Annotated in this window: 30 protein-coding genes and 1 pseudogene; 8 read left to right on the top strand and 23 right to left on the bottom strand. The window is 44.6% G+C overall.

Going from position 1 to position 47,093, the window contains the following annotated elements:
- The 3 genes and pseudogenes from ACO1R6_RS12165 to ACO1R6_RS12155 form a co-directional block, all read right to left on the bottom strand.
- Positions 1-505, bottom strand: a pseudogene (locus ACO1R6_RS12165) (N-acetyl-gamma-glutamyl-phosphate reductase); the annotation flags it as partial.
- Positions 495-1,682 carry an argininosuccinate synthase gene (gene argG, locus ACO1R6_RS12160; RefSeq protein ID WP_486265097.1) on the bottom strand — a complete coding sequence of 396 codons (1,188 nt, stop codon included), beginning with the start codon at positions 1,680-1,682 and terminating at the stop codon, positions 495-497. The gene argG and the pseudogene ACO1R6_RS12165, both read right to left, overlap by 11 nt.
- Positions 1,683-1,769: 87 nt before the next feature.
- On the bottom strand, positions 1,770-2,561 hold the full coding sequence (locus ACO1R6_RS12155; protein ID WP_486265095.1) for a GNAT family N-acetyltransferase: 792 nt from the start codon (positions 2,559-2,561) through the stop codon (positions 1,770-1,772).
- A 473-nt stretch (positions 2,562-3,034) separates the two neighbouring features.
- On the opposite strand from ACO1R6_RS12155, the gene ACO1R6_RS12150 reads away from it, so the two are divergent.
- Entirely contained in the window at positions 3,035-3,892 is an 858-nt protein-coding gene (locus ACO1R6_RS12150) for a prephenate dehydrogenase (protein ID WP_486265093.1), read from the top strand.
- Between the two features lie 11 nt (positions 3,893-3,903).
- Here ACO1R6_RS12150 and ACO1R6_RS12145 read toward each other — a convergent pair whose 3' ends face one another.
- Positions 3,904-4,332, bottom strand: coding sequence for a Rieske (2Fe-2S) protein (locus tag ACO1R6_RS12145; RefSeq protein WP_486265091.1), 429 nt, complete (start codon positions 4,330-4,332; stop codon positions 3,904-3,906).
- Positions 4,333-4,640: 308 nt separating this feature from the next.
- On the opposite strand from ACO1R6_RS12145, the gene ACO1R6_RS12140 reads away from it, so the two are divergent.
- The 6 genes from ACO1R6_RS12140 to ACO1R6_RS12115 all read left to right on the top strand — a co-directional run bounded on the left by ACO1R6_RS12140 (position 4,641) and on the right by ACO1R6_RS12115 (position 13,947).
- Entirely contained in the window at positions 4,641-4,874 is a 234-nt protein-coding gene (locus ACO1R6_RS12140) for a hypothetical protein (protein ID WP_486265089.1), read from the top strand.
- Positions 4,875-4,951: 77 nt separating this feature from the next.
- A complete protein-coding gene (gyrA, locus tag ACO1R6_RS12135) occupies positions 4,952-7,519 on the top strand; it encodes a DNA gyrase subunit A (protein ID WP_486265088.1) in 2,568 nt (855 codons plus the stop codon).
- Positions 7,520-7,559: 40 nt separating this feature from the next.
- On the top strand, positions 7,560-8,714 hold the full coding sequence (locus ACO1R6_RS12130) for a tetratricopeptide repeat protein (protein ID WP_486265086.1): 1,155 nt from the start codon (positions 7,560-7,562) through the stop codon (positions 8,712-8,714).
- Positions 8,715-9,122: 408 nt separating this feature from the next.
- Positions 9,123-9,875 carry a copper homeostasis protein CutC gene (locus ACO1R6_RS12125; RefSeq protein WP_486265084.1) on the top strand — a complete coding sequence of 251 codons (753 nt, stop codon included), beginning with the start codon at positions 9,123-9,125 and terminating at the stop codon, positions 9,873-9,875.
- 17 nt (positions 9,876-9,892) lie between these two features.
- On the top strand, positions 9,893-10,864 hold the full coding sequence (locus tag ACO1R6_RS12120) for an isoaspartyl peptidase/L-asparaginase family protein (protein ID WP_486265082.1): 972 nt from the start codon (positions 9,893-9,895) through the stop codon (positions 10,862-10,864).
- Between the two features lie 455 nt (positions 10,865-11,319).
- Positions 11,320-13,947 (top strand): valine--tRNA ligase, encoded by a 2,628-nt coding sequence (locus ACO1R6_RS12115; protein WP_486265080.1) that lies wholly within the window; start codon positions 11,320-11,322, stop codon positions 13,945-13,947.
- 360 nt (positions 13,948-14,307) lie between these two features.
- Here ACO1R6_RS12115 and ACO1R6_RS12110 read toward each other — a convergent pair whose 3' ends face one another.
- The 13 genes from ACO1R6_RS12110 to ACO1R6_RS12050 form a co-directional block, all read right to left on the bottom strand.
- Complete coding sequence (locus ACO1R6_RS12110) at positions 14,308-15,378, bottom strand: NHL repeat-containing protein (RefSeq protein WP_486265079.1); 1,071 nt, start codon at positions 15,376-15,378, stop codon at positions 14,308-14,310.
- 37 nt (positions 15,379-15,415) lie between these two features.
- Complete coding sequence (locus ACO1R6_RS12105) at positions 15,416-15,799, bottom strand: hypothetical protein (protein WP_486265077.1); 384 nt, start codon at positions 15,797-15,799, stop codon at positions 15,416-15,418.
- 103 nt (positions 15,800-15,902) lie between these two features.
- On the bottom strand, positions 15,903-17,402 hold the full coding sequence (locus tag ACO1R6_RS12100) for a DUF1501 domain-containing protein (protein WP_486265076.1): 1,500 nt from the start codon (positions 17,400-17,402) through the stop codon (positions 15,903-15,905).
- A 52-nt stretch (positions 17,403-17,454) separates the two neighbouring features.
- On the bottom strand, positions 17,455-19,887 hold the full coding sequence (locus ACO1R6_RS12095) for a DUF1549 domain-containing protein (protein ID WP_486265075.1): 2,433 nt from the start codon (positions 19,885-19,887) through the stop codon (positions 17,455-17,457).
- Positions 19,888-20,432: 545 nt separating this feature from the next.
- A complete protein-coding gene (locus ACO1R6_RS12090; RefSeq protein WP_486265073.1) occupies positions 20,433-21,938 on the bottom strand; it encodes a RagB/SusD family nutrient uptake outer membrane protein in 1,506 nt (501 codons plus the stop codon).
- Positions 21,939-21,949: 11 nt separating this feature from the next.
- Positions 21,950-25,039: a SusC/RagA family TonB-linked outer membrane protein gene (locus ACO1R6_RS12085; protein ID WP_486265072.1), complete on the bottom strand. Its 3,090-nt coding sequence runs from the start codon at positions 25,037-25,039 to the stop codon at positions 21,950-21,952.
- Positions 25,040-25,445: 406 nt separating this feature from the next.
- Positions 25,446-27,620 carry a c-type cytochrome domain-containing protein gene (locus ACO1R6_RS12080; protein ID WP_486265070.1) on the bottom strand — a complete coding sequence of 725 codons (2,175 nt, stop codon included), beginning with the start codon at positions 27,618-27,620 and terminating at the stop codon, positions 25,446-25,448.
- 289 nt (positions 27,621-27,909) lie between these two features.
- Positions 27,910-29,364, bottom strand: coding sequence for a DUF1501 domain-containing protein (locus ACO1R6_RS12075; RefSeq protein ID WP_486265069.1), 1,455 nt, complete (start codon positions 29,362-29,364; stop codon positions 27,910-27,912).
- 3 nt (positions 29,365-29,367) lie between these two features.
- Positions 29,368-31,683 (bottom strand): PSD1 and planctomycete cytochrome C domain-containing protein, encoded by a 2,316-nt coding sequence (locus tag ACO1R6_RS12070; RefSeq protein ID WP_486265067.1) that lies wholly within the window; start codon positions 31,681-31,683, stop codon positions 29,368-29,370.
- A 360-nt stretch (positions 31,684-32,043) separates the two neighbouring features.
- Positions 32,044-32,592: a hypothetical protein gene (locus ACO1R6_RS12065; RefSeq protein WP_486265065.1), complete on the bottom strand. Its 549-nt coding sequence runs from the start codon at positions 32,590-32,592 to the stop codon at positions 32,044-32,046.
- A gap of 38 nt (positions 32,593-32,630) precedes the next feature.
- Positions 32,631-33,575, bottom strand: a complete 945-nt coding sequence (locus ACO1R6_RS12060) for a sugar ABC transporter substrate-binding protein (protein ID WP_486265063.1) — start codon at positions 33,573-33,575, stop codon at positions 32,631-32,633.
- 671 nt (positions 33,576-34,246) lie between these two features.
- A complete protein-coding gene (locus ACO1R6_RS12055; RefSeq protein WP_486265062.1) occupies positions 34,247-35,221 on the bottom strand; it encodes an ABC transporter permease in 975 nt (324 codons plus the stop codon).
- Positions 35,222-35,245: 24 nt separating this feature from the next.
- Positions 35,246-36,745: a sugar ABC transporter ATP-binding protein gene (locus ACO1R6_RS12050; RefSeq protein WP_486265060.1), complete on the bottom strand. Its 1,500-nt coding sequence runs from the start codon at positions 36,743-36,745 to the stop codon at positions 35,246-35,248.
- A gap of 477 nt (positions 36,746-37,222) precedes the next feature.
- On the opposite strand from ACO1R6_RS12050, the gene ACO1R6_RS12045 reads away from it, so the two are divergent.
- Positions 37,223-40,003 (top strand): c-type cytochrome, encoded by a 2,781-nt coding sequence (locus ACO1R6_RS12045; RefSeq protein ID WP_486265059.1) that lies wholly within the window; start codon positions 37,223-37,225, stop codon positions 40,001-40,003.
- Between the two features lie 330 nt (positions 40,004-40,333).
- On the opposite strand, the gene tnpA is transcribed toward ACO1R6_RS12045, so the two are convergent.
- The 6 genes from tnpA to ACO1R6_RS12015 all read right to left on the bottom strand — a co-directional run.
- Complete coding sequence (gene tnpA, locus ACO1R6_RS12040) at positions 40,334-40,786, bottom strand: IS200/IS605 family transposase (protein WP_486265057.1); 453 nt, start codon at positions 40,784-40,786, stop codon at positions 40,334-40,336.
- 431 nt (positions 40,787-41,217) lie between these two features.
- A complete protein-coding gene (locus ACO1R6_RS12035) occupies positions 41,218-42,360 on the bottom strand; it encodes an FG-GAP repeat domain-containing protein (RefSeq protein ID WP_486265056.1) in 1,143 nt (380 codons plus the stop codon).
- A gap of 152 nt (positions 42,361-42,512) precedes the next feature.
- Positions 42,513-43,706, bottom strand: a complete 1,194-nt coding sequence (locus ACO1R6_RS12030) for a Gfo/Idh/MocA family protein (protein WP_486265054.1) — start codon at positions 43,704-43,706, stop codon at positions 42,513-42,515.
- A 6-nt stretch (positions 43,707-43,712) separates the two neighbouring features.
- A complete protein-coding gene (locus ACO1R6_RS12025) occupies positions 43,713-44,777 on the bottom strand; it encodes a sugar phosphate isomerase/epimerase family protein (RefSeq protein WP_486265052.1) in 1,065 nt (354 codons plus the stop codon).
- A gap of 76 nt (positions 44,778-44,853) precedes the next feature.
- The gene (locus tag ACO1R6_RS12020) at positions 44,854-46,077 is read right to left on the bottom strand and encodes a class I mannose-6-phosphate isomerase (RefSeq protein WP_486265050.1); all 1,224 of its coding nucleotides are present in this window, start codon (positions 46,075-46,077) and stop codon (positions 44,854-44,856) included.
- A gap of 14 nt (positions 46,078-46,091) precedes the next feature.
- A partial coding sequence (locus ACO1R6_RS12015) for an aldose 1-epimerase family protein (RefSeq protein WP_486265048.1) occupies positions 46,092-47,093 on the bottom strand: 1,002 nt, incomplete at its 5' end.

The following is a 47,093-nucleotide window of genomic DNA, read 5'->3' as shown; positions in this document are numbered from 1 at the left end:
TAATATGCACCGGCGCATCTAGTTTGTTTTGGCTGGCCAATGGCAATAAAGCCAACTGAATACAGGTAGCAAAACAGCCAGGGTTGGCAATATTTTTAGCTTTAACAATAGCTTCTTTCTGTAACTCTGGTAAACCGTATACAAACGTGCGGTCATCTAAATCAGTGGTAGGGGCTAAGCGGAAATCCTGGCTTAAGTCAATAATTTTAACCTCTGCCGGAAATTTTTGTCCTTCTAAGAATTTTTTAGCCGCGCCGTGGCCTACGCACAGAAATACCACATCAACGGCATCGGAATATTCGGTGCTGAAAGTCAGTTCAGTTTCGCCGAGCAAGTCGGTATGAACTTCGTAAACCGGACGGCCACCGTTGCTGGAGCTATGGATAAAACTTATTTCGGTATTAGGATGCTGCAACAAAATGCGCAGGAGTTCGCCGCCCGTATAGCCCGCACCACCAACAATGCCAACCCGAATTTTCTGGTCGGAGGTTTGGTTAGCGCTCATTTACTTTCTGGTAAATCATGGTTTGGTTACCGAATATTTTAGAGAAGCCTTTCACGTCTTCGCCGGTCCAGGCGTTGTTCATTTCGCCGTAAGAACCAAATTTAGAAGACATTAAATCGTGCGCTGATTCAATACCCACCACGTAGAAGCGGTAAGGCGCCAAACCAACGGTTGCAGTGCCGCTTACGGTAGCTTGCGTATCTTCTAAAAACTTCTCGATGTTGCGCATAACGGGGTCCAGGAACTGGCCTTCGTGTAATAAGTTGCCGTACCACACGGCTAACTGATCTTTCCAGTAAAGCTGCCATTTGGTAAGCACATGTTTTTCTAAAGCATGGTGCGCTTTAATAATTACCATGGGCGCAGCAGCTTCAAAACCAACCCGGCCTTTAATACCAATGATCGTATCGCCCACGTGAATATCGCGGCCTACACCAAATGGCGCGGCAATTTCGTTCAGCTTCTGAATAGCTTCTACCGGGTTCTCGAACCGCTGGTCGTTGATGCCTTTTAATTCACCTTTTTCAAAAAGTAACTTTACTTCTTCGGGGTTCTGTTTCGTAACTTGCGTTGGCCAGGCTTCTTCGGGCAAGTAACCGTAAGAGGTAAGCGTTTCTTTACCACCCACCGAGGTACCCCACAAACCTTTATTGATAGAATAAGCGGCTTTCTCGAAGTTCATTTCTACGCCGTGCTGCTTCAGGAAATCAATTTCTTCCTGGCGCGATAATTTTAAATCCCGGATAGGGGTTAGGATTTCTACGTCCGGAATCATGATGTTAAAAATCATGTCGAAACGCACCTGGTCGTTGCCGGCGCCAGTGCTACCGTGCGCCACATAATCCGCATCAATTTCTTTGGCATAACGGGCAATGGCCAAAGCCTGGTACACGCGCTCGGCACTTACCGATAAAGGGTAAGTATTATTTTTTAAAACATTACCAAAAATAAGGTACTTAATGCAGCTATTGTAATAATCGCCGGTTTCATCCAGGGTTAAGTGTTGCTTTACACCCAAGGCATAGGCCCGGCGTTCTATTTCGGCTAATTCATCGGCGCTGAAACCACCGGTATTAACAATTGCTGAATAAACTTCGAGGTTTTGTGTTTCGGAAAGATATTTAACACAATACGAGGTGTCGAGGCCGCCACTAAAGGCCAGTACCACTTTTTTCATGTAGGTTACAGGTTGATAAGGTTATACTACCGGTAACAGATTTAAACCCCATTAACGGTATTTTTACTGATTTAACGTTGCAATTTACTAAAATAAACTGCCCAGCACGGTCCGCAACGAATGCATCATGCCTTTATTCTTGTTCTCGCGCAATAATACATGTTGTTTAAACTGCATCCAACGCTCGTATAATTTAGAATTTTTAACAAAATCTAACAGGCCTTTATCTTCTTTAGAATCGGGCTGACTAGGAGTCTCTTGATTCTGACTTTTCTTTTTGCTTTTTTCTTCTTCGGCCGGATCGTACAGCATGGCCGTACACAAGCAATTTTTGCGTTCCTTGGCTGTCAGGATATCAAAATTCACGCAGCTGCGACAACCCTTCCAAAAAGCTTCATCGTCGGTCAGTTCCGAATAAGTAACCGGTTTATAACCCAGATCAGAGTTAATTTTCATCACGGCCAAACCGGTAGTTAAACCAAATATTTTGGCATGCGGATATTTCTTGCGCGAAAGCTCAAATATTTTTTCTTTGATGCGCTTGGCTAAACCGCTTTGCCGGAAATTAGGCGACACAATTAAACCTGAATTAGCCACGTAATCGCCGTGCCCCCACGTTTCGATGTAGCAGAAACCTGCCCACACATTGTCGTGGCTTAAGGCAATAACGGCTTTACCTTCCAACATTTTTTCCACGATATAATCGGGCGACCGCTTGGCTATACCAGTACCCCGTAACTTAGCCGACGATTCCATTTCATCCACAATAATCTGGGCAAAATGGGTATGTTCGGCGGTAGCCACTTGTATGATAAAATCTGCATCCACTTGTGGCGGCACAAGTTGTTCGGCATTAACAGATTTATTATTTTGGATCATCTTGATCGAAAAAATTAAAAATGAATAAAAACCCTGCTACAGGAAAATTAAAAAAACACAAAAAAGAGTTGAGAAGAAGGCAACTACGTAGGTCACCCGGAACAGACTACGCCCGCAAGGGGTAGACCTGTCTATACGCAGGATTTACAAACGGAGACGCCATTGCCTTGGGGCAAGGCAGCGCGGCAAAGAAGTTGCGATATGTGGTATATTTCTCCATTAAATTCGCGGCAAATGTAATAAATTTACTCAATTAGAAAATCTTTGTTTTAAAAAATTTAAAAATTAATAATTTATTCTGTTTAACCACTCTTGTTTTGTCCTGAAAATCAGCTGAAAGCTTTCTGTTCTTATAAAAATTATTTGTCGGTTATAGTTCAAAAACCGGGCCTAAATTATTTAAACCACCTTTCCATTTTATTATACAGGTAAGCTAATTTGGAAATGTAAAAAGAAGTCTTTCTTTTCGCGGTATGAATATTTGTATTGTGGGCCTGGGCTTACTGGGCGGGTCGTTTGCTTTAGGGTTAAAGCAATTGCAAAAGCCTTATTATTTTATTGGGGTAGAAAACAATCCGGCCCATGCTGCCAAAGCCTTGGCCTTGGGTTTGGTAGATGAAATATTGCCCTTAGACATAGCTATTGCCAAAGCCGATTTAACCGTGTTGGCGGTGCCGGTAAATGCCTTAGTAAATATGTTAATACCGGTTTTAGATATTTTGCCGGAGCAAGCTACGTTAATAGATTTTGGTTCTACCAAAGAACTTATTTGCCGGGTAGTAGAAAACCACCCTAAACGGGCACAGTTTGTGGCCGTGCACCCTATTGCAGGTACCGAAAACTCTGGCCCAGAAGCGGCTTTTGCCGGTTTGCTCCCGCACAAGATTATGATTATTTGTGATAAGGAAAAAAGCCGGCCGCAATCGGTAAAGCTGGTAGAAAATATTTTCCAGGATTTGGAAATGCGGTTAAGCTACATGCCCGCCGACTCCCACGATTTGCACCTGGCTTACGTGTCGCATTTAAGTCACATCAGTTCTTTTGCCCTGGGCGCTACCGTTTTAGAAAAAGAAAAAGACGAAGAAAATATATTTAACATGGCGGGTAGCGGTTTTTCTTCTACGGTTAGGTTGGCCAAAAGCTCTCCCGAAATGTGGGCGCCCATATTTACTCAAAACAGCCGCAATATTTCGGAAGCTTTGGCCAGTTATATCCAAAAGCTTCAGGAATTTAAAAACATGATCGACCAGCAAGACGAGGCGGCCAGCTACGAACTCATGAAAAAAACAAACGAAATTCGCCGGATTTTAAGCGGCATCGACCCTAAATAATTTTACGAATATTAATCTTCGTACACCCGCAGATTATCGCCGGTAAGAGTAGTTTTATATTGTTTTAGCGCTGTGGTAGCCGGGCCATTTAGAACGGAGCCGCTTTCGCTAAAATTAGACCCGTGCAACGGACAACTAAACCGCTTGCCGGTTGCATCATAATCAACGGTGCCGCCCTGGTGGGTGCAGGTAGAAGAAACGGCTACATAGCTGCCCGTAGTAGTATAAGCCACAATAATGCCGTTACTTTTTAAAGCATTGCCGGGTACTTTTAAGATACTATTGGCCGGACTAGCTAAATTAAGCGTGAAATCTTTTTTATCGGTACTGCCCGGATTAGGATCTTCGTCTTTAGAACTGCTGCAACTGCCTAAACAACCGGCAGAAAATAAGGTAGCGGCACTTATGCCTAATAGCGATAAAAATTCTTTTCTTTCCATAGGGGTACGGTTTTTCTGAAGGCTTACATTTTGTGCCTCCAGCACGTACCCAAGTTTAAAAGGGTTGCTTTGCCAGTTTAAATTATAAAAATAAATATATACTTGATTAATTTTATAGGAAAGAGAAACTTAATCGCCTACTTTTAAAAAGATTTTAAGCTGGGCAAACCAATCGCCTGAATATTTATTTTATTTAACTTTTTAGTTTAATCAGAATAATACTTTTACTCTTTCGTTAGAATTGTTAATTTATGTTAGGGTGATAACAACCGTGATCCGGCCAGGCTTTACCCAATGTAAAAGGATATATGCATAAAAAGTTATTTTTATTCCTGGTTTTTATCTTTAGTTTTTCGGCCTGTAAGCCGGCTTGTCCTATTTACTCCTGTCATATTCGTAAACAGCATTTACACGGCAAAAAAGTGTACCGGGGGCAACCTATCCTTAAAAAGCAGAACCCCCGTATAGGCGAAAAACTGCCCAAAAAAGCTGCTCAGGATAATCAGAAATCCCAAAATCAAGACCGGAAGAAGAAGAAATAACGCTAGGCAAAAAGGCTAAAAATGCGTAACTTGCGCCTTTTATGATTTAAACCAGATTTAATTTTTGACCTACCTCTATGGCTGATGGCGAAAAAATAATACCTATAAATATTGAAGATGAAATGCGTGGGGCTTACATCGATTATTCGATGTCGGTTATTATATCCCGCGCTTTACCGGATGTACGCGATGGCTTAAAACCGGTACACCGCCGGGTTTTGTACGGAATGTCAGAACTGGGCGTTTCTTATAATAAAGCTTACAAAAAATCGGCCCGTATCGTGGGCGAAGTACTGGGTAAATACCACCCGCACGGCGATTCCTCGGTTTATGAAACCATGGTCCGGATGGCCCAGGACTGGTCCTTGCGTTACCCGCTGGTAGATGGCCAGGGTAACTTTGGTTCTATCGACGGCGATTCGCCGGCCGCCATGCGTTACACCGAAGCCCGCCTGAAACGAATTGCCGATGAATTATTAGCCGATCTTGAAAAAAATACCGTTGATTTTGTTCCTAACTTCGACGACTCCCTGAACGAACCTAGTGTAATGCCGGCTAAAATACCCAACCTACTGATAAATGGTACTTCGGGTATTGCGGTAGGCATGGCTACCAACATGGCGCCCCACAACCTTTCGGAAGTGGTAAACGGCATTGTGGCTTACATTGATAACAACGAAATTACCATTGCCGAGTTAATGGAGCACATTACAGCTCCTGATTTCCCGACCGGCGGTATTATATATGGCTATGAAGGTGTACGTTCGGCTTTTGAAACAGGTCGAGGCCGCGTTATTGTGCGGGCCAAGGCTACTTTCGAAACATTACCTTCTGGTAAGGAGCAAATTATTGTTACCGAAATTCCATACATGGTAAACAAGGCGGCCATGATTGAAAAAACAGCCGCTTTAATCAACGAGAAAAAAATAGAAGGTATTTCGGACTTGCGCGACGAATCGGACCGCGATGGTTTACGCATTGTATACGATCTGAAACGTGATGCCATGCCCAACGTGGTACTGAATAACCTCTATAAATATACCCAGTTACAATCTTCTTTCGGGGTAAACAACGTAGCCTTGGTGGCAGGCCGCCCCATGACCCTGAACCTGAAAGACCAGATTAAATATTTTGTGGAACACCGCCACGAAGTAGTAATCCGGCGCACTGAGTACGAACTGGCCGAAGCACAGAAACGGGCGCATATTTTAGAAGGTTTATTAATTGCCCTCGATAACCTCGATGAAGTAATTAATTTAATCCGCTCTTCGCGCGATCCGGAGATTGCCCGCGCGGGTTTAATTGAACGCTTCAGTTTAAGCGACATTCAGGCCCGGGCCATTTTGGATATGCGTTTACAACGTTTAACCGGCCTGGAGCGCGATAAAATTGTAAAAGAGTACGAAGAGATTAAAGCTTTGATTACGCATTTGCAAGAAATACTGGCGAGCGAAGCCTTACGGATGCAAATAATTAAAGATGAGCTGACCGAAATTAAAGACCGTTATGGCGATGACCGCCGCACAAGTGTCGAAATGTCGTCGAGCGATTTCTCGATGGAAGACATGATTCCGGATGAGAGCATGGTAATCACCATTTCGCACGAAGGTTACATTAAACGGACGGCTTTAACTGAGTACCGGAGCCAGGGCCGCGGCGGTGTTGGTTCGCGGGGTGCTTCGGCGGGTAAACAAGACGATTTTACTGAGCATTTATTTATTGCCAATACCCATAATTATATGCTCTTCTTTACCGAGCACGGGCGGGTATTCTGGTTAAAAGTTTATGAAATTCCGGAAGGCGGCAAAACCACCAAAGGCCGGGCCATTCAGAACTTAATCCAGATTGAGAAAGATGATAAAATCCGGGCAGTAATTAACGTGTACGATTTAAAAAATCCGGATTACGTTTTAAACAATTACCTCATTTTCTGTACCGAGAAAGGTATCATCAAAAAAACACCTTTAGAAGCCTATTCCCGTCCGCGGTTAAATGGTATAAATGCTATTACCATAAACGATGGGGATTGCCTGCTCGACGTGCAGTTAACCAACGGTACCAACGATATTGTATTGGCCTTAAAATCAGGCCGGGCCGTAAGGTTTAACGAAGACAAAGTTCGTTCGATGGGCCGGAATGCCGCTGGTGTACGGGGCGTAACCCTGGCCAACGACGACGACAAAGTAGTTGGTATGGTTTGTGTTAAAGATGAGCAAATGAATTTGCTGGTTGTGTCGGAAAAAGGTTTCGGAAAACGTTCGTCTATTGAAGAATATCGTATAACCAACCGGGGCGGTAAAGGCGTTAAAACCTTAAATATTACCGAGAAAACCGGTCATTTGGTAGCCATACACGGGGTAGTAGATAACGATGATTTAATGATCATCAATAAATCCGGTATTACCATCCGCTTACGAATTGCTGATTTGCGCGTGATTGGTCGGGCTACCCAGGGCGTACGGTTGCTTAAAATAAACGAGGGCGATGAAATATCGTCGGTAGCTAAAATAGAAAACGAAGAAAAGGCTGAAGAAATAGCCGAGGAAATCGTGTTAAGCCAATCGGAATTACCGGCTGATGAATCGCTTAATCAGGATTTAATAGACCCAGATTTAACTGATCCGGACTTGATTAATGAAAATTAATATTTACTTTAACTTTAAACACAAACACAAAAACCAATTTATGAAAAAGGCCATATTAACAGCAGTTGCGGCTTTTAGTTTGCAACTGGCTTTTGCCCAAAACGGAGCTGTTACTAATGCATCTTTACACCTTAAAAATGGTACATTAGATAAAGCAAAAACCGAAATTGACAAAGCCGTTGTACACGAGAAAACCGCCAACAGCGCCAAAGCCTGGTTTACCAAAGGCGAAATTTATGCCGGTATGGCAAATAATCCCATTTATGGTAAACTGGCGGCTAATCCTTTAGACGAAGCTTTGGCGGCATACGATAAAGCCATTGCTTTAGATAAACCCGGCGGGGAGTTTGCCAAGCAAGCTGAGGAAAAGAAAAAATCATTAAGCGAAGCAGTTTATGTTACGGCGCTTAACGAAGGCGTTAAAGCTTACCAGGAGCAAAAATTTCCGGAAGCTATAACCGCTTTTACCAAAGCCCAACAAGCTAATCCGCAGGATACTACCGCTTACTTGTATGCGGCCATGTCGGCAGAACAGTCTAATAACTACTCCGTTGCGAAAGAAAATTACCGCAAACTTATTGGCATTAAATATTCCCGGCCTACCGTTTACAACCGCTTATATTATATAGCCAAAGAAGTTGATAAAAACGAAGCGGAAGCCCTGAAAGTATTGGAAGAAGGCTTAAAAGCCAATCCCAACAACAAAGAGTTAATGCTGGAAGAGCTAAACACCTACATTAGCTCTGGCCGGGGTACCGAAGCCATTGCCAAGTTGGAAAATGCCATCAAAGTAGACCCGAACAACGTAAATTTATATTTGGTTCTGGGGCAGGTTTATGAGCAAACCAAGAAATTTGATTTAGCTCAGGAAAATTACGAGAAAGCGTTAAAATTAGATCCGGCCAATGCCAATGCTAATTTTAACTTGGGGGTAGTACACTTTAATAAAGGTTACGAAATAAATAAAAAGCTGCGGGCCATGAACTCGGCTACTTATGCCAAAAATGCACCTAAATTAGAGCCCGAAATGAAAAAGCATTTCAACAACTCTCTGCCTTATTTCGAAGCCTCTTTAAAAGCAAACCCGAACGACTTAAATACTTTAGATACTTTAGCTAAAGTTTATCTAGCGCTCGGCCGTACCAAAGATGCTGAAGCCATGAACAAAAAGGCAGATGCAGCTAAAAAGCAATAATCTGCTTAAATTTTAAATAAAAAAGGGAGGCTTTTGCCTCCCTTTTTTATTTAAAATTTTTAGGTTATGAACCGGTATCAGTTTAATATCTAAGAGCAGTTAATACATTATTGGTGGTATTATCAACACTTTTGCCTGGCTGCACATTACTTTAGCCATTGATTTAAATTGTTATATATAAGTAATTGATATTCAATAGAATTAAATGTTGGTAATTTTTTTTAGCACTGTAAAAAAGTCAAACAGATTATAAGGCAACAGATTATCTTGTATATTGCCGGAGGTTTAATTCTTATGATTTTTAAGGAAAATATTGTTTATCAAATTCATCTGGATTTTAGAAATAAATATTCTATAATAATTCACCTCCTTTAGAAACTATAAAACTAATCAGTTTTTAAAAATATTATGCCATTCGGAGAAGCCCTGGAAATTTGCGTTGATTCAGTAGAATCTTGTTTGGAAGCTCAGAAAGCCGGAGCAACCCGCGTAGAATTATGTGCAGCATTGTTTGAAGGCGGCATTACGCCCAGTATGGGCTGCCTAAAACTAGCTCGTACCCATACGGATATTGGGTTACACGTACTTATCCGGCCACGAGGTGGCGATTTCTGTTATTCAGATTTAGAGTTCCAAATAATGCTGCAGGATCTGCAATTTATAAAAGATATTGGCTGCGATGGGGTAGTGATTGGTCTGTTACAACCAGATGGTCAGATAGATGCAGAACGAACCTCTAAACTGATGGCTGCCGCCCGGCCTTTGTCGGTTACTTTTCATAGGGCTTTTGATATGACACCAGAACCGTTTGCCGCTTTGGAAACATTAATTAACCTGGGTGTAGATCGCTTGCTCACTTCTGGTCAGGAAAAAACGGCTTTAGAAGGATCGGAATTGATAAAGCACTTGGTGAAAAGAGCAACCGGAAGAATGGTTATAATGCCGGGAGGCGGAATAACCGAAAGAAATATTTCTAGGATTAAGCGGGAGACCGGCGCACAGGAATTTCATTTATCCGCCCGTAAAAAAATAGCCGGCACAATGCAATACCAAAATAACCGGGTAAGTATGGGCGGAGAACTCCGGCTACCGGAATACGAATTGGCTTTGGCCGATGCAAACCGCATTGCCAGTGCACTTAAGGCCATCCAGGCCGAATAATTTAAATTTATTCTATCATGAACAGTCGGCGTAACTTTATAATTAAATCTATATTAAGCGCGACGGGCTTGGGTAGCTTAACCTGGCGGAAGGCGTTTGCCCAATCGGCACCAGTTGCCACCAAGCCCATTGTAGTATCTACCTGGAACCACGGTTTAGACGCGAACGAGGCTGCCTGGAAAGTACTTTCTGGCAATGGCCGGGCTTTAGATGCCGTAGAAACCGGGGTTAAAGTAAGTGAAGCCGACCCCAAAGTAAATACCGTAGGTTACGGTGGTTACCCCGATCGGGAAGGTAAAGTAACCCTGGATGCCTGTATTATGGACGAAGAAGGAAATTGCGGATCGGTTGCATTTCTGCAGAATATTAAACACCCCATTTCGGTGGCACGCCTGGTTATGGAAAAAACGCCGCACGTATTTATGGTAGGCGAGGGCGCGCAACAATTGGCTTTAGCCAACGGATTTAAAAAAGAGAATTTGCTTACCCCACAAGCGGCTAAAGCCTGGAAAGAATGGCTAAAAACGTCTAAATACAAACCTGTTATAAACGCCGAAAACCACGATACCATTAGTATGCTGGCCATCGATGCGCAGGGCAATATGTCGGGGGCTTGTACCACCAGTGGGGCCGCCTGGAAAATGCACGGCCGCATCGGCGATTCGCCCATAATTGGTGCCGCTTTGTTTGTAGATAATGAAGTAGGGGGCGCGTGTGCCACGGGTTTAGGCGAGGCCGTTATAAAAATGGTGGGTAGCCATTTAGTCGTAGAATTAATGCGCCAGGGGCGGTCGCCGCAAGAGGCTTGCCAGGCTGCCGTAGAACGCATCATCAAAAAACAAAAGAACTACAAAGATTTGCAGGTTGGGTTTTTGGCCATGAATAAAGCCGGTGAAGTAGGCGCTTATAGTATTCAGATTGGGTTTAATTATGCCATCCATAATGGCCAACAGAATAAATTAATCGATTCTAAAAGTTTTATAAAATAAAGCAGCTTCTGGTCTGGCTCGCTAATAGAGCCTTACCATTTATCCGCTTAAATTTTTAAAGTAAAAATTATTCTTTTCTGATTCAGTCTTGTTCTGTGTTTTCGTACTAAACCATCTGTTGGCCAGCGCAGGGTGTTTTTACCAAATCCGTCAGGCTAAGTAGAATTTATTACTCATAGCTGGCGCAAGTTTAGCGAAGCGTAACTTCTTGTGCCAGTTTAATACTGACCAGTTGCCAAACTATTTCCTACCCACTGCAGAATGATCGCAAAACTAAAGGTTAAATGCTATTTTAGCCTACGCAGCATTTTTTATTACCCCCAATTTTCTGTCCCAATTTTTCTTCTTTACCTATTTCGTAACCCAGGTTAAGGGCGCCACCGATATAAGCCGGTATAATATTTTTTAACCAAGGCTTTATTAACTATTTTTGCGCACGATTATTTTAACCCAACATGGCAATTTCTAAAACCTATAACCCCAAAGAAGTAGAAGAAAAGTGGTACCAAAGCTGGCTGGATAAAGGCTTTTTTCGGTCTAAACCCAACCCCAAAAAGGAGCCTTACACCATTGTAATTCCGCCACCCAATGTTACCGGTGTGCTGCACATGGGCCACATGCTTAACAATACCATACAAGATATATTGGTGCGGCGTGCTCGTATGCAAGGGAAAGAGGCTTTGTACCTGCCCGGCACCGACCATGCTTCTATTGCCACCGAAACCCGCGTGGTAGCCATGTTAAAAGAAAGAGGTATTTTAAAAGAAGAAATTGGTCGCGAAAAATTCTTAGAATATGCCTGGGAGTGGAAAGAGAAATACGGCGGCATTATTCTGGAACAACTTAAAAAATTAGGTGCTTCCTGCGATTTCGACCGAACCCGGTTTACCATGGAGCCCGTTATGACCGAGGCCGTAATCCAGGTTTTTGTTGATTTATACCGCAAAGGCTTAATTTACCGTGGCATCCGGATGGTGAATTGGGACCCACAAGGTAAAACCGCCTTATCCGACGAAGAAGTAATTTACAAACCGGTTAATTCTAAATTATATTACATCAACTACCAGGTAGCCGATGAGCCCGGTCAGTACTTAACGGTGGCTACTACGCGGCCCGAGACTATATTGGGTGATACCGCTATTTGCATTAACCCCAACGATACCCGTTACCAACACTTGCGCGGTAAACAGGCCATTATTCCTTTAATTAACCGGGCCATTCCCATTATTTTCGACGAGTACGTAGATATGGAGTTTGGTACCGGCTGCTTAAAAGTAACGCCGGCCCACGACCTGAACGATTATGAACTGGGCGTAAAGCATAATTTACCGGTTATTGATATTCTGAATGATGATGGTACCCTGAACAGCAAAGCCCAGATATTTGTAGGCGAAGACCGCTTTGTGGTACGGAAAAAAATTGCCAAAGAGCTGGAAAGTAACGGCTTGCTGGTAAAAACCGATGACATCACAAACAATGTAGGCTATTCCGAAAGAACCGATGCGGTAATTGAGCCTAAGCTATCTATGCAGTGGTTTCTTAAAATGGAAAAACTGGCCGAACCTGCTTTGCGGGTAGTAATGGACGATTCCATCCGGTTGCATCCGCCCAAATTTAAAAATATGTACCGCTCCTGGATGGAAAACATTCATGATTGGTGCATCTCGCGGCAATTGTGGTGGGGACAACGCATTCCGGCTTATTACCTGCCCGATGGTACTTTTGTAGTAGCTACTACCGCCGAAGAAGCTTTAGCGCTGGCACGGGAAAAAGCTGGTAACGAAGCTTTAACCGAAACCGATTTGCGGCAGGACGAAGACGTATTAGATACTTGGTTTTCGTCGTGGTTGTGGCCTATTTCGGTTTTTGATGGATTTAAAGATCCGGATAATGCCGATATTAATTATTATTACCCCACCAACGATTTGGTAACGGCGCCGGAGATTTTATTTTTCTGGGTAGCCCGTATGGTTATGGCGGGGCTGGAATATCGCCGCGAAGTTCCTTTCCGGAACGTTTACCTGACCGGCATTGTCCGGGATAAACTTGGCCGGAAAATGTCTAAGTCGTTGGGTAATTCGCCGGATGCGCTGGCCTTAATTGAGCAATACGGTGCCGATGGCGTGCGGACGGGCATGTTATTTAGTTCGCCGGCAGGTAACGATTTGCCTTTCGATGAAAAGCTTTGCGAACAAGGGCGTAATTTTAGTAACAAAATCTGGAATGCTTACCGCTTAATTAGTGGCTGGCAAATTGATGAAACTTTACCTAACCCGAACGAACTGGCAATAAATTGGTACAATGCCAAGTTTAACCAGGCTTTTGAGCAAATAGAAGATCATTTTAGCAAATTCCGGATTTCGGACGCGCTGCTAACCGTTTATAAATTAGTTTGGGATGATTTCTGTTCGTCGTATTTAGAAATGATTAAGCCGGCTTACCAAAGTCCCATCGACCAGGCTACTTACAATGCTACCATTAAATTCCTGGAAAATAACCTAAAGTTGCTGCATCCTTTTATGCCTTTTATTACCGAAGAAATTTGGCAGGACATTAAAGAACGCAGCGATAAAGAATATTTAATTGTATCGGCATGGCCCAAAGGTGGTACCACCGACACCATTCTGCTGGAGCGCATGGAAAAAGCCATGGATATTATTGCGGGTATCCGGAATGTCCGGAATTCTAAAAATATACCACAAACCAAAACGTTGGCCGTGGCTATTAAAACCCAGGAACAAAGTATTCTAGCCCCTTTTGAATTGCTGATTGCTAAACTGGCTAACTTATCGGAATTAAATTATGTAGAGGAGACGCCGGAAGGTAGCTTTAATTTTGTAATTGGTGGCAGCGAATTTTTTATTCCGATGGAAGGTGCCGTTGATCCGGCAGCTGAACGCGAGCGTCTGCAAAAAGAACTGGAATATACCCAAGGTTTCTTGGCAGCGGTAGAAAAGAAATTGAGCAACGAACGTTTCGTGAAAGGAGCGCCGCCGGTAGTACTGGAAAAAGAATGGCAGAAAAAAGCTGATGCCGAAGCAAAAATCAAAGCTTTGGAACAAAGTTTAGCTTCCATTGGGTAAATTATTTTGTTTGCACCTAAGTAAGTAGATAATTGAAAGTAATAATATTTGATATTTGTTTTAAATATTTAAATTTAAGGATAAGACTTTCGTACAGCGGAAAAATAATTATTTCCTTTTGGCCCTTGCTGGATTATTCAGAAAACTGGCTGGTGAAAACACCCAGCTAGGGCGGCTTTTGCGAAAACCCAACATTTAAATACAATTTGTAGGGCAATTATCTTCTGTTACCTATAAAGAATAAGTACTTTCCTTAAATTTAAACACGCTTTTAAAAAAACACCCCGCACCACCATATTGGGTAAATAGCCCAATAAAGCTGGTGCGGGGTGTTTATATTTTATGGTGTAATGCGCAGCGCTAAACCCGTTCTAATTTTATGGGGTAAGTTTTGCCGGATGCCCATTGCGGCACGTAAATATTCTCGTCAGAATCTACGCAAACATCGTGGGGGTGCAAAAAGCCCATAAAAGACCGGTCTTTACGTTGTTCCTGTAAAACATTTTTCACGTATTTGGGTTCAGTACCGCCCGGTGTAGAAATTACCCGGTCTTTTTCATCGAAAATGGTGATATAGCCCGAGTCTTTGTAATCCTGGGAAGTACTGCGGTAAACGGCGGCGTACATGTTTTTGCCTTTGATAACCGGCCGGCAAATAAAAGAACCCGGCACCGGAATAGTAGCCAGATATTTGCCATCCAGTGTAAATCGTTTGAGGCTCATGTGCGAGCGATCCGTTACCAATAAAGTAGGATTTTTAGCATCGCGGGTATCTACCAGCACCCCGTGGCAGCACTCAAAAGTACCATCGGTGGCGCCTTTGCCGCCAAAATGCCGGATATATTCACCTTTGCGGTTGTACTGGGTAACAAAGTTTTTTCCGTAACCATCGGCTACGTAAATATCGCCATTAGCGGGATTTACAGCGGTTTCGGTGGGCCTAAACTCGCCGGGGTGGTTGTATTCTTTTATCTCGCGCGGATAATCAATCTTAAATATTTCTTTTCCTTTCAGATCGGTTTTAATTACCTGGTTACGGTCGGTATCGGTGATGAATAAAAACTGTTCGCTGCCTTCTGTACTAAGCGTTAAGCCGTGGCCGCCCGGATAGCTGTTGCCCCAGGTCTCTAGTAATTTCCCGGATTTATCATAGATTAAAATATTGTTACGAATTTCGTTTGTAAGCATAATAAGGCGCCCTTGGGCATCTTCTACCATTTCGTGACAGTCGTTCACCGGGTTTTTAGCGGCATCCAGCAGTCCCCAACCTTCTACTACCCGGTAACGATGCGAATTATGGCCCAAGTTTATTTCAGTTTTCTGTGCAAAAGCCTTTTTTACCCAAATATGCGGGTATAAAGCGCTTATAGCTACCGCCGCACCTGTTTTCTTCAGAAATTCACGCCGGTCGTTATCAGGTTTGTTTATCATTATTGTTTTATGTTTTCTTATTAGAAACCTTAATGGTTTACTGGTCGAGAGTTCTTTCTGTAAATGCCACAGCTTCTGCTACAGTAATCGAAAATATTCCAGCCTCTCCTTTATTAAAATGCTTTTGCCATTCTAAATAGCCTTCTCTAAAATCAGGAAGGTGGGCGTTACTCTTTTGAAGTTGCGTTACACTATTATCTAAAGATGTTAAGCTAAAAGGCATGTGAACTATGCTATGTCCATAATATTTATCTGATTGTTTACTTTTCAGGTTTACATTATCTACAGCAATATGGATTATGGTGCCTACATTTGGGTATTCTTCAATTTTTAAAATAGTTAAATAGGAGGCCTCTTCTCTCTTTCTCGTTTTATAATTCCAAATCTGTCCAACTCTGTATTCCCTTTTTGAATTATTCATTTCAGCATTGTTTTTCTTTGATATTACAACTTGTGATAATGAAGTTAAAATTCAAAGAATCAGGCCAAGATTAACTTTACAGCTCTTTAAAATCACTTAACTTTTAAGCTTGTTTTACCTCTTTGGGTGCTTCTTTTTTGCCAAATAATTCCATTACCGGTTTGGCTATACCATCAGGTGTAGTATAAAAAGGCCGTTCTTCAATTATGGCGTGGGCATCTTGCGGTATGCCTAAGGCATGGTAAACAGATTGGTGAATCTGGGCAATTTTAACTGGTTTTTCAATGGTTTTGCAGGGGCGTTCATCGGCGGTTTTGCCGTATACATGTCCTTTCTGAATACCACCGCCAAACATCAGGATAGAGCAACCGTCGGTAAAGTGGCGGTGCATACCGTAATTCTTAATATCGTTGATGATAGTGGGTTGATCTACCTGGTGCTTCACTTCGGCGCCCGGGCGGCCTTCCAGCATCATGTCGCGGCTAAATTCGCTGGCCAGAATCACGAGCGTACGATCCAGGTGGCCGGTGCGTTCAAGGTCTTTAATCAATTGGGCAACCGGCGCATCAATCTCTTTTTTCATGTCGCGTAAGCGCGTATGACCATTTTCGTGGGTATCCCAACCCAGAAAAGGAACATACTCGGTGGTTACGCTAATAAAGCGGGCACCTTGTTCGGTGAGCCGGCGGGCCAGCAAACAGCCTAAACCAAACTTACCGGTATTGTAAATATTGTAGCTTTCTTTGGGTTCTGTAGTTAAATCAAAAGCTTTGGCTTCCGGCGAGTTCAGAAACATATACGATTGCTCCATCGCCCGCCTAAGCGATTCTTTCTGGTAATCGCTGCCAAATTCGCCAAAGGCGCTCTCGCTGATTAATTTATTATAAAGCTGGTTGCGGCGCTCAAAACGTTTATACGACATGCCTACCGGTGGTTTTACACTATCTAGCCCGGTGGTAGGGTCCGGAATCATAAACGGCCCAAATTCATTGCCCAAAAAGCCGGAAGTATGAAAAGCTTTGAGTTCTTCGCCTTCGCCTAAAGTTAAACGCTGCCCAATATCAATAAAGGCCGGAATAACCGTGTTTTTAGGACCAAGTTCTTTCGCAATCCAGGCGCCCATGTGGGGCGCCGCTACGGATTGCGGTGGTTCGTAACAAGTGTGCCAATGGTATTGGTGACGGGAATGCAGAATATGACCTAAATCGGCGGCCACGTAGGAGCGAATCAAAGTACCTTTATCCATGATTTGCCCGATTGACTCCAAGCCTTCGGAAAACTGAATGCCATCCAGAACGGTGGGAACAGCTTTAAAAGTACTTAATACCCGGTTAGAATCCAGGCCTTTTTCAAAAGGGGTATATCTTTTCGGATCGAAGGTGTCGGTATGGGCCATGCCACCGGCCATCCAAAGCAATATTACGGTATCGGCGGTAGAGTTGGCCAGGCGCTGTTTAACGGCATCAGATGCTAATAAAGCTTTATTTTTATCACGGCTGCAGGAGGATAATAAACCGGCTACGGGTGCCCCGGCCGCTAGTGCACCCAGCGTTGCGGCACTTGCCGTTTTTAAAAATTCTCTTCGGTTCCATTTGGAATGCATGGCAATAATTATTTTTAATATTTAATCAATTAAACTAAACAGACCTTCTTCTCTAATAAATCAATTGAAATTCTGGTAACAGTACTACCGCCCACAGAAAATCCTGCACATCCTCAGGGTCCGGCGACTCGCCGAGTACTTGCCTGGCCACATTGTATTCTTTAGGTAAAGGGGCCCGGCCGAGTGCTTTGCGGTAAACTTCCTTAATAATCATGTCGCTATTTTTATAACGGGCTACCCAATTATTGGCTCCTCTTTTTAATACGTTATTGAAGGCTTTGCCGTTGGTTAACTCTAAGGCTTGTAATAAATTAGCCTGCGAATCGCGGCCGGTAATTACGGTTTCGCGGTTAGGCCGGCCCAAAGCGATTAGAAAGCCGTCGTTTTTTACCAAAGAGGCGCGCACAAATGGGGTATTGGCCTGCTGGGGCTTTAATTCCGGAAAATGCTTATACTGCACCGCCGAATCGGAATAAACCGGTTGAATGGTGCGGCTAACCGCATCGGCAAATTGTTCAGCGGACATGCGTTTGCGCAGCATACCGGTAAATCGAAAATCCTGGGCATTAATTTTTTGCTCGTCCTGAATTTTTACCGAAGGCAGTTGATAGGTTTTAGAAGTCGCAATCAGGTAAATGAGTTCTTTAATATCGTAGTTGCGTTCTACGAAATCGGAGGCCAGCCAATCTAATAAATCCTGGCTCCAGGGCTCATTATCCATCGCATCTACCGGTGCCACAAGGCCTCTACCAAACATTTGTCCCCAAACGCGGTTTACAATGGTGCGATACAGGCGGCCATTAGCCGGTTTAGATAAGTTTTCAGCCAGTTGCCGTAGCTTTTCTTTTACCGGAGCAGCTTCATCAATGGTACCCAGTTCTTCCCACAATATTTTGGTTTCGGCCATTTTGCCGGTGGGCACATCGCAGCGGTTTATTTCCAGGGTTGTATCAGCAAAAATATTCGCAAAAGCATACGCATCTTTTAGTTTCCAATCGCTGATAAAGCTATCGTGGCAGGAGGTACATTTTAAATTTAACCCCAATAATACCTGCGATACGTTTTGGGCGGCCTGCATTTCGGTTCGCTGGCTGGCATTTACGGCACCCCGCCATTTTATGCCTTTAATAAAACCTGCCGACTCTTTACTGGGGCTTAAAAGCTCTTTAACAAACTGGTTATAAGGTTTATTATTTTGTAAAGATTTGTATAACCAATCCGAAATATTATAACGGCCTTTGGTAATATATCCGGTACCCGAATAATCGTTCCGGAGGGCATCGTTCCAGAAGGTAAGCCAATGCAAAGCGTAGTCGTCGTTGCGGTTTAGCAATTGTCTTACCCAAATATTTCTTTTATCGGGGCGTTTATCCTGAGCAAAGGCCGTTAGCTCTTCGGGTGTAGGCACCATACCAATAATATCCAGGTAAATTCTTCTTAAATAAATGCGGTCGTTTACCGGGCCTTGCCAGGCAACATGGTTCTTTTTAAAATATTCATTTACCCAAATATCAATGGGGTTTTGCAAACTGGCCGTGGCTGGAGGCAATGCCGGGTTTCTGGGTTTTAGTTCGGCTACCCGGAAAATGCTTTTTTGTCCTTTATCCGGCCAGGGCGCGCCTTTTTCGACCCAGTAAGTAATCAGTTGAATATCTTCTTTACTCAGGGGTTTGCCTTTGCCCGGCATGGCTTCTTTGTGGCCGGCCGGCAAGTTTATACGCCTGATAAGTTCACTTTCGTGTGGTTTGCCTGCTTCCAGAATGGGGCCGTGTTTACCACCTTTAAAAACCAGATCTTTTTGGTCTAACCGGAGCTCGCCTTTAGTCTTATCGGAACTATGGCATTTATAGCAGTTATGCGCAAAAATGGCCCGTACCTGGGTATTTAATTCTATTTCCTGCTCGTGGCTTAACTTATTTCCTTTTTCCTTTAATGAAACCAAATTAAAACTGCTTTTACTGCCCGGTGCGCCTTCGTAATCGTCGCTCCAGGGGATTACGCTGGTCAGGTACATGTCGCCGTGGGTTAAAGCCGCCCCGTAATGACCAGCCGCTGTTACGCCAAAAGCGGTAAATATGATAACGCCACGGTAATATTTTATTAAATCCCAGCGGTTTTGCTTTTGAATAATGTAGAGAAAAATTGCGGCTGCCAAACCCAATACGGCCGTAGCAATGCCGGTCCAGCGGTGTATAGCCAGGGTATTGCCGCCATAATCTTCTTGACCAGCCAGTATTAAGCCCAACAAAGCTGACAGAACAGCCCCGGCAGCGCCTAATACCACCAGTAAATCTATGCCGGGCCGAAGGCGAGAAGTAAAATTTCTGAAAGTAATAATTTCGAGAATGGCCGCTAAACATAATAAAGTAACCGGAAAATGTACTGCCAAGGGGTGTAACCTGCCCAATAATTTCCACAACCAAAAAGTGTTGTTTTCTGCAGTACCGGAGGCAACTGAATCGGCCAGGCTACTGGATATAAACATTGGGCAAAAAAGCAGGAGCGCCAAAGAGGCCAAAAGGAAGAGGTGTCTGTATTTACTTAAGGCATTAACATTCATTTGGTGTTGTTCTAATTCTAATAGAAATTAATGGGCTAGCAAACGGAACGAAATTTTTCTAATATAAGCGTAATATCCCTGATAACTATCCTGTACTGTCCTGCTAGTTAGGTTAAAAGTGGGGTTATGTTTGTTTTTGTTTAATGATAACAAGCCGGCTGGAAGTAACTGTTTTATTTATTTTTAAATTGGTCTTATCAGAAATGAAGAAGGGTAGTGTCTGGAATATGACTTCTATCTTTATCAATAAGAAATTGTATAGACTTTTTATATATCATTCTGTTTATTGCCATCGATGGTGTTATTTCTGATGATATTTAGCTTAACCTGATGGCTATGGTAATTACACCTTCTGTTCGAAACTGCAAGTAAGAAGCAGCTTTCTTTAACTCAATTTATATACATCATAAAAAATCAGCTAACATCCGACCGATGGCGGCAGAATGTTAGCTGATGATAAAAGGCTGGTATTAGTAACCTGGGTTTTGGCCTAATTCTTTGTTAATTAAAATTTGTGGGGCTGGAATCGGGAATACGTGCTCATTTTCGGTGTACACGTAATCGAGGGCATTAAAAGCAACGCCGCCGCGCGGAACAGTAGGATTAGCTTTTTCTTTGGCCGCATAGGCATTCATGAACTGGGCTAATTCGGCGGGCGTTTTGGTTCGTTTTAAATCAAACCACCGGTGGTTTTCAAAGGCCAGTTCTATCCGGCGTTCTTTTAAAACGCGGTCGCGGAAATTAGCTTTATCCAGGCCCGATAACTCGCCTAAGTCGGCCCGCTTGCGAACCTGATTCAGGTAACCAAAAGCCTCAGAAGTTGGTCCGGATTGTTCATTAATGGCTTCGGCCAGCATTAATAAAACATCGGCGTACCGCAACACCGGCCAATTTGTATCGGTGCGACCCGCAATCGTGTGCTGGTAGCGGTATTTATTTATGTACGGCACCGCCACTACCTCGCCTTTAGCATTGGTAAAGCTGGTTTTTAAAGAAATATCTTTGCGTAAATCGCCGGGTTCATAAGCCGCGATAATATCGTTGGTCGGAATATTACGCCCACCCGGTACAATGTTGGCAAAACCAGTTATTACACCGGCCGATAGGCGCGGCGCAAACGTATACATAAAGCTGCTCCATTCGCCTAAATCGTTGCCGCCCTGGTATTGTATTTCAAATAATGATTCAATGCCATTCTTTTTGGTTGGATCAAAATTATCGGCGTAATTGGTTACCAAAGCATAGCCCAGGGGCAGAATTTCTTTTAAAGTAGTAACCGCCTCGGCGTATTTTTTTTGAGTCAGGTAAACTTTGCCCAGTAAAGCCAATGCTGCTCCTTTGGTAACCCGGCCAGCATTGGCGGCATTGTATTTTACGGGCAAAGCCTGCGCCGCATCTTTCAGATCTTGTTCAATCTGGGCATAAGTGGCAGTTTCCGGCGACCGTTTTAAAGCAAAAGCTTCGTTGGGGTTTTTAAGGGTAGAGGTGGTTAATACTACTTCGCCAAAATACCGGACTAAGTCGAAATAATAAAAAGCCCGGATAAATTTTAGCTGACCCTCTAAAGGCGCTTTGGTGGTGGCATCTATGGTGGTGCTGGCCGCTAGTTTTTCCAGCGTAAAATTGACATTGTACATAGCGGCGTAATAATTATTCCACAGGTTAGAGATTTCGGCGTTGCCGGAATTTACCGTAGAAAATTCAAAAGCTTCCCAGCCGCTGGCGCCGCCCCGGTCCGAGGGGTTCAGGTCGATGGTGGTATTATCGGAAGTAAATTCCTGGAAGATGTAAGCTGTATTGGTAATACCTTGTAACTGGCCGTAAACCCCGTTCAGGGCTTGTTCTACCTGGGTTTGATTTTTATAAAACAAGTCGGAGCCAATGCGGGTGGGGTCGGTAGTAACTAAAAAATCATCGTCGCAGGAATACCCAACCAAGCTCAGACAAATAATTCCTATAGCGGTTATCTTTTTCATTTGCATACATTTTAGAAGTTAAGTCGCGCACCTAAAGAAAATGTTCTGGGAACCGGATATGCCTCGTCGTCGTTGTTCAGCTCGGTTCCGCCTCTTACGCCGGCATCGGGGTTGTTGCCGGGGTAGTTAGTCAATAAAAACATGTTAGATGCATTGATAAATATGCGGGCATCAGTCAGGAAAGATTTCATTTTGGGCAAATTATAGCCCAGGGTAATATTTTTTACCCACAGGTGGCTGGCGTCGTACACGTAGCGCTCGCTGCTTTCCCTAGACCATTTAAAATAATTGGTACCGCCCTGCGAGTTTTTATGGTTAGGGTCTGAGCCTGGATTTTCGGGCGAGCGCCAGCGGTCTTTGGCTTTATCCAGCACATTAAATACGCCGTCCATGTTCATGGTAGAAGCCTCAATGTTGCGGTACACATCGTAATTTTGGGCACCCATAAATAAAATATTAAAGTCAAACCGTTTGTAGTCGGCAGCAAAGGTCCAGGCCCAGGTAAAGGCCGGATTGGGATTACCAATTTCTACCATGTCTTTGGTATCGTAAGTAATTTCGCCATTGCCATCGGCATCCCAGAACTTCATACCGCCCGGAATTACACCGTCTTGTTTAGGTGCGGCATCAATTTCGGCCTGGGTGTTAAAAATGCCTAGTTTTTTATAACCGTAAATCATACCAATAGGGCGGCCCACTTTTTGTACGTTGTAGCCGCCGTAGAAGCTGCCGTACCAGAGCATGTCGTTTTCGCCTTTAATGGCCAATATTTTGCTGCGGTTAAAAGTAATATTGGGAGTGGTCCGGAAATTTACCTGACCAATAGTGGCTTTAAATTCTAAGCCTAATTCTATACCCCGGTTCTGAACTTTGCCAATGTTGGCCAAGCTGGTAGTAAAGCCCGAAACTGATGGAATAGAGATGGGCAATAACATGTCGTTGGTAATTTTATTATAATACTCGGCAATTAAAACCACTCTATTATCTAAAAGCGCTAGATCCAGGCCTAAGTCTAATTGGTTCGATTTTTCCCAACCCAGTTCGGCATTGGCAAAAGAGCTCACTACTTTACCAGGGGCAAAAGCATTACCTATAATGTAATTATTGGCGTTCATGAAAGCCAGGTGCGAGTAATTTCCAATGTTATTGTTACCGGTCATCCCCCAGCTACCCCGCAGTTTCAAATCTGAGAGCCAGGTGAATTTAGGCATAAATGATTCTTCGGAAAGCCGCCAACCCAGCGAAAAAGCCGGAAAATCACCGTACTTGTTTTCGGCGCCAAACCGAGAACTACCTTCGCGCCGCATAGAGGCAGAAAACAAATATTTATCGCGGAAAGAATAATTTAAACGGGCTAAGTAAGCCAGCAGGCTCCAATCGTACTCATAAGAATTAGAAGAGCGAATGGAGGCGGCTCCTAAATAAGGTACCAAATCATCCGGGAATGTATTACCCGTACCATCAATGCCCCTAACTTTTTCTGTTTGTGCGGTATAGCCCACCATAACATCCAGGTGATGATTTGCCCCTAATTCGGGAGCATAGGTTAATATTTGGTCGGTAGACAGGTTATATAGTTGCTCGTTCAGTTCGCGGGCCGTAGCTATACGGGGCGGAGCGCCAGTGGTACCTGAGGCTACCGCCAAACCAATGGTAGACGGTATATATTCTTTATAGGTATTAAAATTAACTTTGGCATTTACCGACGACCGAAATTTCAGTCCCTTGATAATATTAAACTCTAAATAGCCATTGGTTAAGGCATCGGCAATGTTGCGGCGGCGCATAACGTTGTGCAGTACATATACCGGGTTAGGAAAGCCAAAAACACCATCGTTGCCGCCAATGTAAGGGCGTAATGTACCATCTTCGTTATACACGGGCTCCCGCGGGTCCATTAACAAAGTAGAGCCTACCAGCGCACTGCGGCCTTCGGTAACAGCCGTGTTTTGCTTGGTGTGGCTACCGTTAATATTAAAGCCCATGGATATGTACTTATTTATTTCGCCGGCAATATTGGCCCGGGCCGAAATACGCTCATAATTTGTTTTAATAATGGTTCCTTGTTCATTAAAATAGCCCACCGATAAAACTGATTTAATGGGTCCTTTACCAGACGAGAGTGTAAGGTTATAATCCTGGTAAGGCGCATTGTGGTGCATAATTTCGTCGTACCAATCAGTAGAATATTTGGTTTGCTCCGGAAAACGGTAACCAATGGGCACTTCTTCTATAGATGGTTCGCGGTTTTTGAAGTAGCGGATATTATCCATGAAAACCTCTTTTTTAAACTGGGCAAACTCTACTCCGTTCAGTACTTTAACCCGGCGCGAATCTGGAATATTTTGCACCCCATAATCGGCGGTAAATGATAAATTGGTTTTGCCTTCTTTTGCGTTTTTGGTGGTAATTAAAACTACCCCGTTAGAACCCCGGGCCCCGTATATAGCCGTAGAAGCCGCGTCTTTTAGAATGGTAATACTTTCAATGTCGTTTGGGTTTAAATTTTGGCCTACGCTGGTGCCTACTGCAAAGCCATCTATTACATACAAGGGGTCGCTACCGGCTCCCAACGAACTCATGCCCCGTACCCGCACTTCAAACTGACCGCCGGGCGCACCAGTTTTTTGTTTAACGGCTACGCCCGGGGCCTGCCCTTGAATCAGGCGGGTAACGTTAGAAGCTGGTACTTCACCAATATCTTCCATATTAATATTAGATACCGCGGCGGTAATATCGCGTTTGCGCTGGGTACCATAACCTACTACCACTACTTCTTCTAAAGACTTAGCGTCCGATACCATTGATATATTAATAGTAGTTCGGTTATTAACTGCAATTTCCTGTGGGTTATAACCAATAAAAGAAGCTACCAAGGTGCCGGTGCTGTTAGGCAAATTAAGGGTGTAATTACCAGATGGATCAGAGGTGGTACCATTGGTAGTACCTTTTAACAGAATGGTTACTCCCGGTAATCCTTCGCCTTTGTCGTCGGTTACTTTGCCTTTAACCGAAACACTCTGTGCCCAGGCGCTGGTGGTAATAAAGATTAATTGAAGCAGCAGTAAATACCTCAACTTTTGTTGTAAATAATCCTTCATAAATTAACATTTTGAGTGTGGTGAAATAATTTAAAACAGATTATATTTTAAAGAAGAATTAAAGGGTAAGCAGGTAAGAAAATTAAAATATTATAAAGCAAAGATCTGCCGGAAAGCAGATGGCTTAGCCAAGATACGCTTTTAGAAAATTCAAGGAAATTAAAGCTCAGGTTAACATTATTACTATTAACCGATAGATTACACTACTATTTATATTGTAGCTAGCTACATAACTTCCAGTAATTGAATCTTAATATAGAAATTAAGTAAAAGCCAACTATCCTGCTGTATCCTGCTCTTTAAGAAAAATTTAAATTTTGTACTACTGTTATAAATATACTGAATGGATCTATTAAACTTTGGGAAAATACTTGTGGAATTTTAAAGCTATAGCTTGTATTTTTTATTAATTTAAAAATATTTCGTCAATCAGGAGTAAGCCCGGTTTTCCTTTGCGAGGGTGCCACGCCGGCAATTCAGGTAAAGGTTTGGCCATTATTTTAAGGTAAGAAACCTGGTGCGGTTTAAACTTGCCTTCTATTAATTTGATGATTGGTTTTTTTACTTCCTGCGGTTGGTCTGGGGTGAAAGTTGTTAGTAATTGCAGCTTATCTGGGGTAGTTCCCCCCCAAACTTCTACCAAGGCGGGCGGAAAAATATTATTCTCTGATTCGATTAGAATATTCATAGCTATTGCCGATACGGTAACCGGCTGCTTAAATTCAGAAACTAATTCCATTGGGTTATTATAAAAGCCGGCCCAATTATTAGCCCAGGCCGGGCTATTGGCGTTAAACGTACCTAATTCGCCGTCGAAGAACGTTTTGGCACCGTTGGCTTGGTGTACGCGGTTAAGCGGGTAAACCAAACGCACACTATCAGGTTTAAAGGCGCTGCGGTAAAAATTAAATACAGCTACCTCGCTGCCCAGCCAACCGCTTTTAAAAGCTTTGGCTTTCAAGGTTGTCATGTCAGCTAAGATAGTGCCGGGCTTAAATACTGGCGAATGAATGCTGTCGGGTTCGCTGCCATCGGTCGTGTACCGGATATCTACGCCTTTTATAGGGTGATGCAACTGCAAGTTCATGGTTTGCCGGAAAATAGGAGCGCTGTTTTTAAGCTGTGGCGGATTAAGTTTAATTAAATTAGTGTCATCGGCTTTAAAGCCCGAAATAAAATTAACTGCCGGATAGGCCTTTTGTAATTGGGCTATTTCGGCAGTAGTGAAAGCGGTATTCCATAAAACAATTGTTTTTAAACTTTTAGAAGCAGGTAGTAGTTTTTGCAAATCTTTAAACCGAATCTTGGTGCCGGCCAGCGACAAACTTTCGAGGTGTTTTAAAGTAACTAAATCGGCTAATCCGGGGCCGGTAATATCTGTAAAGTTCAGGTTTAAACGGCGCAGGTTCTGGAACTGGCCTATATTTTTTACATCCGTATCTTTTACCGGCATTTTGTTTAAATCCAGCGATATAATTTGCTCTTTTACTTCTTTCAACTCGGCCAGGGTATTAGCGGAGTAAGCCTGTTTGTTATACACGTTTACTGTCAGGGCCGGCGATTCTTTAGCTAGCGGTGCAATTACCCGGTAATTGGTGTTTAGTTTGTGTATGGTTTTATCGCTGGCGGCGGCAAAGGAATAGGCTGGCTCAAATGCTTCTGTTGGTTTTAAGAAACTTGCCGCTAATAATCGAAGCGAATCCTGGGCAGGTAAATCAATTACTTTTTTATCAAACTCGGCATTGCCCTTAATCCATAAATTTAAAATAGTGCTTTCTTCGGCGGTGAGTTGCGCTTTGCCTTTTGGTGGCATGTGCTTTTTATCTTCTAAAGGCAAATAAATCCGTTGCAGGAGCAAACTCAGTGCTGGTTTGCCGGGTTCAAATAATTTACCGGTTTTGCCGCCTTTTTGCACCGATTCCGCACTATTCAGCATTAATTTGCCTTTTACTTTATCGGGGTTGTGGCAGCTAATACATTTCTTTTCGAAAATAGGCTGAATCACATGGTCAAAAACAACTGCTTCTTCCAGCGGCACCGTGGGGGTATCGGCAATTGTAATGGGTTCCAGAATAAAGTTTTCGCCGTGGGTGAGTACCGCCCCATAATGCCCGACAAAAATGAGCGAAAAGGTAGTAAGCAGGGCACCGGCTTTGGCGGCGCGGTCGTTGTACCAGCGGGCATTCCGGCTCCAGTAAATAAAAGAAGTAAAAAACAGCAGTCCTACGCCCAGCCATTTATGCCATTGCAGCGCCGCGCCTTCGTACCCGCCTTCTTTCGATAGAAACAGGCCCATTAAAATGGTTATTGCCGAGAACAGGATGCCCGCCAGAAATAAGTTAGAAGTAAAGCTTTCATAAAATTCCTGGGTACGGTATTGGGTCTTAAACCGGAAAAACTCCAGTATCATGGCCAGTAGCAGCAACACAATCGGGAAATGCAGCAGCAACGGATGCATCCTGCCTATGGGCTGCAGCCAGATTGGTACAGTTATTTTGCTTTCAAAAACAACTAAGAATAGAATGAAAATATTAAAAGCAAAAAGTAGATTTTCGGCATAACCCCGCAGGTTGCTGTTCATGGTGGAAGAGGGAAGAATTTTTTTATTTATTGTTGGTTAAAGGATTTATATCGTCAGCCGGCCTAAACAACAAAGAGCAAATATTACTTTCGCGAGCGTCCTCGCTCGTGAAGGTTTCTTCAGGCCTCCGGCCTGAGTAAAGTCAGAGACTTTACATCATAGAAAGGCACAAGTGACGCTCCGCTTAACACTTGCGCCAGCAAACGCGTTATCTCATTTTTTAGTAGCAAATGAGCAGTTAATTTATTTCGCTTCATTTTTCACTTACTACTTATTACTTACAACTTATTTACACCAGGATATCTTTTACTACTTTGCCGGCCACATCGGTGAGGCGGTAGCGGCGGCCCAGGTGTTTAAATACCAGTTTTTCGTGGTCTAAGCCTAATTGGTGCATAACCGTGGCCTGAAAATCGTGGACGTGCACCGGGTCTTTGATGACGTTGTAGCCAAAATCATCGGTATCGCCGTACACAATGCCGGGCTTCACGCCGCCGCCGGCCATCCAGATGCTAAAGCAACGCGGATGATGATCGCGGCCGTAGTTGTCTTTGGTCAGTTTGCCCTGGCTGTAGCTGGTGCGGCCAAATTCGCCTCCCCAAATTACCAGCGTTTCGTCGAGCAGGCCCCTTTGTTTTAAATCGGTAACCAAAGCGGCCGAGGCCTGATCTACGTCTTTGGCCTGGCTCGTAATTTCGTAGGGCAAATTACCGTGCTGGTCCCAGCCCTGGTGGTATAGTTGCACAAACCGCACCCCGTTTTCAGATAATTTACGAGCCAGCAAACAGTTGGCGGCAAAAGTACCCGGCACCAGGCAATCCGGTCCGTACAGTTTTATAACATCGTCGGGCTCTTTCGAAACATCCATTACTTCGGGTACGGCCGTTTGCATGCGGTATGCCATTTCGTACTGCTGCACTTTAGAAGTAATTTCGGGGTCGCCAAATTCCTGGTAAGCCAAATGGTTTAGTTCCGATATATTATCCAGCATTTTCCGGCGGGCTTGCCGGTCTAGGCCCTCCGGGTCTTTCAGGTAAAGCACCGGGTCATCGCCTTTGCTAAACTGCACGCCCTGGTGAATAGAATCAAGAAAGCCATTGGTCCAGAGTTTGGAATATACACCTTGCCCGTTGCCGATACCGCGGGAAAGCAGTACCGTAAAGGCCGGTAAATTTTTGTTTTCGCTGCCCAGCCCGTAACTCAGCCAGGCGCCCATGCTGGGCCGGTTACCTTGCTGCGAACCCGTCTGCACAAAAGTTAGGGCCGGATCGTGGTTAATGGCTTCGGTAAACATCGACTTTACAATACAAATATCATCCACAATTTTGGCGGTATGCGGAAACAAATTACTGATCCAGGCCCGCGACTCGCCGTATTGCTTAAAATCGATAAAAGAACCGACCAACGGAAAAGATGCCTGGTTAGCGGTCATGCCGGTTAGGCGCTGGTTGCCCCGCACCGAGGCCGGTATTTCCTGTCCCCACATTTCCCGTAGTTTAGGCTTGTAATCGAAAGATTCCAGTTGCGAAGGAGCGCCATTCTGAAACAAGTAAATCACCCGCTTGGCTTTGGGCGCAAAGTGCGGAATGCCTGGGCTTAAACCAGATTCATCCATACCGCTGCCTTTAAATAAATCCGGAATTAACAAAGAGCCCAAAGCTACGCTGCCCAACCCTAAACTGAGTTTGGACAAAAAGTGGCGGCGGTTAAAATTAAAGCCGTGTTCCAATATTTCTTTTTCCATCAATCAGGATTTGGCTAAGGTTTCTTCTAAATTATAAATGGTGGTTACTACCTGCATCAGGGCGGCCAGTTTAACTTTATCTGCTTTTTCCGGCAACGGGTATTCGCCCACAGCTAATCTTTTCTCTGCCATGGCATTATTTAAGGTTTTTAGCTCTGCCTGGTAATAATTACTTAAGAGTTCTATTTCCTTTTTATTGGGTTGCCGACAAACAATGGTGCGGAAAGCCTTTAAGATTTTGTCGGTTGGGGAATTATTTTGGGCTAATAATTGGGCGGCCAGTACCCGCGAAGCCTCCAATACGGTTGGGTCGTTCAGCATGATTAAGGCCTGCAGCGGCGTGTTGGTGGTTAATCTTCTTACTTCGCACTGGTCGCGGTTGCTGGCATCAAAAATACTCATGCTGGGCGGCGGTACGGTTCGTTTTATTAAAGTATACATGCCCCGGCGGTACAGGCTGGCCCCGTGGTCTTGTTTATAAATCGAAAGCAGGCCGCGGCCGGAGGTAGCGCCTTCCCACAGGCCCGCGGGCTGGTAAGGTTTAACACTAGGTCCGCCAATGGTTTTATTTAGTAAGCCGCTGCTGGCCAAAATTAAATCCCGTACAAATTCGGCCGGAATGCGGTAACGGGGTGCCCGCGCCAGAAAAATATTATCCGGGTCGGCTTTTAGCTTTTCCGGCGATATTACGGCCGATTGGCGGTAAGTGGCCGAGGTAACCAGTTGCTTCACCAGGCGCTTTACATTCCAGCCATGTTCCCGGAAATCTACGGCCAGCCAGTCGAGCAAAGCCGGGTGGGAGGGTAGTTCGCCCTGCATGCCAAAGTCGCCGGAAGTTTTTACCAGACCTTTACCGAAAAATTCCTGCCATACCCGGTTTACGTATACGCGGGCGGTAAGCGGATTTTTTTGGTCGAATAACCATTGCGCCAGGCCCAGCCGGTTTTTAGGATATTGTTTGCTGAAAGGCAAAATGGACTTGGGCGTACCGGCCTGCACTTCATCGCCGGGAGCATCGTAAGCGCCGCGGTTAAGTACATGCGTGCGGCGCAAAGAATCCAGGTCGCCCATTACCGACACAATCAGCCTGCTGGTATCTTGTTTATTAATAAAGGTTAGTATATTCTTTACCTCTTCGTTGCTGATTTCTATCAGCGGTTTTTTCGCGTAAGTTTCCGGGCCGCCAATTACCGATTCGATGCCTACTTCTTTTACATTGTTAAAAAAAGCGTAGAGCTGATAATATTCTTTTTGCGAGAAAGGGTCGTATTTGTGGTCGTGGCAGCGGGCGCATTCCATGGTAACGCCAATTATAGACTTGCCAAAAGTATCGCTGCGGTCACTCACGTACATTACGCGGTATTCTTCGTCTACTACGCCGCCTTCTTCGGTTATTTTGTGATTGCGGTTAAAACCGGTAGCCAATATTTGTTCTTTGGTGGCATTGGGCATTAAATCACCGGCCAGTTGCCAGGTAATAAAATCTTTATAAGACATATTTTTGTTCAGGGCATGAATTACCCAGTCGCGCCAGGGCCACTGCGTGCGGTAACCATCGTCCTGAAACCCGTGCGAATCGGCGTAACGAGCTACATCGAGCCAATGAACCGCCATTTTTTCGCCGTAAGCCGGGTTCTGCAACAGTTCATCCACTATTTTTTCGTAAGCATTGGTGCTGGTATCGGCCAGGAAGCGGTCCATCATTTCAATCGTAGGCGGCAACCCAATCAAATCCAGGCTTACCCGCTTCAGCAGGCGTTCTTTGTCGGCTTCCGGGTTTGGCTGAAGGCCTTTGTGCTCTTGCTTTTCAAGAACGAAATAATCGACCGCATTGCGGGGCCAATCTTTTTGATTAACCTGGGGTAAGGCGGGTTTTTTAGGGGGCACAAAGGCCCAGTGGGGTTCGTACTTGGCGCCCTGCTTTATCCATTTCTGAATAAGCGCGATCTCCAGGGAGGTTAATTTCAGGTTAGAACCTACCGGTGGCATTACCATGGCGGTATCCTGGCTTGTAATACGCTGAAATACGGCCGATAATTCGGGTTTACCCGGCACCAGGGCATGGGCGGTGGGGTTCTCAGCCAGGGCTTTATAGGCTTCTTCGGCAATATCCAGGCGTAAACCGGCTTCTCGTTTGTTCGCATCCGGCCCGTGGCAGGCAAAGCAATTATCCGATAAAATGGGCCGGACATCGAAGTTATAGCTGATTTTTTCGGGCAGCTTTTCTTCCGACGCCTGGTAGGCGGCCCCGGAATTACAAGCCTGTCCTAAACCGATAACTGTAATTATTCCCAGATAATAATATAGCCTTCTGGTCATCAGCAAAGCAATTTTAATTAAACCTAAATAAAAGTTTCTATAAGCGTAATCTTGTGATTTTATGTAATTGATAAAATTTCAAAAAAGCGGATATTCCTGCAAAAAATGCCGGAATTAGGGTGAGCGGCAAACTAATAACCCTTAATGTAAGAATAAAAAGTTAAATAATTAAAAGTTTTCTAAAATTTTTATGAAAGTTGGGTCTAGGAGAGGGTTCTGGTGAAGAAAAAAGCAGTGTACTATCTCTCTTTTTAACCTACTAGGGACCAAGGCAATAAATATTTAAAGCCTTATAATGCTACTCGAGGAAAAAGGTCCCGGTATTTGAGGCATGAAATTGAGCGGAACAGGTTTATTAGTCTATAACAATCTTAAACTTTTCCGGTGTTTATCCAATAATTTATCGAACTCTTGCCAGAAGCATATCCATTCTTGTTGCTCATAGTTATCTTGAAAGTTTCTGGTCTTTCCCTTGAAAAACTCTTTTATCGAATCGCAGAACCGTACTACCTCTCTGGTATACTTTTTTTTATCAATTGCGGCTTCTAAATCTTTGTAAAATATAACATCATTCTCATCTGTAGTTGGATGTTTCTTAATATCTTTTATGATTACCATATTGTTTTGGTGGATTACTGTCCAGTCGATGCTAACCGGACAGCCAATCATTCCTAACTGGCCACAATGCTGGATAATTGGGTAAATGTCATCAACATGATGATCTTCTTCTACAGTTCGAAGAAGCATTAATCCCGCTGTACTTATTGTCCAGTCATCGTCATTCTCATCAGAAATGGTAATGCCATTTATTTTAAGGTCAATTAAACCATGCGAGCAAAGGTCTGTTTTATTATCAGTATCTTTGGTAATCCAATATTGATCTAATATTCTTATCCTAAATTCGTCCATTGTATCGTTTTAGGAATCTACTGTAGCTTTTCTAAACCTTAGTTGGCAATTTCGGCCACATTAGCCTGGGTAATTAATTTAAAAGGTACCATTACTTCTTTCTCGTACTTTTCGCCTTTGGCTATTTTTACTGCTGTTTGGATGGCTTTGCCGCCTTGTTCCTGGGCATTCTGAAATACAGTGGCATCTAAGCGGCCTTTTTTAACAGCCTGCACCGCATCGGCAATGGCATCGATGCTAACCACCACAACTTTATCGTTTAAGTTAGCATTTTCGAGAGCCTTTACGGCACCCATGCCCATTTCGTCGTTGTGGGCAAAGATGGCGTCAATTTTATTTCCGTGCGATTGAATCCAGTTTTCGGTAAGCGACATAGCTTTGGCGCGGTCCCACTCGCCGGTTTGTTCGGCTACCAGCTTCATATTAGGATATTCTTTTAAAACTTCTTTCGCCCCTTTATCGCGTTGTAATTGCGCGGCTTGCCCCATGTAGCCGTGAATAATAAATATATTGCCTTTGCCGCCCAGCTTTTCGGCAATGTGTTTCATGGCAATGCGGCCGGATTCTACATCGTCGGAGCCTACAAAAGCAGTGGGCGTGGCGCTGGTAGCAGAGTTGACATTGATGATGGGAATATTAGCTGCTTTTGCTTTTTGCACGGCCGCCGAGCTGGCTTCTACTTCGCAGGGGTTCAGTATAATGGCATCTACGCCCTGCGCAATAAAGCTTTCTACCTGCTCTACCTGCTTTAAAGCCGAGCGCTCCGCATCTACCGACACCAATTCCACGCCTAGTTTGTCGGCTTCCTTTTGCATCTCGTCGGCAATGTTTACAATAAATTCGTTTTGCATACTCAGCATGGTGGCGCCAATTACCAGTTCTTCGCCGCCTTTTTCATCGGTTTGTCCGCGGTTACAGCCAGAGAACAGGATAACGGTAAACAAAGCAGCAAATGAGGTTTTCTTTAACAGTTTGTGGTGCATAAGTTTTATTATAAAGAACTATTAAGTTTTGAAATATAAATAGCGTTAGAAAGATATTGAATACCGAAGCTGTTTAGTATATAGAGAAAAATCGAAAAATCCCCTGCCATTGGTGGTGTTATCACCGCCAATCCATTAGCCTTGGTCTTTTTCTTTCCTGGGCCACTATGGCTTGGGTTAAATTATTTGCCAATCTTGATACACTAAACAGGTTTTACCCCTAAAAAATAATATTCATCCTTGTAGCAGAATAATTGCTCCTGTGGCTACTTAAACTAGCCTTGTGGAGAAATCATATTTTTTTTATTTTGAAAGATTGCATCTTTCAATGCCCAAGTGCTAATGGTAAGCTTTAGCCTAAGTTTGCTCAAGGCCGCGAGGCCCCGTTTGGTCATTCGGGCGGTTGATATTTCTTTTCCTCGTACCTCGGAATGCTGTGCACCAGAAATCCAGAAGAGCATCTTCCAAAAGGCCCTTATCGCCCAAACTGATGTAGTCTGCCAGTAGTTACTGCTTTTCAGCAGCAAATTAATGGGTAGATTTAATTTTTCTCTTTTCCCGCTAAACAACGTTATTTTAACAGTTCCTATATACTCACAAAGGAGCTTTTACTTTTATAAACGAAGCACTATTATTCAATATCTTATATCAAATATCTAAAAATAAATTGCTTAATTCCCTTTATTCTTATTTAAACTATCGAGCAGCACGGCACCAATAATAATGAGGCCCATGACTACTTGCTGGTAATAAGAGCTAACATTGAGTAAATCGAGGCTGTTGCTGATAACGCCAATTAATAGGGCGCCCAGCAAGGTGCCGGTAATGGTGCCTACACCGCCCGAAGTACTGGTGCCCCCGATAATAGCGGCCGCAATGGCGCTTAGTTCAAAACCAATGCCCACGTTGGGCTGTCCGGTAGAAATGCGGGACGTTAAAATAATACCGGCTAAGGCCGCCAAGCCACCGCCCAGCGTATACACAAACAGCTTTACTTTATTTACATTAATACCCGAGGCGCGGGCGGCCTGTTCGTTACCGCCCACCGCATACACGTAGCGGCCCATAATGGTTTTTCTTAAGAGTAGCGTGCAGACGATAAAAACCACTATTAATATTAAAATAGGCAACGGGATACCTAATAAACTGCCGCTGCCAATGTAATTAAAACTATCCGATAAATTAGAAATAGGGCGGCCTTTGCTCAGAATCAGGGCTAGGCCCCGGCCAATGGTCATGGTGCCTAAAGTAACAATAAAGGGCGGTACTTTGCCTTTGGTAATGGCTAACCCGTTCAGCATCCCAAAAGCCAGGCCCACCAGTAAACCCATTGTCAGCGGTACTACCAGCGGGTAATTATCGGCGCGGGCAAAAGTGGCCGTAACCACGCTCGTAACCGCCACCACCGAACCCACCGAAAGATCGATGCCGCCGGTTATAATAATAAACGTGACACCAAAGGCCAGTAGCGCATTAATGGTAACCTGCGTAACAATAATCATAATATTGGGCAGGGTTAAAAACTTAGGCGTAATAATGGTTAAGGCGGTGCACAATAATAGAAGCGCCAACAAAAGACCGTATTTGCCAATATTTAAATTAATTCTTGGTCCGTTTTGCGTCAGGTTGGTGGTTGTGTCTTTCATGTGGTGAATATTTGGGATAAAGCGCTATTGCGGCATAGCGTACTGCATTATTAATTCCTGGGTAGCTTCGGCTTTGTGCAGGGTAGCGGTTTGCTTGCCTTCGGCCATCACCAGAATCCGGTCGCTCATGCCTAATATTTCCGGCAACTCCGACGAAATCATAATAATAGCCAGGCCCTGCGCGGCCAGATCTTTTACCAATTTATATATTTCGAATTTGGCCCCCACATCTATGCCGCGGGTGGGCTCGTCCAGGATAATAATTTCGGGTGCAGAGAGCAAAACCTTGGCAATTACCACTTTTTGCTGGTTCCCGCCGCTTAAGTTTTTCACCGGCTGATCGGGATGCGGCGTTTTGATGCGCAGCGTTTTTATCATGTTGGCTACGGCGGTGCGCTCACTTTCGTCGTTTACAAAAAAGCCTCGTTGGTGCTTCTTCAGGCTGGCCAGGGTAATATTTTCTTTCACCGACATGCCCAGCACCAGCCCAATTGCCTTCCGGTCTTCGCTTACGTACCCAATGCGGTTTTTAATGGCATCCTGCGGCGATTTAATAGTGGCTTTATGTCCTCTAATAAAAATATTTCCGGTGTCGGGCGCATCTAAACCGTAAATGGCGCGGGCAATTTCGGTGCGGCCGGCGCCCATGAGTCCGGCAATGCCCAGTACTTCGCCGGCGCTCACTTCAAAATTAATATCCGCAAATTTGCCTTGGCTACCCAAACCTTGTACCGATAATAATACTTGGCCTTTCGCCTCGGTATGCTCCGGAAACATGGTATTCAGTTCCCGCCCCACCATCAGGGCAATCAAAGATTCATGGTTCAGTTCAGCGGCGGGTTTGGTCTGAATGTATTTGCCATCGCGCAAAATTGTAATGGTATCGGCTATCTGGAATATTTCGTCCATTTTATGCGATATGTAAATAATAGCTACGCCCCTGGCCTTTAAATCTGCGATAATATTAAACAATGATTTTACTTCTTTGTCGGAGATGGCGGAGGTGGGCTCATCCATAATAATGATTTTGGCATTTTTAGAAATAGCTTTTACTATTTCAACCATCTGCATCTCGGCCACGCTTAAATTTTTCATTTGCTGGCAGGCATCTAAGTTTATGCCTACCTGGGTCAGCAACTCAGTTGCTTTCTGGTTTAAGCTGCTATCATCGAGCCACCAGGTTTTCCCTTTCCGGATTTCTTTACCCAAAAATATATTCTGCGCCACGGTTAGCTCCGGCACCAGCAGCATTTCCTGGTGAATCATGGCAATACCGGCGCTTAATATTTTTAAATCCCGCTGGCTGTGCAGGGCATTGCCTTCAAATATTATTTCACCGCTATCCGGCGTCAGCATTCCGGCCAGAATTTTCATGAGGGTAGATTTTCCGGCCCCGTTTTCGCCCATGAGGGCGTGGACTTCGCCGGGCCTTATTTTTAGCTGTACCTGGTCCAGGGCTTTTACCCCCGAAAAGTTTTTGCTAAGGTTATGCACCTCCAGAAGATAAGGTAGATTTGAATGCATGAAAAACTTTACAAAAAATATAAGCTGTAAACCTTAATGGCTGGTAATCTAAAAAACAGTCGCGATTCTGGTGCTAAAAAAAGTAAATATTTTGATAAAGCTGTTTAAACTATTCCTTTCGAGCTAAATTATACCCTAAAAAAACAGAAAATATTGCCCTGCTCAGGGGCGTTGGTTCATTATTAATAATTAAATCCGGAGGAAAAGCTTGGTTGCCGGATAACGTTGGCATTAGCCTGAAGAGCTCAGGTTTTTAATTTGATTTTGTATAAAAAGAATAATTTTTTAGCGTTATTTAGCTGTAAATCTGAATAATATTTAGCTGGGCAGGATACAACAGGATAGGGATAAGAATTATCTTTTATATTTTAAGAGATTATTTAACTGTGCTGTAGGAAATATTTAAACTTACTAAACTAAAGACACTGCTAAAGTTAAGTATCCACCACTTTAAACTAAACAAACTTATAAATTAGTATGAATCGGAACAAATCACCACTAATAGTGGTCCTGTCGTTGTCAGTATCGCTGTTTTTTGCGAATTCCTGTCGTAACGCAAAAGAGGCAAATATTAACAATGCCCAGGAAACGGCTGCCGATGCCCAGGCAGCCCAGTCGTTAGACCCTAAAGTAGCAAAACTGAAATTACCAGCCGGCTTCCGGGCCGAACACCTGTATAGCCCTTCGGAAAACCAGCAGGGCTCGTGGGTAGCCATGACCTTCGACGACAAAGGCCGGATGATTACTTCGGACCAGTATGGCGCTTTGTACCGCGTGCAACTGCCGGCAGTAGGGGCTGGTGGCGGTAAGCCCACGATAGAAAAATTAAATATTCCGGTAGAGGGTACGCCGGCTACCGCCGATGGCAAACCAAAAGTTGGCATGGGCTATGCGCAAGGTCTTTTATACGCTTTTAACAGCCTGTATGTAATGGTAAACCACCGGGGCAACGAAGAGTTTAGCAAAACCAGCGGCCTGTACCGGTTAGAAGATACCAACGCCGACGATCAGTTTGATAAAGTAACTTTAATAAAACAATTAAAAGGCGAAGGTGAGCACGGTCCGCACAGCATTCGCTTGTCGCCGGATAAGAAATCGTTATACGTAGTAGCTGGTAACTTTACCGATCCGCCGGAAATGAATGCCTACCGGATTCCTAAAGTTTGGGGCGAAGATAATTTAATTCCGTTGATAACCGACCCCCGGGGGCACGCCGCTGACCGCCATGCGCCGGCCGGCTGGGTAGCCAAAATAGACCCCACCGGTACTAACTGGGAAATGATTGCCGGCGGTTTCCGGAACACCTATGACATTGATTTTAACGATGAAGGCGAACTGTTCGCTTATGACTCGGATATGGAGTGGGACTTTGGTATGCCCTGGTACAAACCAACCCGTATTCTGCACGTAACCAGCGGTGCCGAATTTGGCTGGCGGACCGGTAACAGCTCTTGGTCGCCTACTTTTGCGGACAACCTGCCACCTGTAACAAATATTGGTCAGGGGTCGCCCACTAACTTTATGTACGGCAAAAATGCCCGTTTCCCGGATAAATATCGTCGCGCATTCTTTGCCTTTGACTGGAGTTTCGGGATTATTTATGCCATCCATTTAAAACCCGAAGGTGCGTCTTATAAAGCAGATGTAGAAGAATTTATATCCGGTGCGCCTTTGCCATTAACCGATGGTATTATTGGCCCGGACGGTGCCATGTATTTTCTGGTTGGTGGTCGCCGGCTGGAATCTGACTTGTACCGGGTTACTTATGGCAACAATACCCTTAGCAACGGAAAACTAGCGGCAGAAAAGGTTTCTAGTGATGTGAAAAAAGCCCGGAAAATCCGGAAAGAACTGGAAGAATACCATAGCACTCCGTCCAAAGCCGGCGGTGTGGCATTTGCCTGGCCTTACTTAAAGCACGAAGATCGGTTTATCCGGTACGCGGCCCGTATTGCCGTTGAACACCAGCCCGTAAGCGAATGGCAGGAAAAAGTATTACAAGAAAAAGATCCGGTTACTTTAACCCAAGCGGCTATTGCCTTAGCGCGTCACGGCGATAAGAGTGTCGAAAGTCAGCTTCTGTCGGCATTAACAAATGTTAAATTTGATCAGCTTTCGGAAACCCAAAAATCTGACTTGCTGCGTGCGTTTGAATTGGTTATTGTCCGGATGGGTATGCCGGATGATGCCGCCAAATCAAAAGTAGCCAGTTATTTAGATGCTCACTTCCCGGCGCAAAGCAACGAATTAAATCGGGGGTTAAGCAAAATATTGGTTTACATAGGCGCCCCAAGAGCAGTTGAGAAAACCATGGCTTTAATGGCCACTGCCAAAGATGATCAAGCCAATCGGGAAATGTATACCGCTTCTTCGGGCTTAATATTGCGCAACCCGCAATACGGCTTAGATATTGCTAATATGTTGGCCAAAGCGCCACCAGCTCAACAAATGTTTTACGCCACGGTTTTGGGTGGTGCCAAAACCGGCTGGACGCCCGAACTCTACGAAAAATATTTCACCTGGATTAAAAGTGCCTTTAACTACAAAGGTGGCTTAAGCTACGTAGGTTTTATTAATAAATCGCGGCAAATGGCCTTAGCCAATGTACCCCAGGATAAACTGGAATATTACAAAACGTTATCGGGCGAAGGCATGCTGAGTAGTAATGGTAATGATTTGGCTAATAATGCCCCGGCCCCAAAAGGCCCCGGCCGCCAGTGGACCATGGAAGCCGCGTTGCCCGTAGTAGAGGCTGGCTTAACTAACCGTAACTTTGAGCAAGGTAAAGCTATGTTTGCCGCCACCCGGTGTATTTCCTGTCACAACATGCGTGGCGAAGGTAGCAATGTTGGCCCGGATTTAACCCAGTTGGGAACCCGCTTCTCGGCCAAAGACATGCTTGAGTCTATTATTCACCCAAGCAAAGTAATATCAGATCAGTATGCGGCTACAATCTTTACTTTAAAAGACGGCAATTCTGTACTAGGCCGCCTGATAAATGAAGATAATGATAAATACATGGTGTCGCAGAACCCGTTTGCACCCGACCAACTGCGTGAGGTGCCGAAGAAAGATGTGGTAAGCACCAAAATATCGAATGTTTCTATCATGATGCCAGGTATGATTAACCGGTTAAACGAAGAAGAACTGAAAGATTTAATGGCTTACCTGATGTCGGGCGGTAACAAAGAGCATAAAGTTTTCCTGGCGCAAAATTCAGCGGGTTCAACCAACACTACTAACGCCACTAAAAAGTAATTTAGGTAAGAACAATTGGTTTAAAACCGATTAAGTATATTATTCTTAAAATAAAGAACGCTAACTTGTTGTCCGGTTAGCGTTCTTTATTTTAAAGTATTATCAGTAGTAAATTATTGATTTTGAATTAAGTCAGAATAATTATCTTTTTTTGGGGGCTGCGCTGCACTATCTAATTGTTGCTTTATCTTGTGGGATAATTTTTAAGTAGGACAGGCCACGAAGTAATTATTATTTAGCCCTGAAAGGGCATAATAACCCAGCACAGGGTGCCGTCCTGTGGGTGGAAGAATAAATGCCGGAATTTTCAAGCCCTGAAAGGCGTAATATTCAATCCCAAACATACCTTTCATCATACGGAACCTGGTATTTCTTTAAGAATGCCCTATACTCCTCCTGAAAAGTTTTGTTCCGGTGATGTTCTTGCTGATTAGAAATATACGCTACAACGGTATTTACCTCGCCGGGATTAATGGAGAACGCACCATAGCCATCCTGCCAGTAGAAGTTACCATAATCAGCTCCTTTGGTTTTAATCCATTTGGATGAATGCGATTTTACCTCCTCGACCAATTTTACCAAAGCTATTTTCTTCGAAAGCAAACATAAAATATGAATATGGTCGGTATAACCGCCGATGATAATGGGTGTGCATTCCTGGTTGTTGCAGATACCGCCTAAATAACGATGTAGTTCTGCTTCTATCGAAGGATGTATCAGGGGCTCCCGGTGTTTAGTACTAAATACGAGATGGATATAGTTCTTTACCAGTGATTGCCCCATTAGAATATTTGATTCTCGTAAAAAAAATTTCGCCCTTTCAGGGCTTTTGAATATTACTAAATACTTTCGATGGGCTACACCCATCGCTGATATATTACGCCCCTTCGGGGCTCGCACGAATATTTTAAGACTTGTATAATACCAGATTGAAATTAGGAAGACGTATATAAAATTTCTAAACTTGGCAGGTCTTAAATTATCCCCGGATCTCCTTATAATCATACGTCACTTTAATTTAAACCTGGTATAATATTAAAGCGGGCATTGTAAAAAATGCCAGTGCTAAATTTTATTGAACAGATATTTTCTTTTGTTTTCTCAATAGAATTAGCCCTGAAAGGGCGTGATAACCTAGCGTAGGGTGTAGCCCTACGAGCCAAGCCATGCATTGAATATATCCCTGAAAGGGCGTAATATTATGTTATGTTTATCTATCCTTCATTATAAAAAATATACAAACCTTGCTTACCAGCCACAATAATATCTTTGCGACCGGTGCCGCGTAAATCGGCTATGCTGAAAAATATACCGGTGCCAACGCCTTCGCCCAGCGGGCCGTAGCTGATAATATTTTTGGTGAAGCTTTCGCCGTTCCAGGTGTAATAATATAAACCTAAATTATCGTCGGCGCCGGGGTCTTTGCCGTTGTGGGCGCGGTAGCGTTTGCCGGTAATAAGTTCGGGCTGGTCGTCGCCGGTAATATCTACCCACTGCATTTCGTGGAATTGGGAGTTGTTCAGGTCGATGGGGTGCTGGAGCCAGGTTCGTTTGCCTTTCCGGTCTTTGCGTTGTTCAAACCAAAACAAACCGTAGTCGTGGCCTTTTCCGGCAATCAGGTCGGGGAGTCCGTCTTTATTTACATCGGTTACTATAATCGGTACGCTGGCGTGGCTAATAGAGAATTCCTGGTGCAACGTCCAGGAATCAGTTAAAGGATTTTTAGGTGCTTCGAGCCAGCCGTTGGTAATTACAAAATCGCCGCGGCCATCGCCGTTAATATCGCCGAAGCCTAAGCCGTGTTCGTGGGTTTTGGCGACTTCGGTGCGGGTAAAAACGGGAGCACTGTTTTGGCCGGGTTTAACTTTAAAAAATGCCAGCGGTTTGCCGGGCGTGTTGGGTACCAGTTCTAAATTGCCGTCGCCGTCTACATCCCAGGCCCTAACCGTTTCGATATTGCCGGTCTGGGCAATAATTTGTTCGGGCCAGGGTTTGTCGTTGCCGGAGTTTTGGTACCACCGGAGCGATTCGCCGAACCAGCCGCCGGTTACAAAATCTAGTTTGCCGTCGCCGTTTAAGTCCATCGGAATAGTGGCAAAATCATCATAATATTCACCGTAGCGTTTTGCGTCGGTAATAAAATGGCGTTTGCTGTAACCCGGGCCTTCGTACCAAAAACAACCCGAAACCAAATCCGGTACTTTATCGCCGTTTACATCAAATACGCCCACCGACTCAAAGCTTTCGGCCGAAATAAATTGTTTCCGGAATTTAACGGCACCGGGTTTTTCTTCTGGTTGATTTGGCGATAAAAAAAGAAAGGGGAGTAAAGCTAGCGGTTGCAGGAGGGATAGCATAAGGTGGTGAAATAGTTTGGTATAAAATATATTACAAAAAGGGCTGTTGAAAAAGGAAAGGTTGTGGGTCCTCCCGTATTCAACAGCCCTGGTTATAGGTAGCATTCATTCGCCTCTTCTAAGCGGCTACCTTTTATTTACTGTTTATGCTTTTAAACAGCGGCCGCGTTCACGGCCTGATTTTGCAGGTTAGCCTGAGCCGATACACCGGTTTCTTTCCAGCTTCGGGTAGCGGCCGATTCCAGCACCGCTTCGCAAACTTTCTGGGTTTCTAAAGATTCCTGGAAAGTAGGGGAGCAAGGCTCGCCTGTTTCGAGGCTTTTTAAGAAATCGGCTACCTGGTGCACAAAGCTGTGTTCGTACCCGATAGAAAGACCCGGCACCCACCATTGGCCCATGTAAGGTTGGTCGCCGTCGGTAACGTGAATAGAGCGCCAGCCCCGGACAATAGACTCATCACGGTGGTCGAAATATTCCAGACGGTTTAAATCGTGTAAATCCCAGCGGATAGAGGCATGTTCGCCGTTAATTTCGAACGTATACAGGGCTTTGTGGCCGCGGGCATACCGCGTAGATTCAAAAAGGCCCAACGAACCGTTTTCGAAATGACAATGGAAAATACAGGCATCATCAATACCTACTTTTTGTTTCTGACCGGTAACGGCGTGGGTTCTTTCCTTAATAAAAGTTTCGGTTACCGCCGAAACATCAGTGATGCCGCCGTTCAGCCACATGGCCGTATCGATGCAATGCGCCAGTAAATCGCCGGTAACGCCGGAACCGGCCGCCTCTACATCCAGGCGCCAGTTGCCACCGCCTTGCGGTAAGTTTTCGTTAATGGTCCAGTCTTGTAAAAAGTTGGCGCGGTAATGGAAAATACGGCCCAATTTACCCAAATCGATAATTTGCTTGGCTAACGTAACAGCCGGTAAGCGGCGGTAATTGTACCAAACCGTGTTGGGTACACCGGCTTTTTCAATAGCATCAACCATTTGTTGCCCTTCGGCTAAGGTACGCGATAATGGCTTTTCGCATAATATCATTTTGCCGGCGGCAGCGGCGGGAATGGCAATCTCGGCGTGCGTATCGTTGGGTGTGCAAATATCTACCGCATCAATATCGTCGCGGGCAATTAAGGCACGCCAATCGGTTTCGTACGATTCGTAGCCCCACTGCTCGGCAAAAGCCTTAACTTTTTCTTCGCGCCGGGTACAAACGGCTTTTAATACCGGTTTATAAGCCAAATCCGGGAAAAAATCGCTTACGCGCTTGTAACCATTTGTGTGGGTGCGGCCCATAAAGCCGCCGCCAATTAATCCTATTCTTAATTCTTTTTTTGCGGTCATACCTAATTATCCAATTAAAGATTCTGCATTTACATTTACCGGAGCTTGCCAGCCGTGGGCTTCCCGTACTTTTATCATGGTAGCCAAAATATCGTTCCAGGTTTGCTGTTTCATCATTACATCGTTCGGGAACATACAGCCGTCCCAGCAAATGTGCTGGAAAGCTTTGGTCAGGTTACCGTTTTCGTCACGCAGCCAGTGGCCGGCATCTTCTACAATATTTAATTTGCCGTTCGGGTCGAGGGCCTGGCAATGGCGGCCGGTTTTATCATGCGAACCGGAGCCAAACACGGTACCGTCGTTCTGGGCCACGTGGAAGTCGATGGTCCAGGGGCGGAGGGCGGCGGTAAGTTGCTTCAGCCCTTCGGTTAAAGGTGTACGGTCGCTCCAATCGTAGTTCTCGGGTAATATCCGGTCTTCGGGGCTGTTGTAACCCATCAGGTATAACAAGGTATGGGCCATATCGGCCTGGAAGCCCATGTTAGGCCGGTTTACTTCTTCTAAGGTTTGGATCATGGCGCGCCAGCTATGCATACCGGCCCAGCAAATTTCACCTTCGGCAGCTAATTTCTCGCCAAAGTCGGCGGCTACATCGCAGGCTTGCTGAAACGTTTGGATAATTAGTTTAGAATTATTAACCGGGTCTACGGCCCAGCTTTGCGGCGAACTGGCCGAGTCGATGCGGATAACGCCGTAAGGGCGCACGCCCAGGTCACGCAACTTCTGACCAAATAAGCAAGATTTACGCACCATTTCTACAAAATTAGCGCGCTCTTCCGGGCTGCCCATGGCCGGACCGCCCCAAATAGGTGCTACCATGCTGCCAATATTCAGGTTTAGGTTGCCTACTTTATCGGCTAAACGCTTAATATCATCGTCGCTGCTGTCGATATTGATGTGCGGGTCCATCAGGCCAATATCAATACCGTCGAATTTAATACCGTCTACCTCGGCGGCGGCAGTCATTTCCAGCATGGTATCAAACGGAATTACGGGCTCAGCGCCATCGCCTTTGCCTACCAGGCCCGGCCAGGTGGCATTGTGCAATTTCGGATAATTATTATTGGTCATATGCGGTGGATTTTAATGAGTTAAAAGTTATAAGTTTAAAGTTATAAGATTATCAATATTCAGCTTAAATGCTCTTTTACAAAACCAAATCCGGGTTGTTAGGGCCAAAGTGCTTTAGCATAACAATCGGGTCTGTAGAGGAATAATTTACAATGGTAACGCCTTCCATGGCCGCTTTTTCAGTTACAAAAAACTCGTCGTTGGTTAACTGGCCGTAGCGGATTAAGGCTGGTGTTTCGATGTCACACACGCCCATTTTGCCGTGGCCTTGCATCATAATTAAACCGTAAGCGCCGCCGTCCTTTATGGTTACTGTTTGGCCCGGTAACACCGTTAATTCCTTGGCGCTGTACGCCTCGTTTTTGTAGCAAATCCAATTCTCTATGTAGCCTTCAGCTTGCATCTCTTCTAATGCTTTTACTGGTTTAGGTCGCATAAAATGGTTTTGCATAAAGTTGGGGTCCACGTTGGCTTCCCAATCAATCACCGACATCAGTTCATCATAATCACCTTTTTTGTCATCGGGCGTGCCTACCCATAATAATTCTTCTGGTATAATGGCTTCGTTTACCAACGATTGGTACATGGCAAAAATATCGGAAGCTTTTTGCGGCTCGTAGGTACACAAACTGCCGGGGGCATGCAATATTCCGGGGGGCACATCCCAACCGGTACCCGGCTCCAGGCGGTAAGCCGAAGAATAATTGGTTATTTTATTATCGCCTTTGGTAAAGTTTTGCAAACATTCTTTAATCTGCTCTTTTGTAGTGCCAGGAGCAATACCGAAGAACGTGTAAGGAAAATCGCCCCCGTGGTTATTTAATTGCGGCGGGAAATAATAAGCTTCGGGTTTACCCAACTGACCTACTTTAGCCGCGTGTTCATCGTTGTGGTGAATGTGGTGCGGCAGCGGGCCCATATTATCGAAAAACTTGGAATACATGGGCCAGGCGCCGTATTCGTTCCACAAACGGTCGCCGATTATTTCGCCTTTTAATTCGTCAATGGCGTCTCTTAATAAGAATTGCTGCTCGGTGTTGCCATCGTTAAAAACCACCGCACTTAAACCTTCGTTTTCGCCGGTTAATGGGCCGTTTTTAGCAGGCGTGGTAGAAGATAACCAACGCTCGTCGATGCCGCCGCGCTGACCGCCCAATACATAATAATCATCCGGATGCAATTTAATGCGGCGTCCGGGTACACAAAATGAGCGCGGCACCCAGGTAGGCGCCAAACGCAATATGCCTTTTCCCTGCTCTAATGCCTTCCCCGCTAAACTTACTTTTTCCATTGTTTCCATAAAAAATATACTTCTTAGTGAGCTGTTGTGGTATTATTTAAAAATTTGCTGATGGATAATTCGTCGGTTAATATCTCTATTTCCAGGCTATATTTCCGGCTTTCGCCGGGTGCCAGCATAATGAGTTGATTTTGCGCCCGGGCTTTGGCTTGACCAATGGGCGTATGGGTGCCGGGCTCCAGGCCGGTTACGTACTCGTTTTTACCAAAGTGTTGCCAGTTGGTAAGCCAGGGTAATTGTTCTTTCGGGAAGCGCATGGCCAGCGCAAAGCCTAATTGAGCGTTGTATAAACCGCAGGTGCAATTGCCATTGGCATCGGGGGTTATATCTATAAAAGCAGCCTCTTCGCCGGTGCCATTATGCTCGTCGGTAGGAGCCAGGCATTTCTTGAAATTATTGCCTTCCCGGAATATTTTATTATTCGGTGCGTCGCGTGATGTCCAGTTGCCTTGCCAAATTATTTCGGTGTTTTCGTCGACCAAAGGCCAGCCAAAATTGCAATGGTACAGCAGCATGTGCGGCGCGGGGGTATTGCCCCGGTTTATTACTTCGTCCTGAATTTTTATTATGGGTTGGCCCAGGGTACCGGAAATAGTACGTTTTAGTTCCAGGCTAGGGCCGAGTACCTGCGTTTCGCGCATGCGCCCGGTAATGCTCATTTGCAGGTTGCCCGTGAGCGGGTCAGGTTGCAGGATTGATTCTATTTCGGCGGGAATATTACTGATTTGCCCGTGCAAACCACGTTCGCCAAATTCATCGGCTTCGGGGCCACCCACGTGCGATAGGCCGCAAGTGGTAACCAAACCGCCGCCAAAGGTTCGGAGCCAGGCAATGCCTTTATCTGAAAAGGGTTGCGGCGGCGTAATGCCCCCGTGGCTGAGCCAGGCTAAACTGTGCTGGTTATAAAAAGCATCGGCAATATCCATGGCCCTATCCAGCTCTACCTTGTAGCGTAAGTCGGTACCGGTATTAATCCAGGCAATGCGGGTGCCGCGGCCAGCGCCGTTGTCGAGCAC

The sequence above is a fragment of the Adhaeribacter sp. genome (assembly GCF_057359045.1).
Note: the sequence above shows the minus strand (reverse complement) of the source record. Positions and strands in the feature narration are given on the sequence as shown.

What these genes read in the sequence shown, in the direction of transcription:
- ACO1R6_RS12045 (WP_486265059.1), top strand. Translation starts at nt 37,223, where the DNA reads ATGAATCGGAACAAATCACCACTAATAGTGGTCCTGTCGTTGTCAGTA.
- ACO1R6_RS12090 (WP_486265073.1), bottom strand. Translation starts at nt 21,938, where the DNA reads ATGAAAAAGATAACCGCTATAGGAATTATTTGTCTGAGCTTGGTTGGG.
- gyrA (WP_486265088.1), top strand. Translation starts at nt 4,952, where the DNA reads ATGGCTGATGGCGAAAAAATAATACCTATAAATATTGAAGATGAAATG.
- ACO1R6_RS12075 (WP_486265069.1), bottom strand. Translation starts at nt 29,364, where the DNA reads ATGGAAAAAGAAATATTGGAACACGGCTTTAATTTTAACCGCCGCCAC.
- ACO1R6_RS12060 (WP_486265063.1), bottom strand. Translation starts at nt 33,575, where the DNA reads ATGCACCACAAACTGTTAAAGAAAACCTCATTTGCTGCTTTGTTTACC.
- tnpA (WP_486265057.1), bottom strand. Translation starts at nt 40,786, where the DNA reads ATGGGGCAATCACTGGTAAAGAACTATATCCATCTCGTATTTAGTACT.
- ACO1R6_RS12025 (WP_486265052.1), bottom strand. Translation starts at nt 44,777, where the DNA reads ATGACCAATAATAATTATCCGAAATTGCACAATGCCACCTGGCCGGGC.
- ACO1R6_RS12070 (WP_486265067.1), bottom strand. Translation starts at nt 31,683, where the DNA reads ATGACCAGAAGGCTATATTATTATCTGGGAATAATTACAGTTATCGGT.
- ACO1R6_RS12115 (WP_486265080.1), top strand. Translation starts at nt 11,320, where the DNA reads ATGGCAATTTCTAAAACCTATAACCCCAAAGAAGTAGAAGAAAAGTGG.
- ACO1R6_RS12065 (WP_486265065.1), bottom strand. Translation starts at nt 32,592, where the DNA reads ATGGACGAATTTAGGATAAGAATATTAGATCAATATTGGATTACCAAA.
- ACO1R6_RS12130 (WP_486265086.1), top strand. Translation starts at nt 7,560, where the DNA reads ATGAAAAAGGCCATATTAACAGCAGTTGCGGCTTTTAGTTTGCAACTG.
- ACO1R6_RS12085 (WP_486265072.1), bottom strand. Translation starts at nt 25,039, where the DNA reads ATGAAGGATTATTTACAACAAAAGTTGAGGTATTTACTGCTGCTTCAA.
- ACO1R6_RS12055 (WP_486265062.1), bottom strand. Translation starts at nt 35,221, where the DNA reads ATGAAAGACACAACCACCAACCTGACGCAAAACGGACCAAGAATTAAT.
- ACO1R6_RS12110 (WP_486265079.1), bottom strand. Translation starts at nt 15,378, where the DNA reads ATGATAAACAAACCTGATAACGACCGGCGTGAATTTCTGAAGAAAACA.
- ACO1R6_RS12150 (WP_486265093.1), top strand. Translation starts at nt 3,035, where the DNA reads ATGAATATTTGTATTGTGGGCCTGGGCTTACTGGGCGGGTCGTTTGCT.
- ACO1R6_RS12125 (WP_486265084.1), top strand. Translation starts at nt 9,123, where the DNA reads ATGCCATTCGGAGAAGCCCTGGAAATTTGCGTTGATTCAGTAGAATCT.
- argG (WP_486265097.1), bottom strand. Translation starts at nt 1,682, where the DNA reads ATGAAAAAAGTGGTACTGGCCTTTAGTGGCGGCCTCGACACCTCGTAT.
- ACO1R6_RS12105 (WP_486265077.1), bottom strand. Translation starts at nt 15,799, where the DNA reads ATGAATAATTCAAAAAGGGAATACAGAGTTGGACAGATTTGGAATTAT.
- ACO1R6_RS12020 (WP_486265050.1), bottom strand. Translation starts at nt 46,077, where the DNA reads ATGGAAACAATGGAAAAAGTAAGTTTAGCGGGGAAGGCATTAGAGCAG.
- ACO1R6_RS12030 (WP_486265054.1), bottom strand. Translation starts at nt 43,706, where the DNA reads ATGACCGCAAAAAAAGAATTAAGAATAGGATTAATTGGCGGCGGCTTT.
- ACO1R6_RS12145 (WP_486265091.1), bottom strand. Translation starts at nt 4,332, where the DNA reads ATGGAAAGAAAAGAATTTTTATCGCTATTAGGCATAAGTGCCGCTACC.
- ACO1R6_RS12100 (WP_486265076.1), bottom strand. Translation starts at nt 17,402, where the DNA reads ATGCATTCCAAATGGAACCGAAGAGAATTTTTAAAAACGGCAAGTGCC.
- ACO1R6_RS12035 (WP_486265056.1), bottom strand. Translation starts at nt 42,360, where the DNA reads ATGCTATCCCTCCTGCAACCGCTAGCTTTACTCCCCTTTCTTTTTTTA.
- ACO1R6_RS12120 (WP_486265082.1), top strand. Translation starts at nt 9,893, where the DNA reads ATGAACAGTCGGCGTAACTTTATAATTAAATCTATATTAAGCGCGACG.
- ACO1R6_RS12095 (WP_486265075.1), bottom strand. Translation starts at nt 19,887, where the DNA reads ATGTTTATATCCAGTAGCCTGGCCGATTCAGTTGCCTCCGGTACTGCA.
- ACO1R6_RS12050 (WP_486265060.1), bottom strand. Translation starts at nt 36,745, where the DNA reads ATGCATTCAAATCTACCTTATCTTCTGGAGGTGCATAACCTTAGCAAA.
- ACO1R6_RS12140 (WP_486265089.1), top strand. Translation starts at nt 4,641, where the DNA reads ATGCATAAAAAGTTATTTTTATTCCTGGTTTTTATCTTTAGTTTTTCG.
- ACO1R6_RS12155 (WP_486265095.1), bottom strand. Translation starts at nt 2,561, where the DNA reads ATGATCCAAAATAATAAATCTGTTAATGCCGAACAACTTGTGCCGCCA.
- ACO1R6_RS12080 (WP_486265070.1), bottom strand. Translation starts at nt 27,620, where the DNA reads ATGAACAGCAACCTGCGGGGTTATGCCGAAAATCTACTTTTTGCTTTT.